The sequence below is a fragment of the Parasphingorhabdus sp. genome, from assembly GCF_039982395.1.
Taxonomy (GTDB): domain Bacteria; phylum Pseudomonadota; class Alphaproteobacteria; order Sphingomonadales; family Sphingomonadaceae; genus Parasphingorhabdus.
On sequence record NZ_JBDWYO010000001.1, the window covers coordinates 962,359 to 1,018,202 of the forward strand.

Sequence of the window (55,844 nt, forward strand, 5' to 3'; positions counted from 1 at the left end):
CTAAGCCCACAGTCTCTGTCGACTTTGCGGGCAATGGTCAGTTGCTGGACTCTATTCACAAGCAATATGGGGCTGCGCTCAAATTCAGCTCGTTGGTTGGCGTGACCCATATTTCCGAGCGCGGGGGTGCGGATAATATACCGGGTCCGAAGCCGGAAATGTTCTTTGCACCGACCGCAGCCGAAACTCTGATGAAGGAAATTGGGCCGGCAGCGTTTCGGGCCCAGGTTGATGACCAATTTTCTGCCTTCGTGGCCGGTGCCACCGCTTATCTGCAGATCGAAAGACTGGATGGCTTAGAAGCCCTGAAATCCGCATATCTCGCGATGTTGGCGAATGAAGTTGCGCCCAGTCGCGGGCTGATGTGCCATTTGGGTTGATGCCAAAGACTTGATTATAGGACGATTTAACCGGATAACGGCGCAATGCGGGTCGCACCGACGGGGAAAATAGCGTGGCTGAATCAGAAGAAATGCCGGAATTGGGCAGACACGCCCTTTTTGATGGAGTGGCCCCGAAAGCGCTGAACGCATTGCAAGCGGCTTCGGTTCTGCGTCCGATTTCGGGCGGAGAAGCCCTTGTTCGCCAAGGCGATGATGCCGACGCGCTCTATTTTGTCGAATCTGGCCGGTTCCGGGTGGTCGTCAACAAAGTGCGCACCGTTGCCCATATCGAAACCGGAGAAGCCGTCGGGGAACTCGCCTTTTTCGCAGGAGGCAAGCGCACCGCGGATGTTTTTGCGACGCGCGACTCCATGGTCCGGAAAGTATCGCGGAAGGCGTTTGATGAAATCGCTGAACAGCATCCCGAACTAAATGCGGCGATGGTGAAAATGGTGTCGCAGCGCTTGGCTGTTGCGACAGCGCGGACCGCGTCCATATCATCAAATAATCCACGCGTGATAGCGATGCTGCCCGCCGGAAACAGCAAGTTGCCGGATGGGTTTCTGGCGCGACTGGCAGACGCCTTCGAAGCCCTGGTCGGCGGTGACACGCCAGTGGTGCCGCTTGACCGAGCGACGAGCGAGTCAGCGGATGCCGGTCAATATCAGACCTGGTTGGCGGAACAGGAAGCCAAGGGCGCCTATGTCCTGATTGATGGCAGTGGATCCGAGGACTGGGGGCAAATGGTCTGCCGGAATGCCGATGCATTGTTGATGGTGGCCCGACCCGGGCAGACTGATCCGGAGCCCAATGCGATGGAAATGTCGGCCATGCGCTGGATCGCAGAACCGCAGCGGACGTTGCTTCTATTGCGCACGAGCGCCGATAAATTGATTAGCAAAAGCAGCGAATGGATTGACCCGCGCAGCCCTAAATTGCACCATCATGTCGCGCTCGACAATGACGCAGATTTTAGCAAGGTCGCGCGATTCCTGACGGGTCGTGCTGTGGGCGTGGTCCTGGCCGGAGGCGGCGCCCTGGGTTGCGCGCATCTTGGTGTCATCCAGGCACTGCGGCAGGCCGATGTTCCGATTGATTTCATTGGCGGGGCGAGCGCCGGAGCCGCAATGGGCGGCGCCATCGCGCGTGGCATGTCGGTCGACGAAACGCTCGATCAAATGGAAGCGATGTTCATTCATGCCAAGGCGATGAAACGACTGACCTTGCCAATTTTTTCACTGCTCGACCCTACGGTATTCGATAGCGAATTGAGAACCCGTTACGGCACCAAGGATATCGCCGATCAGCCGATCAATTTCTTTGGCGTTTCTACCAATCTCTCGACCAATGGCTTGCATGTCCATCGGCGTGGGCCATTGTGGGAATGCGTTCGTGCGTCGGGATCCTTGCCGACCATATTGCCGCCGTTCATTGATAAGGAGGGGAATATTCTTGTCGACGGCGGGGTGCTGGACAATGTCCCGGTGAAGATCATGCATGGGCTTAAGGCTGGCCCGAATGTTGTCGTGTCGCTGGGGGACCCGCATGAAATATGGCGCACAGAGGCTCTGTACAATGATGTTCGCGGACGTTGGAGTTTGCTGCGAGACGTCATTTTCCGCCGGAAACGCAAAGTGGAATTCCCGTCTATTGTAGAGATTATGTCGCGGTCGATGGTGGTGGCCAGCCGGATGGCTTCCAAAGAAATGCTGGGCGAGCAGGACATATTGGTGAATCCGCCGATCATTCCGAACATGCAGATATTGGACTGGCATCACGGCCGGAAACTAGCGGAAATGGCGGCAGAATATATCACCGAACATGTGCTTCCGACCAGCGATTTCACGGATAATTTTACCAAATAGGTTATAATTTCTTGACATCGTCACGCTAGTTAGGTACATATCAGGAACATCGCGAAATTGTGATTCGGGCCGACCAGCTCAGAATGATCCCACTGACCAAGCGGGCCGTTCTGACCGGAAGGCCTTTTTTGTGCTCGGGTCGTTCGCGTCGATCCGGCACGGAGTATCTTATGCCAAAATCAAAAACCCAGGGATGTTATGACGACAGACGCAAATTGAAATTTTTGAAATTTCTCAGCATTAGCTCGCACGTGGCTGCTTCGGCCAAAGCCGCCAATATTTCGGTTTCCACCGTCTATCTTTGGCGCAGTCGCGACCCGGAATTTTATGACTATTGGATGCGGGCTTTGGCCGCTGGCTATGAACTGCTCGAAATGGAATTGCTCGACCGCGCCCGCAACGGCGCGGAGAAACATATTTTCGAAAATGGTGAAAAAGTGGCGACTGTGCGGGAGTATAATGATGGCCTCGCCGTCAAATTGTTATTGGCCCACAAACAGATGGTGGCACTGACCCGCGTGGAAGAGGACAATATCAGTCCAGCGCAAGTGGGCGCCGAGCTCGATCGGAAACTGGGGGATATGCGGACCAAGCTGCTCCGCCGGCGGGCGCTTGCCGAAGCCCGGGCAAAGCCTGCACCGTCTGCCAATGATGAATGATAAAACCGAGGCAGAAATTTTTGCCGAATGGACTGCAATGGAGCGCCGTATTTTTCTGTCCCGTCTGAGCGAACGGGAGAAACAGGACTTTCTATACCGGTGGGATTTCTGGGCGCGGCCTGAGCAAAGACCACCACCAGGTGACTGGCCCATCTGGCTGATCATGGCGGGTCGGGGCTTTGGCAAGACCCGGGCCGGAGCGGAATGGGTGCGCCATATTGCCGAAGCTGACGCTGGCGCCCGCTTTGCTCTGGTCGGGGCCAACTATGCGGAAACCCGCACGGTGATGGTCGAAGGGGAAAGCGGTCTGTTGTCGATTGCGCTGCCAGACCAGCGCCCGGTTTGGGAGCCGTCATTGAAGAGACTGACATGGGGCAACGGGGCACAGGCCCATCTCTATTCGGCGGCAGAGCCTGAAGCCTTGCGAGGTCCGCAGCATAGTCATGCCTGGTGTGACGAGATTGCCAAATGGATGAACAACGCAGGGCAAGCAGAAGCGGCTTGGGACAATCTGAAAATGGGTTTGCGACTTGGATATCGGCCACAAATGGTCGCGACCACAACGCCGCGACCGGTGCCGCTGGTGCGAGCACTGACCAGCGAGGGAGTGGCAGTGATCACTTCGGGTCGGACCCAGGACAATGACCTGCATCTGCCGCAAGCCTTTCTGACGGCCATGGCAGCGGATTATGGTGGCACGAGGCTGGGGCGACAGGAGCTGGATGGCGAGCTGATCGAGGAATTGGAGGGCGCCTTGTGGTCGCGGGCAATGATTGAAAACTGCCGGATGGCGTATGCGCCTGATCTTGTCCGGATCGTCATCGGTGTCGATCCGCCTGCGTCCAAAAACGGAGATGCTTGCGGTATCATTGTCGCTGGGCTCGCCGTGGACAGCAAAAGCTATGTGCTGGCGGACTATAGTGTTGAAAAGCCGAGCCCCGAAACATGGGCGCGCAGAGTGGCTGATGCTGCTGAGCGCTTCAACGCGGATCGCGTCATCGCGGAAGCCAATCAGGGCGGTGCGATGGTGAAATCGGTGCTTCTCGCGGCGAATATCTCGTTGCCGATCAAGCTGGTCCATGCCTCGCGCGGCAAGGTGGCGCGGGCAGAACCGGTGGCGGCTCTATACGAGAATGATCGGGTGCATCATGTCGGCGCGTTTGAGCGTCTCGAAGACGAGATGTGCGGATTGCTGATTGGCGGACGTTATGAAGGACCAGGAAGATCACCGGACCGGGCGGATGCTCTGGTTTGGGCGCTGACGGAGTTGATGTTGGGCAAAAAGCAAGAACCGAGGGTAAGATAGCAATGCCTCCGTCTTTGCTGCGGTAAAAAGGAAATAGGATGACAATCTGGCAAAACCTCTCGCTCGCTTTCAAGAGCGGGAGTGGACCATCGCGGCCGCCGTTAGGGCGGTCCTATATCGGCACTTATGGTGGCGCGGCTCTTTCGGGGGACGCGCCCTTTTCTTATGAGGGCCGGGTGCGCGAGGCCTATGTCGAAAATGCCATTGCCCAGCGGGCGGTGCGCATTGTCGCCGAAGGGGTTGCTGGCGCGCCGCTGCTGCCGACAGAGGACAAGATCGCGGATCTGATTCAGGGGAGCGGCGCGAGCCAGTCGTTTTTGGAGACTATCGCCGCGCATTTGTTACTGCATGGCAATGCCTATGTGCAGGTCATTCGCGGGGACGAGGATCAGCCCGCCGAGCTTTATGTGTTGCGCCCGGACAGGATCACGGTTGAGCCCGATGCCAAGGGCTGGCCGGTGGCTTATGCCTATCGCGCCGGCGAACATCGCACGCGCTTTGCCGCGCAGGATGCGATGGGCCGTCCGGAGATTGTTCATCTCAAGGGCTTTCACCCGACCGATGACCATTATGGTCTCGGCTGTCTGGGCGCTGCGGTGAAAGCGGTGGCGGTCCACAATGCGGCGGCAAAATGGAACAAGGCGATCCTCGATAATGCGGCCCGGCCTTCGGGCGCTTTGGTCTATGATCCGGGTGCTGATGGATCGGCGTTGACCGGGGAGCAATTTGACCGGCTGAAAGCCGAAATGGACGCAAGCTTTGCCGGATCGGGCAATGCCGGCCGGCCGATGCTACTGGAGGGTGGCCTCAAGTGGCAATCGATGAGCATGACCCCGGCGGACATGGATTTTGTCGCGCTAAAGGAAGCGGCGGCGCGGGAGATTGCGCTGGCTTTCGGTGTACCGCCGATGCTGCTCGGGCTGCCGGGCGACAATAGCTATGCCAATTATCGCGAGGCCAACCGCGCCTTGTGGCGGCTGACGATCCTGCCGCTGGCGGGGAAGATACTGGACGGACTGTCGGGCGCGCTGGCTGCGTGGTGGCCGGATGCGAAGCTGGCCGTGGATCGCGATCAGATCCCGGCCTTGTCGGAAGATCGCGAACGGCTGTGGAAGCAGGTGTGCGAAGCCGATTTTCTGACACCGGAGGAGAAGCGCGCGATGCTGGGGGTGTGAGGGTTTTTTATAGAACCTCAGGCGCCGGGCGGGCGCATCCGCGCCCTTGGCTATCGCGCCATAAGGCGCGGCGGCCGGTCGGCCTTGCCTCGCTGCGCTCGGTGATAAACTAACCACGATTGGGAGTGCCAAACCGACACGAAGCGGAGGCAAGCGCGACCGCGCGCCCGCAGCGTAGCGAGGATAGCCAAGCGGGCGGATGCCCGCGCCCGGCGCTTGAGGTTTAAAAAAGGAATCAATCAAATATGAATAACGACGAAATGCTCGCCCGCCTGATGGCGCAGGCGGAAGGCGATGGGGCTGATCTTGTCACCCTCAGGGCGATTGTCGAGGAGGCGACGGATAGTGGCGCGGGGCGGGTGCTCGACCGGCTGGGTCTGGCCGATCCCGGCGCGCAGGATGATATTGACGAATTGCGCGAGCTGCTCCGTGCCTGGCGCGATGCCAAGGCCAGCGCGTGGAAAGCGGCGATCCGTTGGATTGTCCGCGGGGCGCTCGCCTTGCTGTTGGTCGGGATCGCGATGCGGCTGGGGCTGGGGCATCTTGTGTCATGAATATGGCGAACAAGTCCGCTCGCCCTGGTCCTGTCGAAGGGCGTCTCGCGGCGAAAGCTGCTTCGACAGGCCCAGCACGAGCGGAGACCTCAAACATTATTCGGTTCGCCGGCTATGCCGCCATCTTCAACCGGATCGACAAGGGCGGTGATATCATCCGGCCCGGGGCTTTTGGCGAATTGCCAGAGGGACAGTCTCTTCCGCTGCTTTGGCAGCACGATGCTAGGCAGCGGATCGGCCGTGTTGATCATGTGCGCGAGGACCGGCGCGGATTGCGGGTGATCGGGTCCATCTCGACCGAGACACAGGCTGGGCGCGATGCGGCGGCCGGTTTGGCAAGCGGCGCTATGAAGGGTTTGAGTTTCGGGTATCGGGTGAACCGCTCCTCCGGTCAAAAGCCGCGCGAATTAATCGACCTGGATGTTGCCGAAATTTCGCTGGTCACTTTCCCAATGCAAAGCCTGGCGCGGGTTCTCAGGATAGAATGATATGCCGATTTATCTTGATACAATTCCGATGAAGAGTATTAGTGAGATAATACACTCTGGAGAGTCACGAATATGAAGATCTTTGCAGCCTTCCTAACGCTTCTTTACTTCGCGGCTCAGCCAGCTCTCGCAGAAGACATCGTCAATGAAGAACCTGAACCCGTTCGGGTCATGGTGTTGGGCGTTTATCATTTTGCCAATCCGGGCGCTGATCTGAATAACGCCAAGGTCGACGATGTGCTGACGCCTCAGCGGCAGAAGGAACTTGCGACTCTTGCGGAGACTCTGAAGACGTTCCAACCCACTGTTGTCGCGGTCGAAGCTTCCGCAAAACCGCCCTATGCGGATGCTGGCTATCGTGACTTCAAACCTGAGGACCTGACCAAGAAACGGAACGAAACGGTGCAAATCGGATATCGGGTTGCCCATGCCGCTGATATCGACCGGGTCTATGCGATCGATGAACAGCCATCCGAGGGAGAACCCGATTATTTCCCCTATGACCGCGTCCATCAGCAGGCGGAGGAAACGGGCGATGCCGAGCGTCTCAAAACAATGTCGGACTATGGCGTGCTGATTGCGGAATTTGAAGAGCAGCAAAAGAGCCAATCGATTCCTGAGCTGTTGAAATTCTGGAACAGTGGCCGGTTTCCGGATGAATTTTACTGGAATGTGATGACCCTCGGTGAAGGCGAGAAACAAACCGGTGCGGAACTCGCGGCTTACTGGTTCATGCGCAATGCCAAGATTTTCAACAAGCTGGTGCAGGTGACCGAGCCGGGCGATCGCGTGATCGTTGTTTACGGCAGCGGTCATGGCGCATGGCTCCGCGAGATTGTCGAGAGAACACCAGGCTATGTTCTGGAACCGGCCATGCCCTATTTGCACAAGGCCACGGACGCCTTGTCCGAATAGAGCAGGATATTTTGAAACAACCGAGCCGCCCCTCACCGGGCGGCTTTTTTATTGCCCCCAAGAAAGGAAAGATATGACAGATTCCCCCAAGTTTGAAACCAAGGCCGATCCGCTCGAAGAGTCTTTTGACGCGGTGCTGATGGCCGAGGATGTTGCCAATCAAAGCGGCGAAATCAAATCTCTGCGCACCGATGTCGACGGTCTCAAAAGCCAGATGACCGATATCTCCAAGGCCTCGGCGCGACCGGCGCTGGATGGCGCGAAAGGGATGCCGTCTTCGGCTGCCGCGCAGGATTTCGTGGCCAAATATCTCCGGCGTGGAGATCAAACGGGCATCGAACTGAAAGGCTTCTCCGGCACATCCGGACCCGAGGGGGGCTTTGCTATCCCCCAGGAAATCGATGGTCTGATCGGAGCGACTCTCAAGGATATATCGCCGATCCGCTCGATCGCGACGGTGGTGCAGACCGGTACCGCCGGATATCGCAAGCTGGTCACCACCGGTGGCACACCCTCTGGCTGGGTTAGTGAGACCGCGGGCCGTCCGGAAACCGATACGCCTGATTTCAACGAGATCGCGCCGCCAACCGGAGAGCTTTACGCCAATCCGGCGGCGTCCCAGACGATGCTCGATGATGCCGCCTTCGATGTGGAAACCTGGCTCGCCGATGAAATCGCCCGCGAATTTTCCCAAGCGGAAGGCGCGGCCTTTGTCGGTGGCTCCGGCGTCAATCAACCGCGCGGTCTTCTCAATGCTGCGGTGACCGACGAGCCTGACGATGTCCGTGATTTCGGGGCTCTGCAATATGTGCCGTCCGGTGCGAGCGGCAGCTTTGCCAGCGAGGATGTGCTCGTTGACCTTGTCCACACGCTGCGGCCCGCCTACCGGCAAGGCGCATCTTTTGTGATGAACAGTTCGACCCTGGCCCATATCCGCAAGTTCAAGACGGCGGATGGCGCATTTCTGTGGCAGCCTTCGCTCGCCAACGGGCAGCCCGCGACCTTGCTCGGCTATCCGGTGGTTGAGGCAGAAGATATGCCCGATATCGCTGCAGACAGCCTGTCGATTGCCTTTGGCAATTTCCGCGCCGGCTATCTGATCGCCGAACGCAGCGCGACCAGCATTCTGCGCGATCCGTTCACCAACAAGCCATTTGTCCATTTCTACGCAACCAAGCGCGTGGGTGGTCAGGTGATGAATGCGGAAGCGATCAAACTGATGCAGTTTAGCGCTTCCTAAGCCCTTGCTGCGCTTCGGTGCAGCGCGCCCGCGCCGGTCGCTCCCCTTCTATCTGGCGCGGGCGCATATCTTGAACATCAAATGAAAGGATGCTGTGATCGTGAGCTTCCCCATTGCTGACTGGCCCGATGTGCCGGCAGATCTGATCGCAGAGGTCAGGGATTTTATCCGGATCGATCATCTGGTCGATGATGATGCCATCGATGCGTTTCTGCGCAGCGCAGCCTCGTTGTGCGAGGATTTTACCGGCCAGATGCTGATTGCCCGTTCGGTGACCGACATGCTGCCAGCGCGCCAAATGTGGCAAAAACTGAAGCGGCTTCCGGTGCAATCGATCGTCTCGGTCGAGCGTGTCGCGGCTGACGGAATCGCGTCGGCGCTGGCGGTCGAGGACTATGCTATCGACATAGACAGCGACGGAATCGGCTGGATCAGGCTGTGCCAAAGCGCTGACGATTCCCGCTTGCGGGTGCGCTACGGTAGCGGTCTGGCGACCGATTGGGACGAGCTTCCAGAGAGTTTGCGTCAGGGTATCGTCCGCATGGCCGGCTATCTATACGCCAATCGCGACGGTGTGGATCCCGGTGGGCCACCGAGCGCAGTGACCGCGCTATGGCGCCCCTATCGCCGGATGCGGATCGCGTGATGGGGCAGGAATTTTCAGGCTATTTGCGCGAACGGATAACAATCCAGCGGCAGTCTGCCGCGCGGGATATGTTGGGCTCGGCCGAATCACAATTTGAAACCATCGGTGAATATTGGGCAGCAGCAGAAGCTCTGCAAAGCAGCAGCACCAGCGAAGCCGAGAGCCGTTCCGCCATGCCGCGCTGGCGATTTCTTTTGCGAGAGACGCGAGCAATCAAGCCCGGCGACCAGCTGCTTTGGGGCGATCGTGTGATGACTGTATCGAGCGTCACTCTGGAGCATCGCCTGATCCCGAAAACCATCCTGCAGGCGGAAGAAAAGAGATGATGGATAGTCTGAAGAAACGGGGCGACGTCGTTGCCGGAAAACAGCTGGCTCAGACCAAATCCGAAATCAAATCGGCCCTGGAAGAAGAATTGCCCGGCGATGCCCAGATCCTTGAAACTGTGGAGGGTGTCGTGGTGGAAGCAGATGGGTTGCGAGAGCAGCTACTCGAGAATAGCAGCCTGCGCGATGTCGCCTTTCTGATGCGGGCGGCACGATGAGTAGCGCGCTGGAGGCAGTCCAACAGCAATTGGTGATACAGTTGAACGGAAACGCGCCCTTGATGGATCTGGTCAGCGGCATTTTTGACGGTCCCCCGCCGCGTGCGGATTTTCCCTATATCGCCTTGGCGACGGGAGCATCTCTGGACTGGAGCCACAAGGGTGGCGTGGGCCGCGAGCTAAGCCTCGCACTCACCATATATGATGACGGCGAAACGGCGGCGCGACTGCATCGGCTGATGACCCTGGTCGAGGATGCCCTGGAACCGGGACTGGACGACCCGGCTGGGTGGCAGATCGTCACCTTCGATTTTCGCAGGACGCGTGTTTTGCGCAGTGCGGTTAGCCCGTGGAGCGGGTTGATCGAATATCGGGCGAGGGTTTTGAAGGTTTGATTTAGCCTCAAGCGCCGGGCGGGCTGTTTACTTTGTCTCGCGGCAGTTCGCTACGCGAACACCTCCGACGGGGCGGGCTATCGCCCGATGCGCGGTCGCGTTTGCCTCCGCTTCGCGTCGGTTCGGCTCTCCTACTGATTATTAGCTTCTAACCGAGCGCAGCGAGGCAAGGGCGCGGATGCGCCCGCCCGGCGCCTGAGGTTCAATAAAAACCCCCCGCAGCAAATTGCCGCGAGACAAAATAAACACAATATAAAGGAACCAGAATATGGCAGCAGAAAAAGGCAGCGCCTTTCTTTTGAAAATCGGCGATGGCGAGAGTCCTGTCGGCTACACGACCATTGCGGGCCTGCGGACCACGCAAATGTCGGTGAACGGAGAACCGGTTGCGATTACCAACAAGGACAGCGGCGGCTGGCGACAGTTGCTGTCGGGTGCTGGTGTGCGCTCTGTATCAGTGTCCGGCGCCGGCGTGTTTACAGGGTCCGATGCCGAACTGAGGATGAAGGGTCATGCCTTGGGCGGTATCCTCGATTCCTATGAGCTCAGCTTTGAAGGCGGTGAACGCATGCAGGGCAATTTCCTGGTCGTGCGGCTGGACTATAGCGGCGATTTTAACAGCGAACGCAGCTATACGCTCAGCCTCGAAAGCTCGGGTCCGGTGATCAATGTCTGATCCCGCTAACCGTTTGCGCGGCGAGGCAAGTATATTGGTCGGCCATGAACAGATTGTCCTGCGTCCGACTTTTTCCGCTCTCGTTGCTGCAGAAGACGAGCTTGGTTCGCTTTTCGATCTTGTCGAACGGGCATCTGCGGGGCAGCTGAAGTTGAGCGAGATTGTGACCCTGTTCTGGCATTGTGTCCGGGAGCGACCGGATCATTTGACCCTAGACAGGTTGGGCGAGGCTGTCGCGTTGCTCGGTCTCAGCGGCGTGACGCCAGCGCTGAAAATCCTGCTCATGCAGATTTTGCAAGGCCAGCCGGCCGAGAACTGATGGCCGAGAATTTTGGTGCATCCGCAGCGCGCCTTGCGAGTCTTGTACCCCTGACCCTGGGCTGGACGCCGGATCAGTTCTGGCGCGCCACTCCGGAAGAGTTGACTGGGTTGTTCCGGTCTCTGGAGGGCTCTGTAGCCGGTCTGGATTCCCCCTTGCCGCTCGATCAATCGACTTTTGAACACTTGAAAGAAACCTATCCCGATGGATGAAGAAATAGAACGTCTGGTCGTCAGCGTGCGCGCGGACACCGCTGGCTTTGCGAAAGATATAGCGGATATGAAAGGGCAGCTAGATGGCCCCTTTGCATCGGGGCTGGACCGGGCCGGGTTGGCGCTGGAGAATACACTTAGCCGGGCGATCCGGCGTGGCTCTCTCGATTTTGAAGATCTACGCCGGGTTGCTCTTTCGGTCATTAACGATATCGCCAGTGCCGCGATCAATGGCGGATTATCGGGCCTGTTCGGGAACGGAACTGCCGGTACCGGCAGCGGTCTGTTCAATTTAGGAACGTCTTTGCTGAGCGCCTTTTTGGGTGCACCGGGCCGCGCCACCGGCGGCCCCGTCACCGGAGGTCGCGCCTATATGGTCGGCGAGCGAGGGCCAGAACTATTCGTGCCGACCGCAGCGGGCCGGATTGAACAGACAGCGTCTGCTGGCAGCACAGCGAACATCCGTTTGACCATCAATATTTCGGACAATGGGCAAGGAAGCGCGCCGGATCAAATGAGGCGGTCGAGCCGACAAGTGGCGCGAGCGGTGCGCAACGCGCTGACGGCAAAGGCGGGTTGATCATGGGGTTTTGGCTAGCCGAGAAAAGAACTGGTCAGCGCAGCAGCTTCATCCAGCGTTTCGATCCCCGTTTCTGGACGATCAACTTCCCGCGTCCGATGATGGCATCGGTTGTGACGACGGCTGCAGATGCGCTGCGTGTGGATGCGATTTTCTACAATAGCGATGATCTTGCGGGCCTGATCTGGGAAAGCGAAGACACGCTCGATCATCCGCTGCTCGCCTATGAAACCGTGCGCGACTATGCACGGCTCAAATGGGAATTTCATTGGCGGTCTTCGGGTATCATGCCGCTCGATGCCATCAACGGACCGACACTGACTATCGAAGGTCGGGATGCAGCGGGGGTTGCCAAATCCTGGTATGTCCGGCTCTGGAACTATGCCAGCGGTACGCCGACGGATGCGCAGATTTCTATAGAATTTTCCAAGATGGATGGCGGCTTTCTTCTGCCGGGGGAAGCCGACCCGGTCTTTCCCGAAGATATCGACCGGCTATCTATATCCATCATTCCGCCTGACTATGATGGACTGGGTGCCCGCTACACCACACCGAAAATCGGTTGGATCGAAATGAGCGGCATCCGGACCGACGGTCGGGGCGCTGTGCTGGAAATCGGTGATATCATGCTGCCGGAAAACGGGCTCGCCATGGCGACCGCTTATGATGACAGTTTCAACCAGACGCCGGAGCGCTTGTTGAGGATGGTGCGGGCCCTGGGCTATCGCGGGTCGATCAATCATTATCTCGGAATGAGTCACTATTTTCGATTGGAGACTCTGGGGGAGGGACTCTACGTGAGCCTGTCTGCGCCGCAAGCGGGAGAGGAATATGCTGCGATCAATCAACCGGCAACGGCTTGGCACCGTGATCTAATCACCCGCGCCGAGGCCATGGGTTTTTCGTTGATTCTGTCGCTTTCTTACGAGCTATTTGATGCGCATTGCTGGAACGACTGGAAACAGCGCGCGGAAAATGGCGACCCGGCGCTGACCGGCTGGGAGCCTCCTTCGACCTTATTGTCTCCAGCCAACGGCAATGCGATGGCCTATCTACAAGCCGTGGCCCGGGCTTTTGCGGCGATTGCGCGAGATGCAGGTGCGGCGATCCGTTTTCAGGTGGGGGAGCCATGGTGGTGGATCATGCCGGACAAGCGGATTTGCCTCTATGATGCTGCGGCCAGTGCAGCCTTTGGCGAGAGCTCTGTGAGCATCACGAATATTGATGGCCCGAAAACGGAGGCGCAAAATGCGATGCTGGATCAGGCGGGAGCCTTGTTGGCCCAATCGACGGCTGATCTGCTGGTTGCGGTAAAGGATGAGGCGGGTGCAACGCCAGTGGAAACCCTTTTGCTGGCCTATTTACCAACGATTCTGGATGATCAGGCCCCGGAAGCGCGGCGCGCCAATTTGCCACTGGGCTGGGCCAGTCCGGCGTTCGATATATTGCAGCTGGAAGATTATGACTGGGTGATTGCCGGAGATCGCCCTGCCACGGAGCGTGGCGTCGCCTTGGCAATCGATCAACTGGGCTATCCGATTGCACAGCAGCATTATTTTACCGGCTTCGTGCTGCAACCGGCGGACCGCTTCATCTGGGCCAATATGGTCGACGCCATTGCCGATGCCCAAGCGCGCGCGACGCCGGAGATTTTTGTCTGGGCGCTGCCGCAAGTGGCGCGGGATGGCTTTACCTATTTTCAAGAAGAGGAAGAGGATGTGAACGCATTTGACGATGTGCAATTCCCGCTGGCCATTGGCCAGAACGCCAGCGTGTCGCCTGGCTTTTCTACCCGGATCGTCACGACCATGTCCGGTCACGAAACCCGCAACAGCGACTGGTCCGATGCGCGATTGGAATTTGATGTCGGACCGGGCGTCCGGAGCGAGGAGGAATTGCGGATATTGATCGCATTTTTTCGAGCACGGCGGGGAGCGGCTAAGGCCTTTCGTTTCCGTGATCCTTACGATCATAGTTCGCGCGAAATGGTCGGTGAACCAACGCCAAACGATCAGTTGTTAGGCATAGGCGATGGCCAAAAGACGGAGTTTTCACTGGTGAAGGGCTATGGTGATCCGGCCGGAGAGCCCCAGTTGCGCAGAATTACCCGGCCCGATTCGGCATCGCTGCAGATTGCGATCGATGGACAAGTGACTGGTCACTGGACGCTTGGCCCCGCTGGCGTAATCGCTTTTGATACACCGCCAAGCCAGGGCAGTGACATCACCGCCGGTTTCCGCTTCGATGTGCCGGTCCGCTTTTCCAGCGATCAGCTACAGATGAACCAAGCGACCTTTCAGGCTGGCGAAATTCCGGAGATTCTCCTGGTCGAGGTTCGGGAAGGATCATGAGCCTCGACTGGTTGGACCGGACCGTCACGACCAGCGCCTATCTCTGGCGATTGGAACGCGAGGATGGCATCGCGCTGGGGTTTACATCGCATGACAGTGATCTGGTGATTGATAGCTTTCGCTATCGGGCATCACCAGGAATGGTGCCGTCCTCGATCGTGCTGACCGACAGCCTGGAAATCGACAATGTCGAAATTGCAGGCGTTATGACGAGCGCGGCGATTGCCGAAGCAGATTTGATCGCGGGTCGCTGGGACGGCGCGCTGCTATATATAGCGTTGATCAACTGGGAGCAGCCGGATGCCGAACCGCTGCCTTTGATTTGCGGGGAATTTGGTGAGATCATCCGGTCAGGAGATGGCTTCACGGTCGAGATGCTGGGCGCCACGTCTTTTCTCAATGAGCCAATTGCTCCGCTCACCTCTCCCACCTGCCGTGCTGAACTGGGCGATCGTGCGTGCAAGCTTAGCTTGCACCGCTACGAGCGACAGGGACGAATCATTTCGGTTGGCGAGGACGAGATCGGGATTGAAGGTCTGAACGCTGCTGCCTCTGATTATATATTCGGTTCTCTTCGCTTTCTCGACGGCCCGAATTGCGGGCTCAGCTATGCGATTATCGACGGGCAGGGGGATGTTGTCAGGCTTGCTGACAGGCCGGATCAATCCGCTGCCTTGGGCAATCGGGTTTTGCTCACTCAGGGCTGCAACAAGAATTTCGCGACCTGCCGGGACCGCTTTGCCAACAGCATCAATTTTCGCGGAGAGCCTTATCTACCCGGCAATGATCTGCTCACCCGCTATCCCGGCGCATGACAAAATTCCGGAACGCTGCAGAAAAGATGAAAGAGAAAGCTCTGTCTTTATGCGGGTGTGAATTTCGTCTGCATGGCCGACACGAGCATTTTGGTTTGGACTGCATCGGTCTGGCTGCCCAATGTTTATGCGCGGCGGACTTGGAGTGCCAGATACCCAATGGCTATTCGATCCGGGGCGGGTCTGAAGCGACGATCAATGGTTTTATGACGGATATTGGGTTTAAGCGGCTCGCGCCAGAAAGCGCGCTTTGTGAAGGCGATATCATTCTCGTTCGGCCCAGTCCGATCCAGTGGCATTTTATGATTAGGGCCAATGACGGTTTTGTTCACGCGCACGCAGGTCTTGGCAAAGTGGTATTCTGTCCCGGCGATGCCCCTTGGCCGATCATTACGATTTTCAGATTGATGGAGGATTGAATGGCGACATTGGTTTTGACCGCCGTGGGTTCTGCTATTGGCGGGCCAATCGGTGGTTCGATCGGAGCGATTGTCGGTCAACAGCTTGATCAGAACATTCTCTTCAAACCGAAAGGACGGGAAGGTCCGCGACTGCAGGAACTGGCCGTCCAAACATCGAGCTATGGATCCCAGATACCCCGTATATATGGCAAGATGCGCGTAGCGGGGACCGTGATCTGGGCAACCGATCTGAAAGAGAGCCGAAGCCAGGAAGGTGGCGGAAAAGGAAAGCCGAGCACAACAATATATAGCTATTCGGCTTGCTTTGCTGTTGCCCTTTCCAGTCGCAGAATCAGAGGTATCGGTCGAATTTGGGCAGACGGAAAAATTTTCCGGGGAGCAGCGGGCGATTTTAAAACTGAGACACAATTTGCTTTTCATCCGGGAGGCGAAGACCAGGCGGTTGATGGGCTGATGGCTAGCGCAGAAGCTGCCGGCGGGACGCCGGCCTATCGCGGCCTTGCCTTAGCTGTTTTCGGTGACATGGATTTGACGGATTACGGCAATCGCATTCCGTCCCTGACGTTCGAAGTCATTGCCGAAGACGGCTCGGTGGCCATTGCTGATATTATCTCTGATATTTCGGGGCAGCGAATTGTCCCGCAGCTGGCCGACACAGTGATCGGTTTTTCTGCTGGCGGAGAAGATCGCCAGGCCGCGATACAGTCTTTCTCAAATATTGTCCCGCTGTCATTCTCATCCAACCCAGAGGCCATTGATCATATCGGAGCCCAAAAGCGCTCGGATGTCCAGGCGCCAGCTGCCGAGACAATCGATAGCGAATTCGTTCGGGCGGCCGGGCGGCAGAAAGTTGCACTGCCCGAAGCACGCACCGCATCAGCGGCATCGACACCAAAAAAATTGTCGGTTCGCTATTATGATCCTTCTCGCGATTATCAATCGGGTGTTCAGTCAGCGTCGCGCCCGGGAAAAGGGCGAATCACCCTAGTCCGAGAATTTCCAGCCGCCATGGCGGCGAATGCAATGCGAACCATCGCTACAACGGGCCTTTGGTCCGAATATGACGAGCGTTCAGCTTTGCAAATTGCGGTGCGTTTGCAGGGCGTCTCTCTTCGGCCCGCGATGTTGCTTGAGTTCACGTCTTTTGAAGGTCTGTGGCGTATTCGCGAATGCGAGATAGGTTCTGGATTCGTGCAGCTTTCGCTGACGCGGGTGCGTGGAAATGACAATCCAAGCCCGATCGAATCGGATCATGGCCGGAATGTAGCGGATTCCGATCTGCGTGCAGGAGCGACTCATCTTTTGCTGGCTGATTTGCCGTTTGCGATCAATGCGCCGAACATGTTGTCGCACAGCGCTAAACTCTATGCTTTGGCGGCGGGCGATAAGGGTTGGCGCAACGCCCAGCTGTTTGCGTCCGGAGCAGATGGTGCGCCGAATGAATATTTTGGACAGATTCCGTCCCCGTCCATCATTGGCGCCACCTCGGGGGCACTGCATTGGGCGAATCCGGCCTTGATTGACCTGGTCAACCATATTGACGTAAATTTGCATCATCCGGAGATGGTGTTGACCCATGCCAATGATGCCCAGTTGCTGACCGGCAGAAATATCGCCTTGATCGGGCAAGAAATCATCCAGTTTTCCAACGCTACACCCCTTGGATTAGGGCGTTTTCGTCTGTCTCATATGATAAGGGGGCTTGGTGGAACAGAGACGGAAATCGAGCGGCACAGCGCTGATGAAGATTTTGTCCTGCTGGATTCGGGATCGATGTTGGACATTAGCGCGATGGTCCGAATGCCGTTTGTGCCCATCACTCTATTTGCCTTGGGACGAGATGATCCTGCCCCGGTTCCTGCAACCTTGCAGTCGCCGGGGCGGGCCTTGAAGCCGTGGTCCCCCGTTCATCCGACATGGCGTTTTTTGGCGGGCGGTGATCTGGAAATCGCTTGGACGCGGCGGTCTCGAGCCGGATTGATCTGGCTCGATCAAGTCGACGTGCCGTTGGGCGAAGAGATTGAGAAATATCGGATTATGCTGGTTGCGGATGGCGGTGAAGGCCCCGGAATGCCCTTTGAATCGCCGGTACCCCAGATCATTGTGCCTCTGGCGCAAATCGAGTCGTTTCAGCTTCTTAATGGCGACAGCAGTCTAAACGTCAGAATATATCAAGTCGGAGACCATGGTCTGTCCCAAGCGTTGGGCTTTCAGATACCGCTTTGAATTCACTCCATTTTTTCTCCATCTTCCTACTAGAAAGAATAGAATATGACGATATCAAGGACCGCCAGAATCGAACTTCCTTTGCTCGCCGTCGGACAATCCCACAAAGAATTGTTCCACAACGAAGCCCTGGCACGACTCGATTTTGTGCTTCATCCGCACGTGCAGGCGATCGAGTCCGATCCCTCCAGCCTAGTGCCAGAGAACGGCCAATCCTGGCTGGTTGGCGCAGATGCGACAGATGCATGGGCGGGCCGGGAAGATCAGATTGCGGGTTGGACAGGAAATGGCTGGTTGTTCATCGCGCCACTGGCTTTGATGCGCGTTTTTGTTGAATCCATCGATAGTTTTGCAACTTATCGGGGGGCCTGGCAATTGAACGACGCGGTCACAAGCCCTTCAGGGGGCTCAGTGATTGATACTGAGTCGCGGTTTGCGATTGATTCGCTTTTGGCGGCGCTTCAAGAACAAGGAATCCTCAAGCCCGGCCTATGAAAACGATTCTTGAGAGCCGCAGGTTAGAGAATTTTACGAAGACAGCTCAATTTGAGAGCAATTTTTCGGACTAAACGCCGCAAATGGCGACATTTTCGCAACAGTTCTGCAATTTGGCCGCTTGCACTGTTCGAGGCGAGGGGTTAGAACGCGCCGTGAATTTTAGAACCTAATTGAGAAGGGGAATTTAAATGCGGAAGCTTGCCTTAGGAATGGCGCTTGCCTCCACGGCGCTCGCCACACCGGCTCTGGCTCGTGATGACCAGTGGTATGTTGGTGTTGAAGGCGGTGCGATGCTTGTTGAAGATATTTCAACAAATGTTGCCGGCAATATTGGTGCGTTCGAAACAGATCATGACACCGGTTATGATATCGACGGCATCGTAGGTTATGATTTCGGAGGTTTCCGTCTGGAAGCCGAAGTTGGATATAAAGCAGCGGCTGCCAATCGCGCGCAAATCGGCGCTCCTGGCATTCCAAGCTCCGCAAACGGTAGCGGTATTACTCAGACTGGCGTTCGCACGATCAATGGCGAAGTAAATGCGCTCAGCTTCATGCTGAACGGACTGCTCGACTTTGGTGATGATGACGGCATCCAGGGTTTTGCTGGCGGCGGCGTCGGTGTTGCTCGGACTGAAGTAACCAATGTCTTCGCTGGACCATATATCAATGATTCGGACACTGGCTTTGCATGGCAGTTGCTTGCAGGCATCCGCGCTCCTTTGAGCGATAGCTGGGATGTCGGTTTGAAATATCGTTATTTCAACGCTGACAAAATCAACCTCGTTGACCAACTTGGCCGTACAGCTGATACGCGTCTGCGGACCCACTCAGTTTTGGGTAGCTTGATCTACAACTTCGGCGGCGAACCAGCGGCACCACCGCCACCACCGCCTCCACCACCACCACCACCGCCACCTCCACCACCGCCACCACCGCCACAGACGGTATGTGCGCCTGGCCCTTATATTGTGTTCTTTGACTGGGATCAGTCAGACATCACACCAGAAGCGGCTTCGGTTCTCGACAATGCGGTTACCGCATATGCTGATTGTGGTTCGGCTCAGGTCATGTTGGCTGGTCACGCTGATAAATCTGGTTCTGCCAGCTACAACGTCGGCCTGTCTCAGCGTCGTAACGGTGCTGTTCGTGCGTATCTTGAATCGCGCGGAATTGGCGGCGGCGCTATCTCGAGTGAAGCCTTCGGTGAATCGCGTCCTCGCGTTGATACCGCAGACGGCGTTCGTGAGCCTCAGAACCGTCGTGTTGAAGTTATGTACGGACCTGGTTCCGGTAACTAATACCGACATTACGATAAATTGTGAAAAGGGCTGGTCTTCGGACCGGCCCTTTTTCGTTTCCGGTCTGCGTGATAGCGGCGTGTCAGGATCTTGCCATCATCCGGCTACCAACAGGATGGAAGAAATGCGCAACGGCATGGCGAGCGCCACGAACCGGACCGCAGCATCGGCAGCCGTGTTTTCTAAAAATATATAGTAGATAAGTGGGTAGCGAACGCCAGCCTGCATCTGCAGGCCCGCATCCTCACAACGACAATCTGATATTGCTTAGCCCAAAAGGCTTTCAAACAATGCGATTCCGTCGGTTCCACCATGTTTGTGGTCAATGGCACGCTCCGGATGGGGCATCATTCCGAGGACGTTTCCGGATTCGTTGATAATCCCAGCAATATTGCGCGAAGAACCGTTGATATCGCTGCGGTAACGAAACACAATGCGATCGTCATTCTCCAACCGATCAAGCGTGTCATCGTCGGCGAAGAAATTGCCGTCATGATGCGCAACCGGGATCGAAATGGGTCTCTTGTCCGAATAGCGCGTTGCAAATCTATTATTGGTATTTGTGACATCAAGATCTGCATCTTTGCAGACAAAATTGATGTTGCTGTTTCGCATAAGCGCACCAGGCAACAGGCCCGTTTCGGTCAGAATTTGAAATCCGTTACACACGCCCAATATATTGATGCCGCTCTGCGCAGCCGCCATGATTGCCGGGACAATGTTGGACCGCGAAGCCATTGAGCCGGAGCGCAAATAATCGCCGTAGGAAAAGCCTCCGGGGATTGCGATCATGTCCAATCCGGAAGGCAGTTCGCTGTCGCCATGCCAGACCATATGCGGCTTTTTGCCCGAAACTGTTTCAAGGGCGACAGCCATGTCGCGGTCGCAATTCGATCCAGGAAAGACGATCACTGCTGATTTCATCAGGAGGTAGACTCCAGCGCCGTTTCCGGTAGTTCAATTTCGTAATTTTCGATGACTATGTTGGCGAGCAATTTGTCGCACATTTTGTCGATCTCTTCCCGACTGACAGATGGATCGACATCAAGCTCGATCAATTTTCCGGCCCGAACATCATTAACTCCAGAAAAGTCCAAGCTTTCCAGGGCATGATGAATAGCTTTTCCCTGAGGGTCCAACACACCATCTTTTAGCGTTACGAATATTCTGACTTTCATCTTGCGCCCTCGCGTTTTTCAACCGCCAATGATGCTTGCTATAGCGTCAAGTTTTGCAGGGGCAAGGGCAAGAAAGAAAAATGGAAAAGGCGAGACGCAAATTGCTGCGATATTCTATCAGAAATAGCGAGCGAATTTGAAATTAACCCGATGGCGGCTCATTTCGTAGAGGCCATAATTGCTGTCAATGCGCGAGTAGTTATAGTCGACGGAGGGTGAAAATCCGAGAAATTTGACTTTTCTGCTGCCGACATAAGCACGTGCGAAGCTCCGCCAGTCCTGGCGTTTTTCTGTGGAATAGAGAAGTAGGGGAGCATCAAATCCGGAGCGACTGACGCTGGCCGATACACCCGCATTCAGGCCGAGTGGTAACTCTCCACCTATTCCAAGGTTGACACCGTAGTTGAAGCTAGAGAACCCATCTGCATTGAGCAGGTCACGGCGGGCAAAAACACTCGCTGAGGCAATCAAAGATTTGCCGATAAGATGCTCATAGGTGGCATTTGCGCCCAGTTGCCATCCGCTATACGCATCGCTGAGTTGAGATTCTGTGCGACGAGCATCTAGCTCGATGCCCAATCTCTGTCCTTCGCTCAGGGCCTGTTGATATCCAAACTTACCGCCATATTCACGGGTTGCCAGCTGGCCGCCATACCAGCGCTGCAGACCAACGGCTTGCAGCGAAACACTAGCATATTGCGCGATCCGTAGTTCGGGCCCTGCGGCGACTTGTACAACAATATCGTCAGCTGCTTCACCCTTGTAATTCACGATCTTGCTATCCGCATCGAGCAGCAAAGCCAGTCGCTCGCTCGCTTTTACGCGTATGCCGCCGGAGAAACCGGCGGTTTGGCCGACGCCCGAGCGTTCCCGCGCATTGTCATCCAGCTGCAAGGGCAATGTAATGGGACCAAAGTTGATGTCGATGGATTCGGCGTCGGTTGCGCCATTGATATTGGTGTCCGGTGCGAAACCGAAGTCGAAACTGAATCGCCAGATACGCTGATCGCGCAAGATGCTCCGGGTGTTTCGAATGGTCCGGGAGATTTCGTCCGGCAGATTTTCGTCATTTTGTGCGAGGCGGAAATGATAGTCCGCGCTGGCTTCCTTGCCGGTCAGTAAATAGGCTCTTGCCAATTCAAGCCGCACCCGGGTCTGGCCAGGGTTTTCATTCAATATCGACCGGAATTTTTTTATCGCGCCTTTTACGTCACCCGTTTCAATGGCGATAAAGCCAGCCAGAAACTGCTGCTGCATTTGCAGTTCAGGTACTTGTCCCAGGGCCTCGACCATGGGAAGCGCTTTTTGATATTCCTTGGCATGAATCAATGCTTCGGCTTTGGCCAAAAGTTGCTGGGGGGTCACCCGAACATGGCATTGGCCAGCAGCGTCACAGGTGGGTTGGACGATCGCCGCCATGTCTGCTGACGCCTCTGCGGCAATCGGTAGCGGCGCTGCGGCCAAGGCGGCCCCTGATGTCGCAGCAGCGACAAAAGATACAACTGTGGCTTTGCCCAAAATAACGAATCGTGACACGATTAGCCTCTAAGGCTGCTTGCCGACAAAAGTTCCCAATATATCGATCCGTTCGTCTGGCGTACCACCTACGATCCGATAACCGCCACCGACTTCTGCACCATTGGGGCCATAAAAAGCGCCGTCGATGCTAGAACCGGCAATGACCAGGTCCAGTCTGTTGCCACCTGGATTTACGAACCAGGCTTCGCTGAACTGCCCGAAGAAACCGCCTGCGCTAACCAGGTTGATATCGCCTGCACCATTGGCACGAAATTGGGCGTTTTCCAGAATGCTATGCTGGCGGCTTGTTCCATCAAACAGGGGCGCACCAACAGTTCCATCGAGCGATAGTGCAAATGTGTTGGCGCCGAAGTCGACACTGGTCGTTGCTTGGCCGGCAATCCACTGGAAATAGGTATCGAAATTTCCCGTTGTATCGGGTTGGTCGTTGAAGACCATTGTTGCCAGCATTGATCCTTCGAATGTCCCGGTACCTGTTGTTGGTATTTGATCATTTGGAGTCACTTCTCCGAAGGCAAAGGCACCGCGTTCGAGTTGGTTATTCTGACGAATGAACTCTGTGGATGATCCATCAGCATTCTCGATTGTAATATTGCTTACCGAAGCCCTGTTGCGCAAATATCCAGCGAAAGACACATATTGTGTGTCGGTTCCAGGCGTTTGATAAAAGAAGGTTGTTGAGTCGTAACTGCCGCCCTGATCAGGATCAATCAGGCCAAAGGCAAATTCGCCAGGCACAGAAAAGAACACGTTGTTTGATGATCCGGATTCAAGGTAGTTGATACCTTGGATACCAAACTGCGCTGAACCCAAATTGGGAGTACCGATTTGTGGTTCAACGACACCGCCGAAATCTGTGCGGTGGAGAGGATCCTGAAAACGGCTCGTGGCACTCGTTCCAGCAAGGGCGTTGTTAAAGCTGACATCAAAAATCGCATCTCTTGGATTATATGCAATGGTGAGATCGCTGTTGCGAACTGTCGTAGCATCACCCTGATAAAGTTGGCTACCTTGGCCGGCGCCGGCCGCTCCTGGCGATTCAACAATGTTGTTATAGCTGTGAGATGCGCCAACCGCTGTATAGGTTTTTGGTTCTGTGGGATCGACAAATGTATGAGCTGTTCCGCTCCCGCTGCCGCCACCGCTCGTGCCACCGCCTGTTCCGCTGCCGGTTGGTGGCGCGCTGCTGCCAGCAGATTGTGGGCCGGCTCCACCGCAGGCGGCGAGCATCGTTGTACTGGCAAGTAAAATCAAAAGGCGCATCGGAAAAATTCCTCACATGAGTTCCACATGAGGGCGGTGCTATCAGTTGAATGGTTAAATTCGCGTAAACCATAGCGTGTTTTTGCCCGCCCCTGCTCAATGATTCGCAGGGCCGCGTAACGATGGAGCCAAGGTTTTTGGTTACTTTCCGCGCTTCTTTCGTTCACTATTCAGGTCTGTCACTTCACTGGAACCCTCTGGAAAGAGGCCTAGGCGACGCGCAACTTCTTGATATGCCTCGGCTTCTCCGCCCAGATCGCGACGAAACCGGTCTTTGTCGAGCTTTTCATTGGTCTTGAGGTCCCACAGCCGACAACTGTCCGGACTGATTTCGTCGGCCAGGATGATCCGCGAGAAGTCACCTTCGAAGATTCTACCGAACTCTAGTTTGAAATCGACAAGCTTGATTCCGATGCCTGCAAACATGCCGGCCATGAAATCGTTGATACGGATAGCCATGGCCGAAATGTCCTGCATTTCCTCCTGGCTGGCCCAAGCGAAACAGGCGATATGCTCTTCGGCGACCAATGGATCTCCCAGTGCATCATCCTTGTAACAATATTCCAGCAAAGTATGGGGCAGCGCAGTACCCTCTTCAATGCCCAGTCGCTTGGACAGAGAGCCTGCGGCCACATTGCGGACGATCACTTCGATGGGGACAATCTCGACCTGCTTGACGAGCTGCTCGCGCATATTGAGGCGGCGAATGAAGTGACTCGGTATGCCGATATTGCCAAGCAATGTGAAAATATGTTCGCTGATGCGATTGTTGATCACACCCTTGCCATTGATCGTGCCTTTTTTCTCCGCATTGAAGGCGGTGGCATCATCTTTGAAATATTGGATGATGGTGCCCGGTTCGGGACCTTCATAGAGAATCTTGGCCTTGCCTTCGTAAATTTGGCGGCGACGGGACATTGCTTGGTTCCACTTTGCAAAGAGAGCGACAAAAATCATGCCCCGGCAAACCGAATCGTATGATTTCGATTGAACCGGGGCTTTGAGTCTTACTTATATGCGAAACTGATTGGCGGTGCAATCAATCGTCTGACGCTGCGGCAAGTTCGATCCGGCGGCCCCAGAATGTGCGGTCAGTGGATTTGAACCGGCGGCGCAGATATACCGCGAGCATCAGGATCAAAATCCAGGGTAAGGTGATCGCAAAAAAGCTGATAGCCGCCCCAACCGAAGACCCCAAGGTAGATGCGACTCCGGCAAAAGCTTCGCGGATCGGTCGAAGGAAGCCGCCGGCCCCCGGTGCACCGGACTGATAGTTCACCGTGATTTTGCTGAAGGCGACGCGACCCCGCATTTCTTTGAGCCAACTGCGCGCCTGATCAATTTCTTCATTCACCTGGGTTACGGCCCGTTCTGCTTCGACCAGTTCCTTAACCGAACCGCTTTTGGTGCGGAGCAATTCTGTCAGACGCTGCGACAACAATACACGGCTGCGCAACCGGGCTTCGGTATCGACAATCTGCTTGGATAGATCCTCACCGCTTATGGAGGCCGCGATTTGACTGCCTTCATAATCTTCCATCGCTTGCGCCATGGCGGTGCCAAAGCCGCGGGCCTGACGCGCGGCGACTTCTATGTGAAGCATCCCGGTCGCATAGTCGCCTTCACCACCGCTATTTTCCATGTTGAGGACGCGGCAAATTTTGGGCCCGCGTTGTTCACAAAGCGAGACATGGGCTTGCTGCGCTGCGGGTATCTCGCTTGCCGGCAATCGGAAACCAAATTGATAGCGGTAGGCAATTTGCGGCACGGAAACGGGAATATCTCCTCCAGCGACGGTCTCTGTTTTTGCAGAGCCGGCAAAATTTTCAGCTTGCACTGCATCGGCCGGCGCTTCCGCGGCGCTTTCCACCATGTCATATGCAACCGCATTGTCTGCGTTATCGCTGCAGCCGGCCAAAGCAATTACGCCCGCGGTGATTAAGAAAGATTTTCGCATAAGGATTGGTCCTCTTTGCAAGTGGGAGATTGTTTGAATAAATGAGATATCATAACATAGTCAACGGTGAATCGTTATATATGTACGACGAAATGACATAATCGCTAGATTTGCGCCTGATGCATCACCGATATTTCCTATAGATTGCCATCGAACCGACGATCCAGCGGAGATATGCCATCACCAAATATGCCACAATCGATGAAGTCATGGACACTCTATATGATTGTATTTCCGGGCCGCCAGGTGGACAGGACTGGGAACGGGACCGTGAAATTTATCACCCCCGTGGGCTGATTACCCGCACGCGGATCGAAGACGGCAAACCGGTTGCTTATACATTTAGCTATGACGAATTTGTGGAAGCAACGATCCCGTTGCTTGAAGGCCGAAGCTTTTACGAGATAGAGATTGGGCGCAAGACCGATATATTTGGCCAGATTGCCCATGTCTATTCAGCCTATGAAGCGCGCGAAACGCCAGAGCATCCGGATATTCAATTTCGTGGTGTGAATATGGTGCATTTGTGGAACGATAGTATCGCTGAAAATGGAAAGCCTGACGGTCGGTGGTGGATCATGGGAATAATTTGGGACAACGAACGGGACGGGCTGGATTTGCCCGAAGAATGGCTTTCCTAATGACAGAGATCAGCGGGAAGTTTTTTCCGGCTCTCGCTATGACATTATTGTCGGCAGCATTGACGTTCAGCTTTCTGATGATCGTTGGTCCGGATTGGACGCTCCATGCACCAGCAAGCTGCACCGAAACCAAATGCTTCTGCGAGATGCCAAGGCCTGGCGCGCTAATAGTGCAGCCAGCCAATAGCATTTCGTCCTTCGGATATGTCTTTGCGGGTTTTCTGATGATCTTGCTGGCGCGATCACGAAACAGGGTGTCGGCGTTTCCGCCGATGGCCGCCGGTGTTCTGGGGATGGCAGCTATCATCGTCGGGATCGGCTCCGTCCTGCTCCACGCGACGTTGACTTTATGGGGTCAGTTTTTTGATGTGCTCGGAATGTATCTGGTCAGCGGCTTTTTTCTGGTCAGTGCGCTCGCAAAATGGCGCGACATTCCTGACCGGCGCGCGATGATCTATTATGCATTGCTATGCGGGGTGCTCGTCGCAATCCTCTACGCGCTGCCAGAAGTTCGGCGTTGGCTTTTCGCGGTTGTCCTTGTGGTAGCGATCTGCCTTGAACTCGTTTTAGCAAGACCGATGCGTTTCCAAGTCCGGACCGGCTATTATATTTCGGGCCTGATCGCAAACGCCGTTGCTTTTACGATCTGGAATCTGGATCAACGCGGACAGCTGTGCGAGCCGGAGAGCTTGTTGCAGGGCCACGCGATCTGGCATTTGTTGGGTGCTGTGGCACTATGGTTTGCATTCCTCTATTATCGCAGCGAGCGGTCTGCGACGTAAAAATACTTTCCGTGTGCAAATCCTTCATCATTCCGCCACTTTCCCTCTACCAACCCTGAATCCACCCTGCTATCGCAGTCCTTATGAGTGATGTTACTGAAGCTCCGCCAGAGGAGCCCGACGATGAATTTGACGCGATAGTCGAAGCCCCTTTTGATGCGGCGATTTCCGAGCGTTATCTGATCTACGCCATGTCCACGATCACCGCACGATCGCTGCCTGACTTGCGTGATGGGCTGAAGCCTGTGCATCGCCGCCTCTTATGGGCGATGCGTTTGCTCAAGCTCGATCCGTCACAGGGGTATAAAAAATGTGCCCGCGTCGTTGGCGATGTCATCGGTAAATACCACCCGCACGGAGACCAGTCGGTCTATGATGCCATGGTTCGGCTCGCTCAGACATTCTCGCTGCGCTACCCTTTGGTCGACGGTCAGGGGAATTTCGGGAATATTGATGGCGATAATGCCGCCGCCTATCGGTATACGGAAGCCAAGCTAACCCGCACGGCGATCGAGCTGATGAGCGGTCTGGATGAGAATGCTGCCGATCTAAAACCCACCTATAACGGCGAAGACGAAGAACCCGAGGTCATGCCTGGCCTGTTCCCAAACTTGCTCGCCAATGGCGCTAGTGGGATTGCGGTGGGCATGGCGACCAGTATTCCGTCGCATAATGTGCACGAAATTATCGATGCAGCGACCTTGTTGATCGATTCTCCCAAAGCCGAACATGCCGAGATCATGGAAATCATCAAAGGACCAGATCTCGCAACCGGCGGCACATTGGTGGACCCAAAGTCGGTCATTGATGCTGCCTATGAAAGCGGACGCGGCGCGATGCGGGTGCGCTGCAAGTGGGAAAAGGAAGACGCCGAGGGGCGTGGCGCGTGGCAGATCGTCGTCACTGAAATTCCCTATCAGGTGCAAAAGGGCAAGCTGATCGAGCAGATCGCCCAGATCATTGCCGATAAGAAACTACCGATCCTTTCCGACATTCGCGATGAATCCGATGAGCAGATTCGGATCGTACTGGAACCAAAGAGTCGCGCGGTTGATCCTGAGGATCTGATGAACGCCTTGTTCCGCATGTCTGATCTGGAAAACCGGTTCTCGCTCAACATGAATGTGCTCGACAAGGACCGGGTGCCCAAAGTGATGGGCATCACCGAAGTGTTGAAGCACTGGATTGTCCATCAGATTGAAGTGTTGGTCCGTCGTTCACAACACAGGCTCGACAAGATCGATGCCCGGCTGGAACTGCTTGAAGGCTATATCATTGCCTATCTCAATCTCGACCGGGTGATCGAGATAATCCGTAATCATGACGAACCCAAGCCAATGTTGATGGACGAGTTTAAACTGACCGATCGTCAGGCAGAAGCGATCCTCAACATGCGTTTGCGGTCTTTGCGCAAGCTAGAAGAAATGGAATTGCGGACCGAGCGTGACAAGCTTCTCGCAGAACGCGATGGGCTGAAGAAGCTGATCGAGAGTCCGGCGCGTCAGAAGACACGGCTCAAAAAAGACCTGGCCGAAATGCGGAAGCTTTATGCTGAGGATACAGCATTGGGTGCGCGACGGACGATGTTGATCGAAGCGGCGCCTGCGCGTGAAATATCGCTCGAAGCCTTTATCGAGAAAGAGCCTGTCACTGTGATCATGTCGCAACGCGGCTGGATCAAGGCCATGAAAGGGCACGCGGACCTTGCGGCGCCCGACAGCTTTAAATTCAAGGAAGGCGATGGACCGAAATTCGCCTTTCATGCGCAGACGACCGACAAGCTTTTGATGTGCTGTGACAACGGGCGCTTCTACACCATAGGCGCGGACAAATTGCCGGGCGCCCGCGGTTTTGGTGAACCTGTTGGATCAATGGTCGATCTCGAAGCTGGCGCGGAACCGATTGTGCTGATGGTCGCCGATATGAAGGCCAAGCTTTTGCTTGCTTCTACTTGGGGGCGGGGTTTTGTTGCGAACATCGCTGATGTTGTGGCTGAAACGAAAAAGGGGCGTCAAGTTGCCAATCTGAAAGGCGACGCGCGGCTTTTGGTTGTACGCCCGATTCCCGAAGGTGCAGATCATGTCGCAGCCATTGGTGAAAACCGTAAATTGGTTGTTTTCTCTCTCTCCGAAATGCCGGAAATGGCAAAGGGGCAGGGTGTGATGTTGCAGCGCTATAAAGATGGCGGAATGTCAGACGCGACCGTATTCAAATTGGAAGAAGGGTTGAGCTGGGCTATGGGCGGCGACAGCGGCCGAACCCGGACCGAGAATGACCTAACCATGTGGCGTGTCGCGCGTGGCGCTGCGGGGCGTTTGCCACCGACAGGTTTCCCCAAGACAGGAAAGTTCGATTGACAGGCTAGTCCTGGGCGCATTGTATCTTCTAGATACTTAGTTGCTGAAATATTCGACAGAAGTTTAAAATTCTGTATCATGCGCCACAAGTGATTCTACTTAGTTGACTTAGCGTAAAAAAAGGACTCATCTTTCCAAATGTCAATTGATCGCGTCGTTTATTTTAGGGAAGTTTTCTGAACCGATGAACAGTGACACAGAGGCCTTGCAGGACTGGGTTGATCAACTCGAGCAGATTCTTGAAAATCTGGATTCGATCGACGCGAAAATTGCCGCAATCCATGTCGACATTGCGATTTTGGAACTGTGCGAAATCGGTGAGATCGAAAGAAAGAGTCGAGCGACAAAAGCCGCTTAACTTCGCCCTGATATCATATTCAGAAATTGGCGAGTTCGCGGCCGATTATTCTGAGCGCATTGCTGGTTAGTGTATCCCCGGTTTCGGTCAATGCTAGAGACATTCTCTCCGTAACCGCGGCATCCTTGTTTTTTGTGATCAGGTCGATATCGATCAAAAAGGTCACATATCTTATCATCGTGCCGATCGCCACATTGTGCGTGACCGCCATATCATGAGATGTGACCGGTTCTTCCGTTTCTTTTGAAGCAATCAAGTCCATCAGAATATTCCAGGCGACGTCATCGATCTCGGGTTTTCTATCGCGGAAATATTCGGTCCGGATGGCACGACTTTTCAGCAATAGCATCGCGGTTTTCGCGGTATCTATTGTACGCCTCTCGTCGATCTGAATGACCAAGCCAGTCATTATAAACCACTCCAGTGTGCGATGAAGCGCAAAGTCGACAAGGACGATTGCAACATCAAATTTTTTCGCTCGTGCATATCTACCTCTTTTGAAGGTCTATCAGGAGCGCGTACCAACCGATCGGTTGGTAGTCAATTATGATTGATAGATATGCTTAAGATTAATAAGAACTATCCAAATTAGTGGGGCGAGCAGCGCAGCATTTTACATCGACCAATTGTCCTGTTATGCGCGCGCTATGAGCACTCGGGTAACCATCATGGACGTCGCCGCCGAAGCGGTTCGCAACAGCGGTTACAATGGATTCAGCCTTGATCAAATAGCCCGTGATGTCGGGATCCAGAAGTCTAGCATCTTCTATCATTTCTCATCGAAGACCGAGCTTGTCGCGGCCATATTCAGACGGTATTCTAACGATATATTCGCGTTCCTGGATCAAACGACTATCAAAGAAGCGCGCGGAGGCGATCGATTGATGGCCTATTTGTTGGAATCTAGAAAATTGCTGGAAGAAGGGAAGTCGATTTGCATGTCGATTGCCCTCAATATCGATCAAGAAAATTTGCACGCAGAAATCATCGATGATCTTGCTGTTTTTCATGAGACCAATATCAAGTGGCTGATTGAAGCCTTTGAACTTGGCATGCGAGATGGCAGCATTTTAGAAGAAGGAGATCCAGAGGAGAAAGCGCACGCCTTTCTCGCCCTCGTGGATGGCGCTCAGTTGATGGCGCGCTCTCATAAAAATGTCGCGATTTATGACACGGCCACTGCGTTGGCTCGATCTAGAATTTCCTTATAAGCATCGGAGTGATGCTTATAACCGGCCGATAGCAAAGCGCCGATGCTGCTCTTGGACAAGCGGCCATATCAAAACATGTTTGCGCTATGCCCTCCTGCCCCCTAGCTTAAAGACAATGTTACAGGGGGGAAGCCAGCATGGCTGAAAATAGACCATATGCGCCGGACGATGGCGTCGAAGCCAGCGAGAATGAAAAGGCCTATTGGTCGCAAAACATCCGGCTGCTTTGGACTCTGATGACAATCTGGTTTGTCGTGTCCTTTGGTGCGGGCATTCTCTTCCGCGAATTTCTGGATCAATTTGCGATAGGCGGATACCCGCTTGGTTTCTGGTTTGCGCAGCAAGGTGCGATCTATTTCTTCATTCTCCTGATCATCTTCTACAGCGTCCGGATGAAGCAGATCGAACGCCAATATGATCTTGATGATTGAGCGCGGCTGATATGGAAACCCAGACACTTATCTATATTTTCGTTGGCCTGTCCTTCGCGCTGTATATCGGCATCGCGATCGCATCGCGCGCCGGTTCGACTAAGGAATTTTATGTCGCCGGCGGCGGGGTTAATCCGGTGGTCAATGGCATGGCGACTGCTGCCGACTGGATGTCCGCGGCAAGCTTCATTTCCATGGCCGGGATCATTGCTTTCTCCGGCTATGATGGTTCTGTCTATCTGATGGGCTGGACGGGCGGCTATGTGATGCTGGCCCTATTGCTGGCGCCCTATCTCCGGAAGTTCGGCCAATTTACGGTGCCCGATTTCATTGGTACCCGCTATTATTCCAAGGCGGCCCGGGTGGTTGCGGTCATCTGTCTTATCTTCATCAGCTTCACCTATATCGCAGGGCAGATGCGCGGCGTCGGTATTGTATTCTCCCGTTTCCTCGATGTCCCGATAACTCTGGGCGTGATCATCGGCATGGGCATCGTCTTTGTCTATGCCGTGCTCGGCGGAATGAAGGGCATTACCTATACGCAGGTCGCGCAATATTGCGTGCTGATCTTCGCTTACATGGTCCCGGCTTTCTTCATCAGCTTCCTGATCACCGGCAATCCGGTGCCGCAACTGGGACTGGGCTCCACCGTCGATGATGGCTCCGGACTTTATGTGCTGCAGAAGCTCGATCTGGTGCTGCAGGATATGGGTTTTGGCGCCTATACCGATGGTAGCAAGTCGATGATCGACGTCTTCTGCATCACCGCGGCTTTGATGATCGGCACGGCTGGTCTGCCCCATGTGATTGTCCGGTTCTTCACGGTTCCCAAGGCATCCGACGCACGCAAGTCGGCAGGCTGGGCGCTGGTCTTCATTGCGCTGCTCTACACCACCGCGCCTGCGGTCGGTGCCTTTGCGCGGCTCAACTTCATCGATAGCGTGCAGAATACGGAATATGCCGAAGCCCCAGCCTGGTTCAAAAATTGGGAGAGCAATGACCTGATCGCCTGGCGTGATAAAAATGGTGATGGCAAAATGCAACTGGGTAAGGGCGAACCCTTCAAGGGCGCACCATTATTTGCCGAGGAAGCCGGCACCAACGGCGAACGGATCGTGCAGAATGAGGCGGCGGACGATAATCCGAACGAGGTCTATGTCGACCGCGATATCATGGTGCTTGCCAATCCGGAGATCGCCAATCTACCGGGCTGGGTAATTGCATTGGTCGCTGCGGGCGGACTGGCTGCGGCGCTATCAACGGCGGCGGGACTGCTGCTCGTTATCTCATCGTCGATCAGCCATGATTTGCTCAAGAAAACATTCCGGCCCAAGATCACCGAAAAGGGCGAACTGTTGGCCGCGCGACTGGCAGCGACCGCAGCGATTGTCGTGGCGGGCTATCTGGGTATCTATCCACCCGGTTGGGTCGCGCAGGTGGTTGCCTTCGCCTTTGGCTTGGCCGCCGCATCTCTGTTCCCGGCGATCTTCATGGGTATCTTCTCCAAACGGATGAATCGCGAAGGTGCGATCGCCGGCATGGTGGCCGGTCTGAGCTTCACCTTCCTCTATATTGGTTGGTTCAAACTCTGGTCGCCGGAGAGCAATGTCGCGGCCAACTGGCTGTTTGGAATCTCCCCCGAAGGTATTGGTGTGATCGGGATGGTTTTGAATTTCGCGGTGGCCATTGCGGTTGCGAAATTCACTAACGCGCCACCGAGAGAGATCGGTCAGTTGATTGACAATATCCGGGTGCCGCGGATCCGTTAACGGCTTAGATTAGCAAGAAAAGTCAGCGTTTTTTTGCAATTTTGAGCTTGTCCGACTTGGCCCGTTTTTTGATCGATTCTTCGCTACGGGTCAGGGCTTTCGAAATGGCTTTGAGGGTCATTCCTTTTTTCGCAAAGGCATGAAGCTTTTGGATCTCTTCGCTGGTCCAAGGCTGTTTGTGGCGTTCGAAATGTTCTTTCATGGTTTCCCGCTTACCAGATTATCGCGTTCATGCACCCGATATAGCGTTGGATGGATGGCAACGGCAGTTTTTGATCTTGTCTAAAGTGGGGTTTGCATGATCCCGCTTCTCCGCTAGCCAGCAACGGATATTTTAAAAGGGACCCCATGATGCAGTTTGATGACGTTATCTTCGGCCGCCGCAGTACGCGCGGATATTTGGACAAGCCGGTACCAAAAGAGCTGATCGAGGAAATATTGAAACTGGCGATGCGCGCGCCGTCTTCAATGAATACGCAGCCTTATAATTTCTATGTCATCACTGGAGAACCGCTGGAGAAAATCCGTGCCGGCAATACTGAGCGCATGCTGGCTGGCGTGCCGCAATCGCGTGAATTCCGGACCGGCGAAGCCTTTGCCGGAGCGCACCGCGAACGGCAAATCGGCGTCGCGAAACAGCTGTTCGGCGCGATGGGAATCGAGCGCGATGACAAGGATGCGCGACAGGATTGGGTCATGCGTGGTTTCCGCCAGTTTGATGCGCCGGTATGCGTCATCATCACCTATGACAAAGTGCTGGATGGCAGCGATGATACGCCGTTCGATTGCGGCGCCGTGGCGACGGCTTTGGTCAACGCTGCATGGTCGCGCGGCTTGGGCACTGTGATCAACAGTCAGGGCATCATGCAATCACCGGTGGTTCGCGAACATGCAGGTATCGCCGATGACCAGGTGATCATGAAGAGCATCGCGCTTGGCTGGCCAGACGAAACATTTCCAGCAAACGCGGTGGTGTCGATGCGCAAGCCTGTTGATGAAGCCGCTGTTTTTGTCGGCTTCGACGGCTAACGGTTCAGCCGCCCCTCAATCAGCGCATCAACCACGCTGGGGTCCGCCAATGTCGATGTGTCACCCAGCGCGCCAAAGTCATTCTCCGCAATTTTGCGCAAGATACGCCGCATGATTTTGCCCGAGCGGGTTTTGGGCAGCGCTGGTGTCAGGTGGAGATGGTCTGGCGTGGCAATCGGGCCGATTTCTGTGCGGACATGGCCACGCAATTCGGCAACCAGATCATCGGACGTTTCGACGCCCGCGTTCATCGTGACATAGCAATAAATGCCTTGTCCCTTGATGTCATGCGGATAGCCAACCACCGCAGCCTCTGCGACTTTGGGGTGTGAGACGAGAGCGGACTCAACCTCGGCGGTGCCCATGCGATGACCGGAAACATTGATGACATCATCGACCCGGCCCGTGATCCAGTAATAGTCATCGGCATCACGCTTGCAGCCATCACCGGTGAAATATTTGCCTTTATAGGTACTGAAATAGGTCTGGATAAAGCGTTCATGGTCGCCATAGACGCTGCGCGCCTGTCCTGGCCAGCTGCCCGTGAGGCATAGATTTCCGTCTGTTGCACCTTCCAGCACTTTGCCATCACCGTCGACGAGTTGTGGCTGGACTCCGAAAAACGGTTTGCCTGCGCTGCCTGGTTTCATGCCATGTGCGCCGGGCAATGTGGTGATCATCACGCCTCCGGTTTCGGTCTGCCACCAGGTATCCACAATCGGCGACTTGCTCTCACCGACCACGTCATAATACCAACGCCATGCCTCCGGATTGATTGGCTCGCCGACCGTACCAAGCAAGCGGATGGAAGAGCGGTCATGTGCTTTGACCGGACCATCGCCCTCGCGCATCAAGGCCCGAATGGCGGTGGGCGCGGTATAGAAAATATTGACCTTATGCTTGTCGATCACTTCCCAGAACCGGCCATGGTCGGGATAATTGGGAACGCCTTCGAACATCAGTTCGGTGGCGCCGTTTATCAGCGGTCCATAGACGATATAGCTGTGGCCGGTAACCCAGCCGATATCGGCCCCGCACCAGAAAAGTTCGCCGGGCTGATAGTCGAACACATAGTGAAAGGTCGTTGCCACCCAGACGGCATAGCCGCCGGTCGTGTGCAGAACGCCCTTGGGCTTGCCGGTTGATCCCGATGTATAGAGAATGAAGAGAGGGTCTTCCGCGTTCATCGGCTCGCAGGGGCAGTCCGTGGGCACATCGATCTGTAGCTCGTGATAATAATGATCGCGTCCGGCGGTCATCGCGATATCGCTATCCGTATGGTTGATCACCAGCACCGCATCGACAGCGACTTTTTCCAGTGCAGCATCGACATTGGTTTTCAAGGGAACCGGTTTGCCGCCACGAAGCCCACCATCCGCGCAGATCACGAACTTGCTATCGCAATCCTCGATCCGGCCAGCCAGTGCATCGGGAGAGAAACCGCCAAAGACCACGCTGTGTATCGCCCCAATGCGGGCGCAGGCGAGCATCGCAATCGCGCCTTCCGGAATCATCGGCATGTAGATGGTCACCCGGTCGCCTTTTTGGACGCCCATTTTCTTCAGGCAATTGGCCATTTTGATGACCTCTGCCAGCAAATCCGCATAGGTGATGGTACGGCCCGCTGATCGGGGATCGTCGGGTTCAAATATCAACGCTGTGACATCGCCATTGCCTGCCGCGACATGGCGATCGATCGCGTTGTGGCAGATGTTCAGAACACCATCTTCAAACCATTTGATAGCCACCGGATCGAAGGACCAGTCGGCGATTTTCGTTGGCGTTTTCTGCCAGTCTAGCCGCTCTGCCTGGCGGGACCAGAAGCCGTCCGGATCACTGATGCTTTCCTGATAAAGCCGGTCATAATCTGCTGCTGTGCAATGGGTAGACGCATCGCCGCGTGGTGAAACGATCAATTCGACCAAATCCTTCTGTCCCGCATTGTCAGTCATTATCTGTCTTCTCCTGTTTCGGCGCGCTTTTTGGATTCGTTTTTCCGCCGCAAATATCAAGGCTATCGTAACGCTTTTCTTGTCTAAGAATGAAGGGGAAATTCCTGTTCATCGACAAATTTTTTGATCCACGTCTCGTCTGGAAATCCCTGCGCAATCCATGCTGTTTCGATTGTCGCCAAAGTCTTTGCGACAACCGGGCCGGGTTTGAGACCCCGTTTGATTAAATCGCCGCCGGTTAGAGGGAAGGTTGGCGGCTGCCAGTCTTTCAGTTGTGAAAGCATATCGAGCAGGGCGCTCTCGCCTGCGAACAGCAACGCGGTATCACGGGCCGCATCGACGCTGGTCCGATAGGCAATAGAGCGGCTGTTTGCTTGGTTGTCAGCAGCCAGGGTGAAACCAGAAGAAAGCCGCTGACCAATTGCTTTCTGTTGCTTTTTCGACAGTTTTAGATCCTTGGCAATCGCGTCAGCTTTATGCACGTCTTTGGGAAGTATGGCGACCAGCCGCCGGATCGCAGTTGGCGCAACAGCCAGTCGTTGTTCGCGTTCGACAAGTCTGCTGATCTGAGCGCCAGCATCGCCGTCAATCTCTCTGATAATATGGTCGAAAATCCCGGCGTCGAGCATCTGGTTGACCGCAAAGCGGGGGTCTTCGGTTTGCAGCAGTTTCAATAGCTCGTCCGCCACGCGTTCACGGGAGAGCGTTTCAAGCTTTTCAGCCGCCGTTGTGCAAGCATCAAAGGCTTCGTCGTCAACCTGTCGCCGGCCAAAACGCGCCAGAAAACGAAAATAGCGCATGATCCTTAGATGGTCTTCGGCGATCCGTTCCGCTGCCGATCCGATGAAACGGATATGCGGGCCTTCGAGGTCATCCAGCCCGCCGAAATAATCATAGATTTCTCGACTATGCGGATCAGCCGAAAGCGCATTGATCGTGAAGTCGCGGCGAGCGGCGTCTTCCTTCCAGTCTTCGCTGAAGGCAACAGTGGCCCGCCGACCATCTGTCGAAACATCGCGGCGAAGCGTGGTTATCTCGACCGGACCGTCAGGCAATATGGCGGTAACCGTGCCATGCGCGATGCCGGTGGGAATGACCTTGATCGATGCGGCTTTGAGACGTTCTATCACATCGTCGGGCAGCAGCGGCGTGGCGATGTCCACGTCCTTTACCTCGAGATCCAGCAAGGTGTCACGCACGGCTCCCCCGACATAGCGCACCTTGTCATCCAAAGCCGCAATCAGAGCCGATAGGCCTTGTCTTTTGGTCCAGTCTGCCGGTGGCAATCTCATGGTCCCCAGCCTAGCCTTTTTTCGAGATTATTCAAAATGCCCGCGGTAATTCCCCAGATGCGATAATCCTGCCAGTAAATCTCGTAATAATGTCGTTTGCGTCCGTTCCATGTCCCTTCATGGACCGTCCGGTTTTTGGGATCGAACAGGAAGTCCAGTGGTGCTTCGAACCAGCTTTCAACCTCGTCGGGATCTGCAACAAAGGGCAAGTCAGGGGGGATGACGCTTAGCACGGGTTGTATGTTATAGCCGCTGCCCGACTGGAAGCGATCGGTCATGCCGATAATGTCCACATGGCTGCGGTCCAGAGCCACTTCCTCATGGGCTTCGCGGAGCGCCGCATCAATAGCATCCTGGTCGCCCGGATCAATCTTGCCTCCGGGGAAAGCCACCTGTCCGGGATGGTTGCGCATATGCTGTGGTCTTTGGACGAAAATCACGCCCGGGTCAGGGCGATCGGTCACGGCAATGAGAACCGCTGCGTCGCGCAACACCCTCTTGTCATCAATATGGTCGCGTTCATTATAGAGCAGATGGTCGAGGTCATTTTCATGCCCTCGTACAAGCGCCTTTTCCAGACGGTTGCGCAAAGTCATGATGGCGCTGCCATCGGAAAGAACATGCCAGATGACCATATGCCGACCGGGTCAGCGTCTTCTTCCAGTGCCAGCTCGGCCAGTTGATAATAGACCGGACGCGCCAGAACGGCTTCCAGTCGGCTGCGCACTTGTAGATAGGGTTGTGGCTTGTCCGCGCCAAATCGCAACGGATGATCGGCGCCGGCAACCACCAAATGATCGGTGTTCAGTCGGAAGGCGAGAGTCCGTTCCGCCCCGCTGCCTTTGCTTTCCAATTCCACAGCGACAAAGGGCACGTCTTCGACGGCGATGCTCAGCTTTTGATAGGGTGTGACTAACGCATAGCTGCCATCCGGTTCGCGTCGCAATATGCTGGAAAAGGCGCGCACCATGGCAGGGCGCTTGATCGGATCGCCTTGATGAAACCAGCTTCCGTCTGAAGTGATACGCATTTCGCTGTCGCCGCTTTCCTGGGGATCCCATTGATCGACAGGGGGCAGTTTCTGTGCTTCGGCCAGCTCTGCGATTTCGGCGATGGAGAGCGAAGCAAGTTCAGGCGGAGGGGAATATGGCATAGATACGGCCTATTGCCCGGCACCATTTCTGTAAACCCTTAGACGCGCTATCTTACCCAGGGACCGAGCTTGCCTGTTTTCGGCAAAGGCAGGCCTGAAGGTCCCGGGCGCATTAACAGCCGCGACGGTTCCCAAGGTCCGGGCAGTGTCCATCCACCAGTCGCTTCAGCCGTAAACCCGAAAAACCGGTCATAATATTCCGGGTCACCGATCATCACGAGAGGCAGCGGATCTTCCGGTTGAATCTCTTTCAACAAAGCCGCCATCATAGCGCGGCCAATGCCTTCGCGTTGCAAATCAGGATAGACCGCAACCGGACCGACCATGATCATAGGGTGTTGCAGTCCTTCGTCATCGGTCAGGGCGATCGGCCAGCATTGGATGGAGCCAAGCAACTCGTGTTTTTCTTCATCCACGGCAGCCAGTGACAGGCCCTCGAGCATGTCCATGCCTTCGCGCAATTTATACGCCGTGCGTTCATGCCGGTCCGTACCAAATGCGGAATCAAGCAGCGCCTCGACGAGCTGCGGATCAATTTCGGCAAGAGGGATGATGCTGGTCAATTCGTTGAACTCATAATCAAGGAAAAACGCGCGCTACCTCGGTTTGTGGCAAAAGTCGAGCCACATAGGTTGCATTTGCAAGATGGAGGAGCAGCAGCTAAAAGATTGATCTGTTAAGGGAGTTTGCATGTGACCGACCAGAATGAGGCACCAGCGCCAGCCACCGGTGATCAGCCGCAGGCGGCTCCGCCAGTCAAATCAGGCCGGTTCGGGTCGTTGCGCCGTGATCCCAAAGGCTGGTTGATCCTGCTATTGGGTCTGGGCGCTCCGTTGGCGTTCTTTGTTGCCGCCGCTGGCGGTGGGCTGGGCCTATGGGGATGGCAAGCCGGATTGGCCGCGATACCGTGGATCATACTGATCGCTGTGCTCACGCTTGTTCTCGCGATTGTTTTTATCGTGCTCAACCGGCGCAAAGGCCGCAAAACACGTTGGCCTCTATTGGGACTTGGTATGATAGGAACATTGGGGTTCCTTGGTTTCATGATACCATATGGTACCGCGATTGTGACGCTTCCCGCCATTCATGACATTACCACCGATCTTGCCGATCCGCCGCAATTCACGGCGTTGACGTTGCGTGCCGACAATTGGGACAATATCCCCGGCGCGGATGACAGCGATATGCGCGGTATGAACCCACGCCAACGCTGGGCAACGGCACATCAGGACGCCTATTCCGATATCCGTTCGGTCCGTATTGATGAGCCTGTCGCAGTGGTGATTGAAAAAGCCAAGCGTCTAGCAGAAGATCGCGGCTGGAAGGTCGTCAGCGTCGATCCAGCTGCCGGTAGCCTGGAAGCAACCGATACAATTTCACTGTTCCGGTTCAAGGATGATATCGTCATTCGCGCCCGCGCCGCAGAAAATGGGGCGGCCAGCATCATTGACATGCGTTCGGTCAGCCGCGTCGGCGTGCACGATATCGGAGTCAACGCAAAGCGCGTCCGTCAGTTTTTGAGTGACTTGTCCGGAACGACAACCGCTGCTTCTTAATAGAAGGACAGCCGCAGGGCGTTATTTGACCGGCGTCAGCTTGAGCATACGACCGTCTTCGCCATCTTCCAGCACATAGACCGCTCCATCCGGGCCTTGCTCTACTTCGCGAATCCGGTTTTTCATCAGGAAACGTTCGGCTTCTTTGGCGCTATCGCCATCGAAACTGACGCGGATCAAGGCTTCACTGGCAAGGCCGCCAATGAAGGCATTGCCTTTCCACGCGGGAAATAGGTCACCGGAATAGAAAATCAGACCGCCGGGAGCAATCGTCGGCACCCACGCAACTTTTGGCGCTTCAAATTCAGGGCGCGTGTCATGATTGGGAATTTTTTTGCCGTCATAATGATCGCCTTCCGAAACGATCGGATAGCCATAATTGGCGCCGCGCTGGACCAGATTCAGTTCATCGCCATCGCGTGGACCCATTTCCTGATTCCAAAGCTGGCCTTCGCTGTCAAAGGCGAGACCCAGAATATTGCGGTGGCCCAGTGACCAGATTTCGGGAAGCGCGCCTTCCTGGTCCACAAATGGATTGTCCTTGGGGACGGTGCCATCCGGATATATTCTGATAACCTTCCCAAGGTTGGACGCCATGTCCTGTGCCGGATCAAATTTTTGTCGATCACCCGAGCCAATGAAGAGATATTGGCCATCGGGTGAAAAGGCCAAACGGTGAGAAAAATGCCCTTTTCCTGTTACTTTTGGGATTTGTGTCCAAATGGTTTCAAGCTTTTTTAAAGCGGGTTTTTGATCAGTCAAAACGAGCTCGGCCCGCCCAACGACGGCGCCGCGGGTGTCATCTTCGCCAGCCTCGGCCCAACTGAGATAGACCATATTGCTGTTCGCAAAATCCGGTGCGAGTATAATATCTCCGAAACCGCCCTGACCACCATAAGCAACTTTGGGTAAGCCGCTGATTTCGGTTTTCTGGCCCTTGTCATCGACCAGTTGCAATTTCCCTGATTTTTCACTGACCAACATGCGGCCATCGGGCAGGAAGGTCATCGCCCATGGTTCGTCAAAGCTGGCAATTTCTGTCGTTTCGAAAGGCTTGCGATCCACTGGTGAGATTTGGGCAAGCGGTTGAACTTCTGTGGAATTATTGCCGGTAGCCTGGGCATCATCGCCATTGGTGCACGCCGCCATCAAGACGACGACAGAGAGCGAAAGTCCGATATTTTTCATGAGAATTCCGTGTTTTACCATCAATATAATTCCACCCGCCTTAGCCGAACAATATAGGCGTGATGATGCGATTTTCCTAGGCAAATCCGAGTTTTTGTCATGTGATTGCCAGTTTACCGCTTGCTTACCATTATTCGCTATACGCGTGGCATGTTCAAACAAAAATCCAGAAGCGTTGATCCGCGGCCGCAATCGGCGGTGTCTCATGGCGTCGGTATCGCAGGCCTGATCGGGCTTGCCTCATGGGTGATGATCGCCCGCCAATATGGCATGGACGGGCCTTATTCTGCGCTAGTGGCCTGTTTGGCCTGTGCGGTGCCGATGGTTGTCTGGTCGCTGTTGATGGACAAGGTCCATTTGCGGCCATCCACCGGGATCGACTGGCAGAACCCGAAAGGGCTGAAAGAGATCTTCGATATCAGCCTGGTGAAACTGACAGGTCTTTGGGCAACTTGGGGACTGATCGCCACCATCTATTGTGTCGGACGCTGGTATTGGACGGGTCAATATCAATTTTCCATGGAGATGCTGGAAACAGCGGCTCCCTGGCTGTTCATACTGTCCATTCCTTATGTACTGTTGATGGACCGTTATACCATCGAACCGCGCGATGGTGCCTGGCATTTCGGGCAATTTCTGACCGGCGGAAAAGGACTTTTTGACCGCGAACAGATTTATCATCACCTGCGCGCCTGGGCAGTGAAGGGTTTCTTCCTCGCCTTCATGATATCCATTGTGCCCGGCGGTTTTGGCGATCTGGTCCGGTTTGATATCCAACAGGTTGTTGGCGATCCTGTGGCGATCGCTCGTTGGCTGATCATCGCGATGTTCGTGGTTGATGTGCAGTTTGCGACTGTAGGCTATCTGCTGACAATGAAGCCATTGGACGCTCATATCCGCACGGCGAATCCGCATTTGGCCGGCTGGGTCGCTGCACTGATGTGCTATCCGCCTTTCATATTGATGGGCGACAACGGCCCGCTCAACTACCACGTCAACATTGCGGAATGGTCTTATTGGCTTGAAGGTCATGCAACCATTCTCTGGATCTGGGGCGGATTGTTGGTGTTCCTAACCGGCGTCTATGCGTGGGCAACGGTTGCCTTTGGCCTTCGTTTTTCCAACCTCACCCATCGCGGGATATTGACCCACGGCCCTTATAGCTGGACCAAGCACCCAGCCTATGTGGCAAAGAACATCTATTGGTGGCTGGCGAGCATGCCGTTCCTGGTAACCTCTGGTAGTTTTACCGACTTCGTTCGCAACACAGTGCTGATGGCCGCGGTTAGCGGTGTCTATTACTGGCGCGCCAAGACCGAGGAAAAACATCTGCTGAGTGATCCGGCCTATAAGGAATATGCCGAATGGATGGATCGCAATGCACCGATTCCGCGACTCATTAACTGGACCAAGCGCCGGATCGGCTGGTGGGCCCCGGATCAAGGCCGCGAGCCGGAAATTCAACCCGCCGAATAGAATTGTCGTTGTCGCTAGGTTTGGCTAGTCTAGCAGCATGACAGTGATTGGAACGGACGGAAAACACCGGTGCTTTGGCGGACAGGCGGGCAAGGAATTTTACGGTGATTATCACGATCAGGAATGGGGTTTCCCGGTCCATGATGACCGGCTGCTTTTCGAAAATCTGATCCTCGAGGGCGCGCAAGCCGGGTTGAGTTGGGAAACAGTGCTCCGCAAACGCGATGGCTATCGGCGGGCGTTTCACGGATTTGACATCGCGCTATGTGCTGCCATGGATGATGAGGAACTGGAAATGTTGCGCGAAGATGCGGGCATCATCCGCAACCGGCTCAAAATCTTTTCGGTCCGCAAGAACGCGCTCGTCTTTCTAGAAATCCGGAGAGAATTTGGCAGTTTCGATGCTTGGCTCTGGGCGCATCTGGAGGGCACTCCGCCAGTCAATCGACCCGGTCAGTTCTCCGACATGGCCAGCACATCCCCGATCAGTGATTTGATCTCCAAAACGCTCAAGAAACGCGGCATGAGCTTTGTCGGCAGTACGATCATCTATGCCTATATGCAGGCGATCGGCATGACCGATGATCATCTCGCCGGATGCTGGAAAGCCTGAGCCGAAACTTCGACCAGCCTGTCCGAATCAATTTGGGTTTTTCAGATAGGCAATCACGTCTGCGCGCTTCTGTGCGTCGGGCATGCCGGCGAAGATCATCTTGGTTTTCGGAATCACGCGCTGGGGTTTCTCCAGAAACTGGAACAATTTCTCTTCCGTCCAGATGATGCCGCTATTGGCATTGGCTTCGGTATATCTGAAGCCTGAGACAGAGCCGGCTTTATGACCAACAATGCCCGCCAGTGACGGACCAGTGCGGTTCATGCCCGGATCGGTGACATGGCAGGTGCGACACTGCATGAAGGCAGACTTGCCAGCCGCTGCATCGCCTGTGAGGCTGGCATAGGCGACACCGTCCAATGTGGCGACGTCATCTGCAGCAGGCGGACCGCTCTCGACGGGCGGTGATGCTGCTTCAGCAGGTCCGGGCCCGGTATCACTGGTTTCTGATCCTCCGCCAGAACAGCCAGCCGCCAAAGCTGATAAAGCCACTGCCGCAGTTACCGTCTTGAAGCTGAGCATATTCTTTCCGATCGATCTGTGGTGAAATCCAATTGCAGAGCCCATCTGTCATTTCGGCTTTTCATGATCAAGTCTTTCATGATCCTGACGTGCAAATAATGCTTCAGGCGGGCCAGGAAAATGACAACCGGGATTCGCCGTTCACTTCGGCGGAAGCTGCATAGCGGCGTTCTGTGATCGAGCCACGGCCTTGATGATCAATCGCGACAATGGTGCTGCAGCGCGTCCCATAAACCGGATTCTTGATGAATATCCCAGAGCTTTGGGGTTCAAACTGCGTTGGCAGATCGGTTTGGGCTTCTCCCTTTAGAGGATAAGGAGATTGGTTGGTCAGGACATCCAGCAAGCTGGTCGGATCCGCTTCATGACTTTCAAGCCATCGCTCCAAGGCTGCATCGAGATGCTTTGCCTTCTCCCATGGTTTTTCCAAGGGACCATTGGAAAGGCCATGGATGCCGGGCGCGAGTGATCTGCTGATGCTGTCTGGCCGATTGGAATGCACAATCGCCACGTCATTCTCGATGGTGATCAGGTTGAACGGGTTGAAGTCCGAGAAAGAAACCGCATCGAGTTTGGAGCAACGACCATCGCCTGATAGGAAGTCTCTTAAAAGATCGCCGCGAGAAGCGCGATTGCGATCGGGGCTGTCCTGGCTACTGACATTGGTGACCACCGCGAAACGGCCTTGCTCGGATACTCCAAGCCACGTGCCGCCTGCCTGGACATCCCGTCCAGCTAGCATGTGATCATGATCTGTCCAGCGGTCTAACGGCTGGGCCGGCCGGCCATGCATCTCGTCTCGATTGCCGATGGCGATCAATTTCCAGTTGGGATGGGCCTGCCAGGCAAGCGAAATGATACACATGATGTGACTAATAACGGATGGAATATGCTTGGCGACTAGATTCTAGATCGCCGTTCATTTTCTCCCGAAAACGCCAACCCCGTCCTGCACCCGCTCAATATAGTCACGAAGAGACTGTTCTTGATTCATCCTTGCTGACACCCATGTCTCGGGTTGATTGTCCATGCCGGAAGCCAGCATGCTAGCGACCGTAAAATCGTGGACGGTCATGCGATCGGACGCGATGTATTCATGGTCCGACAAACGCGCGACGAGCGCATTGATGTCGCGATCCAGAAAAGAACGCTGCTCTGCCAGACTATGTCGTCCCAGCCCGTGTAGATCATAAGTCTGGCGCACACGGCGGCGCGCGATGACCGGGACAATATTCCGCAAAGGCCAAGGCAAGCTGCTGAAAAAGTCCCGTTTGACGTTTTCGAACCATTCATCATTCAACCAGCGGGATGCTACGATCATCCAGTAAAGATGATCTTCGGCCAGACGGGTGAAGGCGGTGCCGATCGCGATTTCTTCGGCGGTAAGTTGACCATATAGTCCGCCATTGGTCTTGCTATCCAAATGGGCGAGGATCAGTTCGGAATCTGCAATGATTCCATTGTCATCCAGCCAAGGGGCTTTGCCCTTGGGTGCCTTGTTCAATTCCAATGTTGTCTTGGCTTCAAAGTCCAGCTTCAAATGGACCAAGGCCATTTCCGCTTTCAGGCAGAATGGGCTTGGATTGCGCTGACCAAATGCTGGAGGCAATGTGTAAAGCGTGATCATATTTCTCTCCGGTGAACCTGTTGGACCATATTATTATTTTGCAGAGACTTTGGCATGATTTCGCGATCCGTTGCAATCATGCTTCTGAAATCGACGACCTATTGGAACCAGTGATAATATGTCCGGCGGGTTCAATGGTGGACAAGGCAACCGGTCCTCGTCTAACTCCGTGGGAAATAATCCGCTGCACGCAACAGCGGTGGTTAGGGAACAATCCAAAGGAGAATCTATCATGCGTGAAGCTGTCATTGTATCATATGCCCGGACCGGGCTTGCCAAAGCAGGTCGCGGAGGTTTCAACATCACGCCGCCAATGACGATGGCTGCCCATGCGATCAAACATGCGGTCGCAAAATCGGGCGTCGAAGGCGATTTTGTCGATGACAGCCTGATGGGCAATGTCTCGCATGGTGCTCCCAATATCGGTCGCAATGCGGCACTATTGGCGGGACTCCCGAAAACAACAGGCGGCGCTACGGTCAATCGCTTCTGCTCATCCGGCATGCAGACGATCGCTATGGCAGCCAATCACATTCGCGGAGATGGGGCGGATTGTGTTGTCGCAGGCGGCGTTGAAAGCATTTCGATGCAAGGGGCCCGCGCGCCTGAAGGCAGCATTGACAATGAGATTCTGAAAATTGCTCCGGCGATCTTCATGCCGATGATTGAAACAGCCGATATTGTCGCTGAACGCTATAATGTGAGCCGCGAGTATCAGGATGAATATTCTCTGGAGTCGCAACAGCGGATGGCAAAAGCTCAAGAAGCCGGACTTTTTGCAGATGAAATCGTTCCGATGCAGACAAAGATGAAATTGGTCGATCGGGAAACCAAGGAAGAGAGTATCGTCGACTACACGGTTGACCGGGACGAGTGCAATCGCCCGACCACCACGTTGGAAGGCCTCGCCGGTCTAAAACCGATCATGGGTGAAGATAAATTCATCACAGCTGGCAATGCCAGCCAATTGTCAGACGGCGCCGCAGCGCTAGTCCTGATGGAAGCCAAAGAAGCTGAACGCCGGGGCCTTGCGCCATTGGGCCGCTTCGTATCTTGGGCGGTGGCCGGGTGCGAGCCAGACGAAATGGGCATTGGTCCCGTATTTGCGGTTCCGAAGCTTCTCGAACGTCAAGGACTGACCGTCGACGATATCGATATTTGGGAACTCAACGAAGCTTTTGCCAGCCAGTGTCTGTACAGCCGCGATCGTTTGGGCATTGATCCGGAAAAATATAACGTCAATGGCGGCTCGATCTCCATCGGCCACCCATTTGGCATGACAGGCGCACGTTGTGCTGGACATTTGTTGCAGGAAGGCCGCCGTCGTGGCGCCAAATGGGGTGTTGTCACCATGTGTATCGGTGGCGGCCAAGGCGGAGCCGGACTGTTCGAAATCTATCCCTGATTTTCAGGATAGTCAGATTTCGACATATTTTAAGGAATAGAAGCAGTTTTGGAACAATTAACGGACGAACAGGTCGAGCGCCGGTTGTCGGAGGCTTTGGCCCATCGCGCCTCCGTGCCTGCGGAGAAATTGATAGGCGGATTGCTCCGAACCTTTAATCTCACGGATGATGGGGCCGATGAATTTGTCTTTCCGGCGCTCAATTCGACTGCGCGGGAACGGATTTTTGGCGGCCAGGTGATTGCGCAGGCAATTGTTGCGGCGGATCGTACCGTCGATGACGAGAAGAATATCCATTCGCTCCATTCCTATTTTCTGCGGGCTGGTGATGAAACAAAGCCGCTGCATTTTCGGGTGCATCGCGACTTTGACGGGCGGAGCATTTCCAATCGCAGGGTTGTTGTCCGGCAAAATGACAAAGTCATATTCAACCTGACGGCATCCTTTCAAAAACCTGCTGATGGTCTCCACCATCAGATCGACATGCCCGATGTTCTGCCACCAGAACAATGTATGAGCGCGATGGAGCAAATTGCCCGGAACCCCCAGGTTTCGGACAAACATATCCAGCGGATGAGCATGCCACGCCCTTTTGACGTTCGGAGCTTCCGTCCCGAGGGCAAGACAAAACACGCGCGGCAATATCAGTGGTTTAAAACTGTCGCACCCTTGCCAGATGATCCTTTGACCCATCGCGCAGCATTGGCTTTTGCATCCGACATGGGGCTGCTCTCGACATCGATGATTCCGCACGGTCTCCACTGGACCACGCCCGGATTATTCTCGACCAGTCTCGACCATGCCATGTGGTTCCATGATGATTTTCGGATGGATCAATGGATCTGCTACGTTATGGACAGCGACTGGACCGGCAGTGCGCGCGGTCTCAACCGGGGTTCGCTTTATACCGAAGAAGGCGTCTTGGTGGCATCCGCCGTGCAGGAAGGCCTGATCCGGCTGATGCCACCCAAAGACTGAGCGTCAGAAAAGCGACTTCAAATCCTTTTTCAAGATTTTGCCATTGGCGTTGCGCGGCAAGCTTTCATCGCGGAACAGGACTTTTACCGGCACTTTGAAGTTCGCCAGCCGCTCGCGCACCCATTGCTGTAATTCCGCTTCGTCAGCCTTTTGTCCGGGAACCAATTGCACGATGGCGGCGGGTTCTTCTCCCAGCGTCTTGTGATCGATGCCGATCAGTGCTGCATCCATAACCGCCGGATGATCATAGAGGATATTCTCCACCTCGGATGAGTAGATATTCTCTCCGCCCCGGATGATCATGTCTTTTGCACGATCGACAATATAGCAGAATCCCTCGTCATCCAATCGCGCCAAATCGCCGGTCCGGACCCAGCCATCGACGAAGGTCTCGGCCGTGGCTTCCGGACGTTTCCAATAGCCTTTCACAACCATCGGACCACGGGCCCAAAGTTCGCCCACTTCGCCAATCGGCACTTCCTTATTTGTGTCTTCGTTCATGACCTTCAGGTCCGCAGCCGCCACGGGCGGGCCGCAGCTGGTAGGGCGGTTGAGATAATCCTCGGCGCTATGGGATGTTACCGTCGCCGTTGTTTCGGTCATGCCCCAGCCATTGCCAGGCAAGGCGCCAAAAACTTCATAAATTTTCCGGGCCAGTTCCGGGGCGGAAGGCGCGCCGCCATAGCTGATCGAATCAATCGTGCTCAGGTCATATTTTTCGCGGTCCGGGTGCTCGATCAGCTGCCAAGCAATGAACGGCACGCCACCGGTCGCATTGACCTTTTCCCGCTCGATAATTTCCATGGCTTGCACAGTGTCCCACTTGTGCAGGAAGACCATTTTATGGCCGCCTTGAACGGTCGGCATCATGATGGCTGAGCAAGCGGTGCAATGGAACATGGGCACAACGGTCAAGCCAACCCGCACGGTGGGTTCGGGTATTTCGTCCCCTCTGCGCAAAGCTGCGGCAGCGCCGGAATAGCCGACCGAGATCGCGTTGGTCGTGAGATTGCGATGGGAACCGAGTGCACCTTTGGGCTGACCGGTTGTCCCGCTGGTGTAGAAAATCGTAGCCGGGTCATCGGGCGCAATGTCAACGGCTGGGAGATTCTGATCTGGAAGCTTGGCATAGTCGTTGGGCTTGCCAATAATATCCTCCAGCGCACGGGCCGGCTGTGCCAGTTCGCTTTGGCCTCGTGCCACTATGACGTGCTTTAACTCAGGCAAATCGGCCAAATGCGCAGACACCCGGTCCCACCGCTCGGCATCGCATAGCAACACGCTGGTCTCGGAATTCGCCAGGCCGAATAAAAGCTCCTGATCGGTCCACCAGGCGTTGAGCGGGACCACAATAGCGCCAATGGAAGCCGCGGCAAAGAAAATCACTGGCCATTCCGGCAAGTTGCGCATGGCCAGCGAGACACGGTCTCCTTTGGAGACGCCCATGTGTTGCAGTTCCACTGCCAGAGCGGCCACGGCACGATACCAATTGGCATAGGTGACGCGTTCATCTGCAAATATCAGAAATTCGGCGTCACCATGACTGCGCCCAAGCTCTGCCAAAGCGGCAAGGCTAGGCGCGGCATTTTTCCAGACACGGGTTGCTACGCCGTCAATCTCGACCATTTCCATCTCAAAGGGTTGGCCAGGCGCGCATAACAAGGCTGCTGCATCCTTGCGTGATCGTACAGGCCATTCAGCGGGTGGCGTCCACTTTTCCAGTGGATCTATTCCTTGGACTGACAAATATTCTCTCCTAATCGGTAAGTGCGGTGTTAAGCGTTGAACTTGCCTCCCGCATCGGCCTTTTCCTGAAGCATTTTTGCAACCGGCAGACCATGTTTCTTCAAACCGGCAACAACATTGTCGAGCCCGACTGTATCGGCCCAGAACATCGGCCCACCGGTGTAAAGCGGCCAGCCATAGCCGTTGATCCAGACGACATCGATGTCGCTCGCGCGCTGGGCCATGCCTTCTTCAAGGATCTTGGCGCCTTCGTTGACCATGGGATAAAGCAGGCGCTCGCGGATTTCGTCTTTCGAAATTTCACGCTGTTCCTTGCCGGCTTTCGCCGCGAATTCGGCGATGATTGTTTTGACCTCGTCAGCCGGCGTGCGTTGGCGCGCTTGGTCATAATCGTAGAATCCTTTGCCGACCTTCTGACCCCAGCGGCCGACAGCACATAAGGCGTCGCGCATGGTTTCGATGCGTTCGGGGTCGCGATGCCATCCGATATCGACGCCAGCCAGATCAGACATCTGGAAAGGACCCATGGGAAATCCGAAGTCGAGCAATACGTCGTCAACGTCCCAGTAATTGGCACCTTCCATGATCATCAGATTGGCCTGTTCCTGGCGCGGACTAAGCATCCGGTTGCCGATAAAGCCCGGACATACGCCGGAGACGGCCGCCACTTTACCGATTTTTTTGGACAGTTTCATCGCCGTCATCAGCACATCATCGGCGGTTTTTTCGCCGCGAACAATTTCTAGCAGCTTCATTACATTGGCGGGTGAGAAAAAGTGCAAACCGAGCACATATTCGGGCCGTTTGGTGACAGCGGCAATCTCGTCAATATTCAGATAGCTGGTGTTACTGGCAAGAATCGCGCCCTGTTTGACGATGGCATCAAGCTTGGTGAAGACTTCCTTCTTCACATCCATATTTTCAAACACCGCCTCGATCACCAGATCGCAATCGGCAAGATCGTCATAGGACAGGCTGGGCGTCAATATGCGCATCGCATCCTCGACTTGCGCCTCTGTCATTCGGCCACGCTTGGCTGTGTTCTCGTAATTTTTGCGGATCACACTAACACCGCGGTCCAGTGCTTCTCCTTTCAATTCGACAATGGTCACGGGAATACCAGCGGATAGAAAGTTCATCCCTATGCCGCCACCCATGGTTCCGGCACCCAAAATTCCGACCTTCTTGATCGGGATCAGGTCGATTTTGGGATCAATGCCGTCAATCTTGTTGGCGGCGCGTTCGGCGAAGAAATAATGGCGCATGGCAGCCGACTGGGTGCCGGTCATGAGTTTCATGAACAGTTCGCGTTCTTTCAAGACGCCATCGGTATAGGACATTTCGCCCGCCGCCTTGACCGCCTGAATGCCCGCTTCCGGTGCTTCGAATCCACGAATTTTGCGGCCATTTTTCTGACGGAACTCGTCGAATATCGCTGGATTTTTTACGCCATCCTCATTGGCTGTGCCTTCGGAGGAGCGCGGCGGGTTTTTGCCAATCTGTTCTTTTGCGAACGCGATGGCATCGTTGGCCAGACTGTCTTCGCCCACGATCTTGTCGACCAATCCAATCGCATGGGCCTTTTTCGCCGGGATCGGGTTGCCGATCACCACCATTGGCAAGGCTGCTTCCGCGCCGACTACGCGCGGCAAGCGCTGGGTTCCGGCAGCACCGGGGATCAGGCCCAGCTTGACCTCGGGCAGCCCCATTTTGGCCGAAGGAACAGCCACGCGATAATGACAAGCCAAGGCGACTTCGCAGCCTCCGCCCAGAGCCGTCCCGTGGATCGCCGCCACAACCGGCTTGCTGCTCGCTTCCAAGCGATCAAGGGCTTCGCCCAGATTGGGTCCTTTCATCGGCTTGCCAAATTCTGTGATATCCGCACCGGCAAAAAATGTACGCCCATCGCACCGAATGACCACAGCTTCGATCTCATCATCCGACAAGGCTTGATCAATACCATCGACCAGTCCCTGCCGAACGGCAGCGCCCAGCGCGTTGACCGGTGGGTTGTTTGAGATGACGACCAATATATTCTGGTGCTTTTCTGTGGTGACGACGGACATTTTTCTTTCCTCCAAGATCAGTCGCTGATGATGAACAGATGCAGTGCGGCATGTCAAACAAACGTCGCGGTGAAGATGAATAACTGCGTGTCTGGAGCAGCGGTGATATCATGATGGAATGGAGTCGGTCCGTCGATGAAGAGCGCATATGGCGATTTGACCAAGTCAGCTATGCGCGCAGAGCACCTCGCAAAAGCGCCGCCATAGCGTCTCAAAAACCCATGTGGGTGGTTTTATGTATGAAAATATTTGTAGTGGTGACGGTTGCCGTCCCTACCGAACCAGTCTCTTCAACGAATTTCCCTGTTCTACGGAAGTTTACAGGGAAGATTTGCGAAATCTTGGCAGTATTGGAGGAAGCATGGCGGCTGAGGTCCAGCGCTTGTTAGAGTTGGATGGGTAAATTCCTTGAGCGATAGAACAGGGAATAGTTTTCGAGCTGCTGGAAAAACTCGAGTTTTTGCGAGCGTTTGGAAACGTTCGGTTGGAACTACCGCACAAAAGGAGCCATTGCACTGGCGGGTTAGCGGCAATTGCCTGCTACCTTGCCTCCTTTGATCATGATAGGTTGATTCCCTATGACGCGGTAAAGTCCATCGCTGAAGCCCGCTTTCCAACGACCACCCTCTTTATCTAGGTTGAACATCTTCCCGTTTGGCATCGCGATTTGTGGTGGATTAGACATATTTTGGGCATCAACCGTAACAGTGATCCATGTTGACGGAGAGAATCCATCGAGCGGGAAGGCAAAGCCGGCGACTGGACCGTAGGGAGCGGTATAGCCTATTTTTACGGTCCGCTCGCCATTTGCAGCAAAGGCAAAAACATTGGTTCTAAAACTGTCCTTGCGGCCGATTTTTACCAATGTGTCATTGGTCATCTCTCCATCTACGTCGAAAGCATAACTGACCTTGGTCGCGCCGCTTGGTAGATTTATCAATACTCGCCCCGCAATCTCGGATTCCAAGGAATTGGCGATTGTTGCCGTTATCATGGTTTTGGATTTTAAGCCGCAAATAGAAATGTCGATAGATAGTTTTTCAATGTTAAACGGACCTTGTTCGCCATCCGGATGTTTTTCGCCGGTCAGACCATTTGGTACAGGCTGAATTGTGAAATCTTCCGGATTTTGTGCATGAGCTGGCACCTCCGAAACGCAAAACGCAAACACTATTGCCAAGACAATTTGAAAATATCGCACCATTACATCCTTTGTGCCGAGGATAGGAGAGCCAAGCATTTGCACCATGCCATGAATATGGGGCGGAACCTTTGAGGTCGATAGTCTAAACCGGGAGGAGGAGGATTGTTCCGGTGTTGCATTTTCTGTTACTCTTGGCTGCCACTCCCGTTGCGGCAGCTGATACCTCTCCCAAACCGGAAGTTACGCGCACCTTTAAGGATTGGGTCGTGGGCTGCGATAATCACCGCTTTTGTATGGCGATGAGTCTTGAGACTCCCGACGGAAATGAAAACCAAGCTCCTATCACTATCTACCGGGCTTCCGGCCCCAACTCGCTTGCCAAAGTTACAATTGACGTTTCGATGTTCAAGGACTTCCAGCTGACAGTGGATGACGAGTGGGTATTGCACAGATCGCCCGATGCCCAAGCAAAAATCAGATATTGCGGAGACGATGCACGTGATTTGATCCAAAAAATGGCGGATGCAGATCATATATTCGTTAGAGATTCTCGCGACTCAACATCCGGCAGCCTTGATAATCATGGCCGCACATCGCTTGCGGGTCTCAAAGCCGCCTTATTTTACATGGACGATCAGCAAGGGCGCGTTGATACGTCAACCGCACTGATCCGGCCAGGCACCAAAACCATATCCAATGCATCTCTCAGCTATTCGGTTACTTTTGTGCGCCCACCCGCTTCCAAAAAAACACCCCGCAGAATTTCTCCGCAAGCATTGCAGAAATTATATGATGGCCATGGATGCTCGTCCGATCAATTGTCGCAAAACCAGCAGCCTATATCAGCGCGACTCGATGCAGATAACAGCCTGTTTGTTGTTCACTGGGCCTGTGGAGGTGGTGCCTATAATTTCTTCGCCGATACGCTGATCGTCGATGAACAGGGCAATATGCATACCGCGCGTTTTGACATTGGCGCAGGAATGACCGGCGAAGAAGTTGGCAACATCATGGTCAACGCACGCTGGATTGCACCCCTGCGCTTACTCGAATCATTCGAAATTGGTCGAGGCATGGGTGATTGTGGCCGGCGGAGGCGGTTCGTCTGGGACGGTGAGATGTTCCGTCTGGCGCAGCAGGAAGAGATGAATGAATGCCGCGGTGCTGCAGGATTTATACAGACCTTTAATGCCAACGTCTTTGATCGCAAAAATTAGAGCTATTCAGCGTAGGGCTTGTCCAGAAAGCCACCCAATGCCGTTTGATAGGTTCTGAACCATTGTTTCATCGGGCGACCATCACAGGTCAGCATTTCCAGTTGCTGAACCAGCTTGAACCGGTTTCCTGTCCATGCCCATTTCTGTTGCCAGCCGCAGTCTCCGGCATCGGTTTCCTTGAACGTCCCGGTGATGATCCCTGTTTTAGGGTCAAAGTCGCTGTTCGGCAAACTGTGCATCTCAAGCAGGGACGTTCCTTCTGTCCCGGGAATAAACATGGTTTTGAATTGGCCAGATGCACTTTTAGTAATCCAGAGCAGGCGGGGGTTACGCACTCTAGGAAAACCGCACTCAATGGACCAAAGTCGGTCTCCGCTTACCAATTGATATGCTTGCGCATCAGGTGTTTTGCTCGACAATTGCGATCCGCAAAATTTTGCCCTTAGTGCTTCGACCGCTTCGGTAGCGGGCTGATGCACAATCAACTCGCTCACCTGGCCCGCTGCATAGACCCATGGTTTTCTCGGTTTAGGCGGGACTGATTGCCATGATTTATGCCCGCTCTCCAACAGTGCCGTTATCGTGCCAACTCGCCCCTGTTGCCAGTCTACATATCGCAGGCTCGCATTCAATCCTTTGGTGGTAATGATGCCGAATATCTCACCATTGGCCGACCGGATGGCGGCTAGATTGGTCCTGCTACTTTCTGCCAAAAATGTAGGAATATCATTTTCGGCGACATAGTATCTGCCCGTTTCGCGTTCTTCCAATGTATAGGCCTTGCCGATTTTGTCAGTAAGCGCATCATAATATACATGCAGTGAAAGGGGTGAAGCAGACTGTGTGTCTCGATAAAAAGAGAAATCGAAGAGCAGCACGGGCCGCTTCAAGCGGCCCGGTTTTCGCCCGATCCACATAGTCAGACCGCTAAATCTGCCTTCATCATCTTTTGCTTCATTTTTTTCCGTTGCTCGGGAAAAGCTGCCCGCCGTGCAGATCTTGATATTGTCACAGACAACGGTCCAATCACCAAATTCTCTGATCTTTGATGGAAGCTCGATGGCAGGAGCCCATATCATTAGTGGTTCAACTGCTCCGGCTGGTTTGGATCCTACTGACATCATCAGTAGCAATGACATAACCAAATTATGCATTTTCCTTACCCTGTTTCCAGCCGCGCAATCCCGCGCAGGCACCAACTATCAGCAGAAGGAAGGAAATCAGATAAAGCCAGATGACATTACCAAATTGCGATTGCTGTTTGACTGCCTCCGTCCGTTGAAAGCTATCCTTGTCATAACTCGCAACATCGGACAGAAATGTTATCATTATGGTGTCGCCTTCATCATAGCGGGCGTATATTTCCGGCCCCACTGTCATCGTGTAGGGATAGGGGAGCGGCCTTCCTTTAGAGGTTAGTTTCTTCCCGGAAGCATAGTCTTTGTGTTTGGTTGCAGCGTGCTTGTCAAACGACAGAGTGAAGGTTTGCAGGATATTGTTGCGACTAACCAAACGCCCGCCGCCGGCTTGTACTTTGGTTCCCCGCGATTCTTCGAAATGCTTGCTTTCGATGATGGCGACCGAAACCACGCCCTGCTCGCGCAGTTTATTCATCCGGCCGCTTATGTCCATTGCCACAAATGGAAGTGTCAAAGCGACCAACAGAGCAAAGGCGGCGATTGCAATCCAAAGCTCGCCTTTCTTTGATTTGTGCTGTTCCGTCATTTAAGAGAGAACCGGCGGCCGGTGAACCAAAACGTGACTGCAAGCACGCCAAAAATTGCCATCCAAAGATAATAGCTGGCGGGAGAATAGTCGCGTAATTTT

Annotated in this window: 60 protein-coding genes (2 of these 60 only partly in view); 37 read left to right on the forward strand and 23 right to left on the reverse strand. The window is 54.7% G+C overall.

Annotation, left to right across the window (positions count from 1 at the left end):
- From ABJV08_RS04840 to ABJV08_RS04950, 23 genes are all read left to right on the forward strand, one after another.
- Positions 1–380 carry the final stretch of a DUF2855 family protein gene (locus ABJV08_RS04840; protein WP_348038475.1) on the forward strand. 691 nt of this gene lie to the left of the window's left edge, so 380 of the gene's 1,071 nt are visible here — the last part of the coding sequence; its start codon lies off the left edge, out of view; it ends in the stop codon at positions 378–380.
- Positions 381–454: 74 nt separating this feature from the next.
- Positions 455–2,248 (forward strand): cyclic nucleotide-binding and patatin-like phospholipase domain-containing protein, encoded by a 1,794-nt coding sequence (locus tag ABJV08_RS04845; protein ID WP_348038473.1) that lies wholly within the window; start codon positions 455–457, stop codon positions 2,246–2,248.
- 170 nt (positions 2,249–2,418) lie between these two features.
- A complete protein-coding gene (locus tag ABJV08_RS04850) occupies positions 2,419–2,907 on the forward strand; it encodes a hypothetical protein (RefSeq protein ID WP_348052375.1) in 489 nt (162 codons plus the stop codon).
- Positions 2,900–4,213 (forward strand): terminase family protein, encoded by a 1,314-nt coding sequence (locus ABJV08_RS04855; protein WP_348038606.1) that lies wholly within the window; start codon positions 2,900–2,902, stop codon positions 4,211–4,213. The genes ABJV08_RS04850 and ABJV08_RS04855 overlap by 8 nt, the downstream gene beginning before the upstream one ends.
- 38 nt (positions 4,214–4,251) lie before the next feature.
- A complete protein-coding gene (locus ABJV08_RS04860) occupies positions 4,252–5,388 on the forward strand; it encodes a phage portal protein (RefSeq protein ID WP_348038469.1) in 1,137 nt (378 codons plus the stop codon).
- Positions 5,389–5,633: 245 nt separating this feature from the next.
- A complete protein-coding gene (locus ABJV08_RS04865) occupies positions 5,634–5,942 on the forward strand; it encodes a DUF6127 family protein (protein WP_348038468.1) in 309 nt (102 codons plus the stop codon).
- Complete coding sequence (locus ABJV08_RS04870) at positions 5,939–6,430, forward strand: HK97 family phage prohead protease (protein ID WP_348038466.1); 492 nt, start codon at positions 5,939–5,941, stop codon at positions 6,428–6,430. The genes ABJV08_RS04865 and ABJV08_RS04870 overlap by 4 nt, the downstream gene beginning before the upstream one ends.
- 72 nt (positions 6,431–6,502) lie before the next feature.
- Positions 6,503–7,345, forward strand: coding sequence for a DUF5694 domain-containing protein (locus tag ABJV08_RS04875; RefSeq protein ID WP_348038464.1), 843 nt, complete (start codon positions 6,503–6,505; stop codon positions 7,343–7,345).
- 73 nt (positions 7,346–7,418) lie between these two features.
- The gene (locus tag ABJV08_RS04880) at positions 7,419–8,585 is read left to right on the forward strand and encodes a phage major capsid protein (RefSeq protein WP_348038462.1); all 1,167 of its coding nucleotides are present in this window, start codon (positions 7,419–7,421) and stop codon (positions 8,583–8,585) included.
- Between the two features lie 100 nt (positions 8,586–8,685).
- Positions 8,686–9,231: a hypothetical protein gene (locus tag ABJV08_RS04885; protein WP_348038460.1), complete on the forward strand. Its 546-nt coding sequence runs from the start codon at positions 8,686–8,688 to the stop codon at positions 9,229–9,231.
- A complete protein-coding gene (locus ABJV08_RS04890; RefSeq protein ID WP_348038458.1) occupies positions 9,198–9,557 on the forward strand; it encodes a head-tail adaptor protein in 360 nt (119 codons plus the stop codon). Before ABJV08_RS04885 ends, ABJV08_RS04890 begins: the two co-directional genes overlap by 34 nt.
- Positions 9,554–9,775, forward strand: a complete 222-nt coding sequence (locus tag ABJV08_RS04895; protein WP_348038457.1) for a hypothetical protein — start codon at positions 9,554–9,556, stop codon at positions 9,773–9,775. The genes ABJV08_RS04890 and ABJV08_RS04895 overlap by 4 nt, the downstream gene beginning before the upstream one ends.
- On the forward strand, positions 9,772–10,170 hold the full coding sequence (locus tag ABJV08_RS04900; protein ID WP_348038455.1) for a DUF3168 domain-containing protein: 399 nt from the start codon (positions 9,772–9,774) through the stop codon (positions 10,168–10,170). Before ABJV08_RS04895 ends, ABJV08_RS04900 begins: the two co-directional genes overlap by 4 nt.
- Positions 10,171–10,438: 268 nt before the next feature.
- Positions 10,439–10,846 carry a phage tail protein gene (locus ABJV08_RS04905; protein ID WP_348038453.1) on the forward strand — a complete coding sequence of 136 codons (408 nt, stop codon included), beginning with the start codon at positions 10,439–10,441 and terminating at the stop codon, positions 10,844–10,846.
- Positions 10,839–11,165 carry a gene transfer agent family protein gene (locus tag ABJV08_RS04910; protein WP_348038451.1) on the forward strand — a complete coding sequence of 109 codons (327 nt, stop codon included), beginning with the start codon at positions 10,839–10,841 and terminating at the stop codon, positions 11,163–11,165. The genes ABJV08_RS04905 and ABJV08_RS04910 overlap by 8 nt, the downstream gene beginning before the upstream one ends.
- The gene (locus ABJV08_RS04915; protein WP_348038450.1) at positions 11,165–11,377 is read left to right on the forward strand and encodes a phage tail assembly chaperone; all 213 of its coding nucleotides are present in this window, start codon (positions 11,165–11,167) and stop codon (positions 11,375–11,377) included. Before ABJV08_RS04910 ends, ABJV08_RS04915 begins: the two co-directional genes overlap by 1 nt.
- Positions 11,370–11,957 (forward strand): tail tape measure protein, encoded by a 588-nt coding sequence (locus ABJV08_RS04920; protein WP_348038448.1) that lies wholly within the window; start codon positions 11,370–11,372, stop codon positions 11,955–11,957. Before ABJV08_RS04915 ends, ABJV08_RS04920 begins: the two co-directional genes overlap by 8 nt.
- A gap of 2 nt (positions 11,958–11,959) precedes the next feature.
- Positions 11,960–14,308 (forward strand): DUF2460 domain-containing protein, encoded by a 2,349-nt coding sequence (locus ABJV08_RS04925; protein WP_348038446.1) that lies wholly within the window; start codon positions 11,960–11,962, stop codon positions 14,306–14,308.
- Positions 14,305–15,123, forward strand: a complete 819-nt coding sequence (locus ABJV08_RS04930) for a DUF2163 domain-containing protein (protein WP_348038444.1) — start codon at positions 14,305–14,307, stop codon at positions 15,121–15,123. The genes ABJV08_RS04925 and ABJV08_RS04930 overlap by 4 nt, the downstream gene beginning before the upstream one ends.
- Positions 15,120–15,542, forward strand: coding sequence for a peptidoglycan endopeptidase (locus ABJV08_RS04935; RefSeq protein ID WP_348038442.1), 423 nt, complete (start codon positions 15,120–15,122; stop codon positions 15,540–15,542). The genes ABJV08_RS04930 and ABJV08_RS04935 overlap by 4 nt, the downstream gene beginning before the upstream one ends.
- Positions 15,543–17,771 carry a phage tail protein gene (locus ABJV08_RS04940; RefSeq protein WP_348038440.1) on the forward strand — a complete coding sequence of 743 codons (2,229 nt, stop codon included), beginning with the start codon at positions 15,543–15,545 and terminating at the stop codon, positions 17,769–17,771. It abuts the gene before it with no gap.
- A 45-nt stretch (positions 17,772–17,816) separates the two neighbouring features.
- A complete protein-coding gene (locus ABJV08_RS04945; protein ID WP_348038438.1) occupies positions 17,817–18,266 on the forward strand; it encodes a DUF2793 domain-containing protein in 450 nt (149 codons plus the stop codon).
- A 191-nt stretch (positions 18,267–18,457) separates the two neighbouring features.
- Entirely contained in the window at positions 18,458–19,567 is a 1,110-nt protein-coding gene (locus ABJV08_RS04950; protein WP_348038436.1) for an OmpA family protein, read from the forward strand.
- 267 nt (positions 19,568–19,834) lie between these two features.
- Here ABJV08_RS04950 and purQ read toward each other — a convergent pair whose 3' ends face one another.
- The 6 genes from purQ to ABJV08_RS04980 all read right to left on the reverse strand — a co-directional run bounded on the left by purQ (position 19,835) and on the right by ABJV08_RS04980 (position 25,504).
- Complete coding sequence (purQ, locus tag ABJV08_RS04955) at positions 19,835–20,491, reverse strand: phosphoribosylformylglycinamidine synthase subunit PurQ (protein WP_348038434.1); 657 nt, start codon at positions 20,489–20,491, stop codon at positions 19,835–19,837.
- Entirely contained in the window at positions 20,491–20,745 is a 255-nt protein-coding gene (gene purS / locus ABJV08_RS04960; RefSeq protein WP_348038432.1) for a phosphoribosylformylglycinamidine synthase subunit PurS, read from the reverse strand. Before purS ends, purQ begins: the two co-directional genes overlap by 1 nt.
- Positions 20,746–20,862: 117 nt before the next feature.
- Positions 20,863–22,281 carry a surface lipoprotein assembly modifier gene (locus ABJV08_RS04965; protein ID WP_348038430.1) on the reverse strand — a complete coding sequence of 473 codons (1,419 nt, stop codon included), beginning with the start codon at positions 22,279–22,281 and terminating at the stop codon, positions 20,863–20,865.
- A 9-nt stretch (positions 22,282–22,290) separates the two neighbouring features.
- Complete coding sequence (locus tag ABJV08_RS04970; RefSeq protein WP_348038429.1) at positions 22,291–23,547, reverse strand: transferrin-binding protein-like solute binding protein; 1,257 nt, start codon at positions 23,545–23,547, stop codon at positions 22,291–22,293.
- A 141-nt stretch (positions 23,548–23,688) separates the two neighbouring features.
- A complete protein-coding gene (purC, locus tag ABJV08_RS04975; RefSeq protein WP_348038427.1) occupies positions 23,689–24,465 on the reverse strand; it encodes a phosphoribosylaminoimidazolesuccinocarboxamide synthase in 777 nt (258 codons plus the stop codon).
- 121 nt (positions 24,466–24,586) lie between these two features.
- Positions 24,587–25,504, reverse strand: coding sequence for a DUF4349 domain-containing protein (locus ABJV08_RS04980; protein WP_348038425.1), 918 nt, complete (start codon positions 25,502–25,504; stop codon positions 24,587–24,589).
- 209 nt (positions 25,505–25,713) lie between these two features.
- Here ABJV08_RS04980 and ABJV08_RS04985 point away from each other — a divergent pair, with 209 nt between their 5' ends.
- The 4 genes from ABJV08_RS04985 (at position 25,714) to ABJV08_RS05000 (ending at position 29,642) form a co-directional block, all read left to right on the forward strand.
- Positions 25,714–26,145 carry a hypothetical protein gene (locus tag ABJV08_RS04985; protein WP_348038423.1) on the forward strand — a complete coding sequence of 144 codons (432 nt, stop codon included), beginning with the start codon at positions 25,714–25,716 and terminating at the stop codon, positions 26,143–26,145.
- Positions 26,145–26,927 carry a ceramidase domain-containing protein gene (locus ABJV08_RS04990; protein ID WP_348052379.1) on the forward strand — a complete coding sequence of 261 codons (783 nt, stop codon included), beginning with the start codon at positions 26,145–26,147 and terminating at the stop codon, positions 26,925–26,927. Before ABJV08_RS04985 ends, ABJV08_RS04990 begins: the two co-directional genes overlap by 1 nt.
- An 83-nt stretch (positions 26,928–27,010) precedes the next feature.
- A complete protein-coding gene (gene parC / locus ABJV08_RS04995) occupies positions 27,011–29,284 on the forward strand; it encodes a DNA topoisomerase IV subunit A (RefSeq protein WP_348038419.1) in 2,274 nt (757 codons plus the stop codon).
- Between the two features lie 184 nt (positions 29,285–29,468).
- Positions 29,469–29,642 (forward strand): hypothetical protein, encoded by a 174-nt coding sequence (locus ABJV08_RS05000; RefSeq protein WP_348038417.1) that lies wholly within the window; start codon positions 29,469–29,471, stop codon positions 29,640–29,642.
- Positions 29,643–29,661: 19 nt separating this feature from the next.
- Here the strand turns inward: ABJV08_RS05000 and ABJV08_RS05005 are convergent, their stop codons facing one another.
- On the reverse strand, positions 29,662–30,051 hold the full coding sequence (locus ABJV08_RS05005) for a hypothetical protein (protein WP_348038415.1): 390 nt from the start codon (positions 30,049–30,051) through the stop codon (positions 29,662–29,664).
- A gap of 238 nt (positions 30,052–30,289) precedes the next feature.
- Between ABJV08_RS05005 and ABJV08_RS05010 the strand changes: the two genes are divergently transcribed.
- The 3 genes from ABJV08_RS05010 (at position 30,290) to ABJV08_RS05020 (ending at position 33,053) form a co-directional block, all read left to right on the forward strand.
- Positions 30,290–30,853, forward strand: a complete 564-nt coding sequence (locus ABJV08_RS05010) for a TetR/AcrR family transcriptional regulator (RefSeq protein ID WP_348052381.1) — start codon at positions 30,290–30,292, stop codon at positions 30,851–30,853.
- A gap of 137 nt (positions 30,854–30,990) precedes the next feature.
- The gene (locus tag ABJV08_RS05015) at positions 30,991–31,284 is read left to right on the forward strand and encodes a DUF4212 domain-containing protein (protein WP_348038409.1); all 294 of its coding nucleotides are present in this window, start codon (positions 30,991–30,993) and stop codon (positions 31,282–31,284) included.
- A gap of 11 nt (positions 31,285–31,295) precedes the next feature.
- Positions 31,296–33,053 carry a sodium:solute symporter family protein gene (locus ABJV08_RS05020; protein ID WP_348038407.1) on the forward strand — a complete coding sequence of 586 codons (1,758 nt, stop codon included), beginning with the start codon at positions 31,296–31,298 and terminating at the stop codon, positions 33,051–33,053.
- 22 nt (positions 33,054–33,075) lie between these two features.
- Here the strand turns inward: ABJV08_RS05020 and ABJV08_RS05025 are convergent, their stop codons facing one another.
- A complete protein-coding gene (locus ABJV08_RS05025; RefSeq protein WP_348038405.1) occupies positions 33,076–33,255 on the reverse strand; it encodes a hypothetical protein in 180 nt (59 codons plus the stop codon).
- 149 nt (positions 33,256–33,404) lie between these two features.
- On the opposite strand from ABJV08_RS05025, the gene ABJV08_RS05030 reads away from it, so the two are divergent.
- Positions 33,405–34,082, forward strand: a complete 678-nt coding sequence (locus ABJV08_RS05030) for a nitroreductase (RefSeq protein WP_348038604.1) — start codon at positions 33,405–33,407, stop codon at positions 34,080–34,082.
- Here the strand turns inward: ABJV08_RS05030 and acs are convergent.
- The 5 genes from acs to ABJV08_RS05055 all read right to left on the reverse strand — a co-directional run bounded on the left by acs (position 34,079) and on the right by ABJV08_RS05055 (position 39,042).
- Positions 34,079–36,034 carry an acetate--CoA ligase gene (gene acs / locus ABJV08_RS05035; RefSeq protein WP_348038403.1) on the reverse strand — a complete coding sequence of 652 codons (1,956 nt, stop codon included), beginning with the start codon at positions 36,032–36,034 and terminating at the stop codon, positions 34,079–34,081. The two genes, ABJV08_RS05030 and acs, sit on opposite strands and share 4 nt — an antisense overlap.
- A gap of 83 nt (positions 36,035–36,117) precedes the next feature.
- Complete coding sequence (locus ABJV08_RS05040) at positions 36,118–37,326, reverse strand: CCA tRNA nucleotidyltransferase (protein WP_348038401.1); 1,209 nt, start codon at positions 37,324–37,326, stop codon at positions 36,118–36,120.
- Positions 37,323–37,922, reverse strand: coding sequence for a CoA pyrophosphatase (locus ABJV08_RS05045; RefSeq protein WP_348038602.1), 600 nt, complete (start codon positions 37,920–37,922; stop codon positions 37,323–37,325). Before ABJV08_RS05045 ends, ABJV08_RS05040 begins: the two co-directional genes overlap by 4 nt.
- Positions 37,919–38,479 carry a DUF1285 domain-containing protein gene (locus ABJV08_RS05050; protein WP_348038399.1) on the reverse strand — a complete coding sequence of 187 codons (561 nt, stop codon included), beginning with the start codon at positions 38,477–38,479 and terminating at the stop codon, positions 37,919–37,921. The genes ABJV08_RS05045 and ABJV08_RS05050 overlap by 4 nt, the downstream gene beginning before the upstream one ends.
- 47 nt (positions 38,480–38,526) lie before the next feature.
- Positions 38,527–39,042, reverse strand: a complete 516-nt coding sequence (locus ABJV08_RS05055) for an N-acetyltransferase (RefSeq protein WP_348038397.1) — start codon at positions 39,040–39,042, stop codon at positions 38,527–38,529.
- Positions 39,043–39,171: 129 nt separating this feature from the next.
- On the opposite strand from ABJV08_RS05055, the gene ABJV08_RS05060 reads away from it, so the two are divergent.
- Complete coding sequence (locus ABJV08_RS05060) at positions 39,172–40,035, forward strand: DUF1499 domain-containing protein (RefSeq protein ID WP_348038395.1); 864 nt, start codon at positions 39,172–39,174, stop codon at positions 40,033–40,035.
- 21 nt (positions 40,036–40,056) lie between these two features.
- Here the strand turns inward: ABJV08_RS05060 and ABJV08_RS05065 are convergent, their stop codons facing one another.
- On the reverse strand, positions 40,057–41,223 hold the full coding sequence (locus tag ABJV08_RS05065) for a PQQ-dependent sugar dehydrogenase (protein ID WP_348038393.1): 1,167 nt from the start codon (positions 41,221–41,223) through the stop codon (positions 40,057–40,059).
- Between the two features lie 150 nt (positions 41,224–41,373).
- Between ABJV08_RS05065 and ABJV08_RS05070 the strand changes: the two genes are divergently transcribed.
- Both ABJV08_RS05070 and ABJV08_RS05075 read left to right on the forward strand, forming a co-directional pair.
- Positions 41,374–42,699 (forward strand): isoprenylcysteine carboxylmethyltransferase family protein, encoded by a 1,326-nt coding sequence (locus ABJV08_RS05070; RefSeq protein ID WP_348038391.1) that lies wholly within the window; start codon positions 41,374–41,376, stop codon positions 42,697–42,699.
- A 37-nt stretch (positions 42,700–42,736) separates the two neighbouring features.
- Positions 42,737–43,312: a DNA-3-methyladenine glycosylase I gene (locus tag ABJV08_RS05075; RefSeq protein WP_348038389.1), complete on the forward strand. Its 576-nt coding sequence runs from the start codon at positions 42,737–42,739 to the stop codon at positions 43,310–43,312.
- A gap of 27 nt (positions 43,313–43,339) precedes the next feature.
- Here the strand turns inward: ABJV08_RS05075 and ABJV08_RS05080 are convergent, their stop codons facing one another.
- From ABJV08_RS05080 to ABJV08_RS05090, 3 genes are all read right to left on the reverse strand, one after another.
- Positions 43,340–43,834: a cytochrome c family protein gene (locus ABJV08_RS05080; RefSeq protein ID WP_348038387.1), complete on the reverse strand. Its 495-nt coding sequence runs from the start codon at positions 43,832–43,834 to the stop codon at positions 43,340–43,342.
- A 103-nt stretch (positions 43,835–43,937) separates the two neighbouring features.
- The gene (locus tag ABJV08_RS05085) at positions 43,938–44,699 is read right to left on the reverse strand and encodes an NRDE family protein (RefSeq protein ID WP_348038385.1); all 762 of its coding nucleotides are present in this window, start codon (positions 44,697–44,699) and stop codon (positions 43,938–43,940) included.
- A 54-nt stretch (positions 44,700–44,753) separates the two neighbouring features.
- Positions 44,754–45,461, reverse strand: a complete 708-nt coding sequence (locus tag ABJV08_RS05090; RefSeq protein ID WP_348038383.1) for a Tom37 metaxin N-terminal-like domain-containing protein — start codon at positions 45,459–45,461, stop codon at positions 44,754–44,756.
- A gap of 232 nt (positions 45,462–45,693) precedes the next feature.
- Here ABJV08_RS05090 and ABJV08_RS05095 point away from each other — a divergent pair, with 232 nt between their 5' ends.
- Positions 45,694–46,866 carry a thiolase family protein gene (locus ABJV08_RS05095; RefSeq protein ID WP_348038381.1) on the forward strand — a complete coding sequence of 391 codons (1,173 nt, stop codon included), beginning with the start codon at positions 45,694–45,696 and terminating at the stop codon, positions 46,864–46,866.
- A 48-nt stretch (positions 46,867–46,914) separates the two neighbouring features.
- On the forward strand, positions 46,915–47,844 hold the full coding sequence (locus tag ABJV08_RS05100) for an acyl-CoA thioesterase II (protein ID WP_348038379.1): 930 nt from the start codon (positions 46,915–46,917) through the stop codon (positions 47,842–47,844).
- Between the two features lie 3 nt (positions 47,845–47,847).
- Here ABJV08_RS05100 and ABJV08_RS05105 read toward each other — a convergent pair whose 3' ends face one another.
- From ABJV08_RS05105 to ABJV08_RS05115, 3 genes are all read right to left on the reverse strand, one after another.
- Positions 47,848–49,566 (reverse strand): class I adenylate-forming enzyme family protein, encoded by a 1,719-nt coding sequence (locus tag ABJV08_RS05105; protein ID WP_348052399.1) that lies wholly within the window; start codon positions 49,564–49,566, stop codon positions 47,848–47,850.
- Between the two features lie 53 nt (positions 49,567–49,619).
- Complete coding sequence (locus ABJV08_RS05110) at positions 49,620–51,656, reverse strand: 3-hydroxyacyl-CoA dehydrogenase NAD-binding domain-containing protein (RefSeq protein WP_348039887.1); 2,037 nt, start codon at positions 51,654–51,656, stop codon at positions 49,620–49,622.
- A gap of 523 nt (positions 51,657–52,179) precedes the next feature.
- A complete protein-coding gene (locus ABJV08_RS05115; RefSeq protein WP_348039886.1) occupies positions 52,180–52,905 on the reverse strand; it encodes a hypothetical protein in 726 nt (241 codons plus the stop codon).
- Between the two features lie 65 nt (positions 52,906–52,970).
- Here ABJV08_RS05115 and ABJV08_RS05120 point away from each other — a divergent pair, with 65 nt between their 5' ends.
- The gene (locus ABJV08_RS05120) at positions 52,971–54,017 is read left to right on the forward strand and encodes a DUF1176 domain-containing protein (RefSeq protein ID WP_348039885.1); all 1,047 of its coding nucleotides are present in this window, start codon (positions 52,971–52,973) and stop codon (positions 54,015–54,017) included.
- 2 nt (positions 54,018–54,019) lie between these two features.
- Here the strand turns inward: ABJV08_RS05120 and ABJV08_RS05125 are convergent, their stop codons facing one another.
- From ABJV08_RS05125 to ABJV08_RS05135, 3 genes are all read right to left on the reverse strand, one after another.
- Positions 54,020–55,171, reverse strand: a complete 1,152-nt coding sequence (locus tag ABJV08_RS05125; protein ID WP_348139456.1) for a DUF1176 domain-containing protein — start codon at positions 55,169–55,171, stop codon at positions 54,020–54,022.
- Positions 55,164–55,631 (reverse strand): hypothetical protein, encoded by a 468-nt coding sequence (locus tag ABJV08_RS05130; protein ID WP_348039883.1) that lies wholly within the window; start codon positions 55,629–55,631, stop codon positions 55,164–55,166. The genes ABJV08_RS05125 and ABJV08_RS05130 overlap by 8 nt, the downstream gene beginning before the upstream one ends.
- 107 nt (positions 55,632–55,738) lie before the next feature.
- On the reverse strand, positions 55,739–55,844 hold the final stretch of the coding sequence (locus ABJV08_RS05135; protein WP_348039882.1) for a hypothetical protein. 485 nt of this gene lie beyond the right edge of the window; 106 of the gene's 591 nt are visible here — the last part of the coding sequence; its start codon lies off the right edge, out of view; its stop codon occupies positions 55,739–55,741.

Coding starts and splice junctions, on each gene's coding strand:
- ABJV08_RS04850 (WP_348052375.1), top strand. CDS start 2,419: ATGCCAAAATCAAAAACCCAGGGATGTTATGACGACAGACGCAAATTG.
- ABJV08_RS04855 (WP_348038606.1), top strand. CDS start 2,900: ATGAATGATAAAACCGAGGCAGAAATTTTTGCCGAATGGACTGCAATG.
- ABJV08_RS04860 (WP_348038469.1), top strand. CDS start 4,252: ATGACAATCTGGCAAAACCTCTCGCTCGCTTTCAAGAGCGGGAGTGGA.
- ABJV08_RS04865 (WP_348038468.1), top strand. CDS start 5,634: ATGAATAACGACGAAATGCTCGCCCGCCTGATGGCGCAGGCGGAAGGC.
- ABJV08_RS04870 (WP_348038466.1), top strand. CDS start 5,939: ATGAATATGGCGAACAAGTCCGCTCGCCCTGGTCCTGTCGAAGGGCGT.
- ABJV08_RS04875 (WP_348038464.1), top strand. CDS start 6,503: ATGAAGATCTTTGCAGCCTTCCTAACGCTTCTTTACTTCGCGGCTCAG.
- ABJV08_RS04880 (WP_348038462.1), top strand. CDS start 7,419: ATGACAGATTCCCCCAAGTTTGAAACCAAGGCCGATCCGCTCGAAGAG.
- ABJV08_RS04890 (WP_348038458.1), top strand. CDS start 9,198: ATGGCGCCCCTATCGCCGGATGCGGATCGCGTGATGGGGCAGGAATTT.
- ABJV08_RS04895 (WP_348038457.1), top strand. CDS start 9,554: ATGATGGATAGTCTGAAGAAACGGGGCGACGTCGTTGCCGGAAAACAG.
- ABJV08_RS04900 (WP_348038455.1), top strand. CDS start 9,772: ATGAGTAGCGCGCTGGAGGCAGTCCAACAGCAATTGGTGATACAGTTG.
- ABJV08_RS04905 (WP_348038453.1), top strand. CDS start 10,439: ATGGCAGCAGAAAAAGGCAGCGCCTTTCTTTTGAAAATCGGCGATGGC.
- ABJV08_RS04910 (WP_348038451.1), top strand. CDS start 10,839: ATGTCTGATCCCGCTAACCGTTTGCGCGGCGAGGCAAGTATATTGGTC.
- ABJV08_RS04915 (WP_348038450.1), top strand. CDS start 11,165: ATGGCCGAGAATTTTGGTGCATCCGCAGCGCGCCTTGCGAGTCTTGTA.
- ABJV08_RS04920 (WP_348038448.1), top strand. CDS start 11,370: ATGGATGAAGAAATAGAACGTCTGGTCGTCAGCGTGCGCGCGGACACC.
- ABJV08_RS04925 (WP_348038446.1), top strand. CDS start 11,960: ATGGGGTTTTGGCTAGCCGAGAAAAGAACTGGTCAGCGCAGCAGCTTC.
- ABJV08_RS04930 (WP_348038444.1), top strand. CDS start 14,305: ATGAGCCTCGACTGGTTGGACCGGACCGTCACGACCAGCGCCTATCTC.
- ABJV08_RS04935 (WP_348038442.1), top strand. CDS start 15,120: ATGACAAAATTCCGGAACGCTGCAGAAAAGATGAAAGAGAAAGCTCTG.
- ABJV08_RS04940 (WP_348038440.1), top strand. CDS start 15,543: ATGGCGACATTGGTTTTGACCGCCGTGGGTTCTGCTATTGGCGGGCCA.
- ABJV08_RS04945 (WP_348038438.1), top strand. CDS start 17,817: ATGACGATATCAAGGACCGCCAGAATCGAACTTCCTTTGCTCGCCGTC.
- ABJV08_RS04950 (WP_348038436.1), top strand. CDS start 18,458: ATGCGGAAGCTTGCCTTAGGAATGGCGCTTGCCTCCACGGCGCTCGCC.
- purQ (WP_348038434.1), bottom strand. CDS start 20,491: ATGAAATCAGCAGTGATCGTCTTTCCTGGATCGAATTGCGACCGCGAC.
- purS (WP_348038432.1), bottom strand. CDS start 20,745: ATGAAAGTCAGAATATTCGTAACGCTAAAAGATGGTGTGTTGGACCCT.
- ABJV08_RS04970 (WP_348038429.1), bottom strand. CDS start 23,547: ATGCGCCTTTTGATTTTACTTGCCAGTACAACGATGCTCGCCGCCTGC.
- purC (WP_348038427.1), bottom strand. CDS start 24,465: ATGTCCCGTCGCCGCCAAATTTACGAAGGCAAGGCCAAGATTCTCTAT.
- ABJV08_RS04980 (WP_348038425.1), bottom strand. CDS start 25,504: ATGCGAAAATCTTTCTTAATCACCGCGGGCGTAATTGCTTTGGCCGGC.
- ABJV08_RS04985 (WP_348038423.1), top strand. CDS start 25,714: ATGGACACTCTATATGATTGTATTTCCGGGCCGCCAGGTGGACAGGAC.
- ABJV08_RS04990 (WP_348052379.1), top strand. CDS start 26,145: ATGACAGAGATCAGCGGGAAGTTTTTTCCGGCTCTCGCTATGACATTA.
- parC (WP_348038419.1), top strand. CDS start 27,011: ATGAGTGATGTTACTGAAGCTCCGCCAGAGGAGCCCGACGATGAATTT.
- ABJV08_RS05000 (WP_348038417.1), top strand. CDS start 29,469: ATGAACAGTGACACAGAGGCCTTGCAGGACTGGGTTGATCAACTCGAG.
- ABJV08_RS05005 (WP_348038415.1), bottom strand. CDS start 30,051: ATGACTGGCTTGGTCATTCAGATCGACGAGAGGCGTACAATAGATACC.
- ABJV08_RS05010 (WP_348052381.1), top strand. CDS start 30,290: ATGAGCACTCGGGTAACCATCATGGACGTCGCCGCCGAAGCGGTTCGC.
- ABJV08_RS05015 (WP_348038409.1), top strand. CDS start 30,991: ATGGCTGAAAATAGACCATATGCGCCGGACGATGGCGTCGAAGCCAGC.
- ABJV08_RS05020 (WP_348038407.1), top strand. CDS start 31,296: ATGGAAACCCAGACACTTATCTATATTTTCGTTGGCCTGTCCTTCGCG.
- ABJV08_RS05025 (WP_348038405.1), bottom strand. CDS start 33,255: ATGAAAGAACATTTCGAACGCCACAAACAGCCTTGGACCAGCGAAGAG.
- ABJV08_RS05030 (WP_348038604.1), top strand. CDS start 33,405: ATGCAGTTTGATGACGTTATCTTCGGCCGCCGCAGTACGCGCGGATAT.
- acs (WP_348038403.1), bottom strand. CDS start 36,034: ATGACTGACAATGCGGGACAGAAGGATTTGGTCGAATTGATCGTTTCA.
- ABJV08_RS05040 (WP_348038401.1), bottom strand. CDS start 37,326: ATGAGATTGCCACCGGCAGACTGGACCAAAAGACAAGGCCTATCGGCT.
- ABJV08_RS05045 (WP_348038602.1), bottom strand. CDS start 37,922: ATGACTTTGCGCAACCGTCTGGAAAAGGCGCTTGTACGAGGGCATGAA.
- ABJV08_RS05050 (WP_348038399.1), bottom strand. CDS start 38,479: ATGCCATATTCCCCTCCGCCTGAACTTGCTTCGCTCTCCATCGCCGAA.
- ABJV08_RS05065 (WP_348038393.1), bottom strand. CDS start 41,223: ATGAAAAATATCGGACTTTCGCTCTCTGTCGTCGTCTTGATGGCGGCG.
- ABJV08_RS05070 (WP_348038391.1), top strand. CDS start 41,374: ATGTTCAAACAAAAATCCAGAAGCGTTGATCCGCGGCCGCAATCGGCG.
- ABJV08_RS05075 (WP_348038389.1), top strand. CDS start 42,737: ATGACAGTGATTGGAACGGACGGAAAACACCGGTGCTTTGGCGGACAG.
- ABJV08_RS05080 (WP_348038387.1), bottom strand. CDS start 43,834: ATGCTCAGCTTCAAGACGGTAACTGCGGCAGTGGCTTTATCAGCTTTG.
- ABJV08_RS05085 (WP_348038385.1), bottom strand. CDS start 44,699: ATGTGTATCATTTCGCTTGCCTGGCAGGCCCATCCCAACTGGAAATTG.
- ABJV08_RS05090 (WP_348038383.1), bottom strand. CDS start 45,461: ATGATCACGCTTTACACATTGCCTCCAGCATTTGGTCAGCGCAATCCA.
- ABJV08_RS05095 (WP_348038381.1), top strand. CDS start 45,694: ATGCGTGAAGCTGTCATTGTATCATATGCCCGGACCGGGCTTGCCAAA.
- ABJV08_RS05110 (WP_348039887.1), bottom strand. CDS start 51,656: ATGTCCGTCGTCACCACAGAAAAGCACCAGAATATATTGGTCGTCATC.
- ABJV08_RS05115 (WP_348039886.1), bottom strand. CDS start 52,905: ATGGTGCAAATGCTTGGCTCTCCTATCCTCGGCACAAAGGATGTAATG.
- ABJV08_RS05125 (WP_348139456.1), bottom strand. CDS start 55,171: ATGCATAATTTGGTTATGTCATTGCTACTGATGATGTCAGTAGGATCC.
- ABJV08_RS05130 (WP_348039883.1), bottom strand. CDS start 55,631: ATGAATAAACTGCGCGAGCAGGGCGTGGTTTCGGTCGCCATCATCGAA.